The 57,671-nt window shown below is 38.6% G+C and carries 52 protein-coding genes (2 of these 52 cut by a window edge); 11 read left to right on the forward strand and 41 right to left on the reverse strand.

Annotation, left to right across the window (positions count from 1 at the left end; genetic code table 11):
- From MED217_RS08420 to MED217_RS08545, 27 genes are all read right to left on the reverse strand, one after another.
- Window positions 1-819 carry the 5' portion of a methylmalonyl-CoA mutase subunit beta gene (locus MED217_RS08420; RefSeq protein WP_009780080.1) on the reverse strand. The gene continues 543 nt to the left of window position 1, outside the view, so the window shows 819 of its 1,362 coding nt (coding positions 1-819); its start codon is at window positions 817-819; its stop codon lies off the left edge, out of view.
- On the reverse strand, window positions 812-1,147 hold the full coding sequence (locus MED217_RS08425) for an FtsB family cell division protein (RefSeq protein WP_040532678.1): 336 nt from the start codon (window positions 1,145-1,147) through the stop codon (window positions 812-814). Before MED217_RS08425 ends, MED217_RS08420 begins: the two co-directional genes overlap by 8 nt.
- A gap of 16 nt (window positions 1,148-1,163) precedes the next feature.
- A complete protein-coding gene (gene udk, locus MED217_RS08430; RefSeq protein ID WP_009780082.1) occupies window positions 1,164-1,772 on the reverse strand; it encodes a uridine kinase in 609 nt (202 codons plus the stop codon).
- 208 nt (window positions 1,773-1,980) lie between these two features.
- Window positions 1,981-2,394, reverse strand: coding sequence for a DUF6691 family protein (locus MED217_RS08435; RefSeq protein ID WP_009780083.1), 414 nt, complete (start codon window positions 2,392-2,394; stop codon window positions 1,981-1,983).
- Window positions 2,394-2,951: a YeeE/YedE family protein gene (locus MED217_RS08440; protein ID WP_009780084.1), complete on the reverse strand. Its 558-nt coding sequence runs from the start codon at window positions 2,949-2,951 to the stop codon at window positions 2,394-2,396. The genes MED217_RS08435 and MED217_RS08440 overlap by 1 nt, the downstream gene beginning before the upstream one ends.
- Window positions 2,952-3,185: 234 nt before the next feature.
- Window positions 3,186-5,324, reverse strand: a complete 2,139-nt coding sequence (locus MED217_RS08445; RefSeq protein ID WP_009780085.1) for a glycoside hydrolase family 97 protein — start codon at window positions 5,322-5,324, stop codon at window positions 3,186-3,188.
- Between the two features lie 182 nt (window positions 5,325-5,506).
- Window positions 5,507-5,872, reverse strand: coding sequence for a nuclear transport factor 2 family protein (locus tag MED217_RS08450; protein ID WP_009780086.1), 366 nt, complete (start codon window positions 5,870-5,872; stop codon window positions 5,507-5,509).
- Window positions 5,873-5,879: 7 nt separating this feature from the next.
- Window positions 5,880-6,230: a DUF2200 domain-containing protein gene (locus MED217_RS08455; RefSeq protein ID WP_009780087.1), complete on the reverse strand. Its 351-nt coding sequence runs from the start codon at window positions 6,228-6,230 to the stop codon at window positions 5,880-5,882.
- Window positions 6,231-6,261: 31 nt separating this feature from the next.
- Complete coding sequence (locus MED217_RS08460) at window positions 6,262-7,587, reverse strand: ATP-binding protein (protein ID WP_009780088.1); 1,326 nt, start codon at window positions 7,585-7,587, stop codon at window positions 6,262-6,264.
- A gap of 5 nt (window positions 7,588-7,592) precedes the next feature.
- Entirely contained in the window at window positions 7,593-8,414 is an 822-nt protein-coding gene (locus tag MED217_RS08465) for an N-acetylmuramidase domain-containing protein (RefSeq protein WP_009780089.1), read from the reverse strand.
- Between the two features lie 36 nt (window positions 8,415-8,450).
- Window positions 8,451-13,004 carry an eCIS core domain-containing protein gene (locus MED217_RS08470; protein ID WP_009780090.1) on the reverse strand — a complete coding sequence of 1,518 codons (4,554 nt, stop codon included), beginning with the start codon at window positions 13,002-13,004 and terminating at the stop codon, window positions 8,451-8,453.
- A gap of 12 nt (window positions 13,005-13,016) precedes the next feature.
- The gene (locus MED217_RS08475; protein ID WP_009780091.1) at window positions 13,017-13,340 is read right to left on the reverse strand and encodes a hypothetical protein; all 324 of its coding nucleotides are present in this window, start codon (window positions 13,338-13,340) and stop codon (window positions 13,017-13,019) included.
- A gap of 12 nt (window positions 13,341-13,352) precedes the next feature.
- A complete protein-coding gene (locus MED217_RS08480; RefSeq protein WP_009780092.1) occupies window positions 13,353-13,799 on the reverse strand; it encodes a hypothetical protein in 447 nt (148 codons plus the stop codon).
- A gap of 10 nt (window positions 13,800-13,809) precedes the next feature.
- Window positions 13,810-15,336, reverse strand: a complete 1,527-nt coding sequence (locus MED217_RS18505) for a contractile injection system tape measure protein (RefSeq protein WP_009780093.1) — start codon at window positions 15,334-15,336, stop codon at window positions 13,810-13,812.
- 3 nt (window positions 15,337-15,339) lie between these two features.
- Window positions 15,340-20,532, reverse strand: coding sequence for a hypothetical protein (locus tag MED217_RS08490; protein WP_154648925.1), 5,193 nt, complete (start codon window positions 20,530-20,532; stop codon window positions 15,340-15,342).
- An 11-nt stretch (window positions 20,533-20,543) separates the two neighbouring features.
- Window positions 20,544-23,246: a hypothetical protein gene (locus MED217_RS08495; RefSeq protein ID WP_009780095.1), complete on the reverse strand. Its 2,703-nt coding sequence runs from the start codon at window positions 23,244-23,246 to the stop codon at window positions 20,544-20,546.
- On the reverse strand, window positions 23,240-26,326 hold the full coding sequence (locus tag MED217_RS08500) for a baseplate J/gp47 family protein (RefSeq protein ID WP_009780096.1): 3,087 nt from the start codon (window positions 26,324-26,326) through the stop codon (window positions 23,240-23,242). Before MED217_RS08500 ends, MED217_RS08495 begins: the two co-directional genes overlap by 7 nt.
- Window positions 26,327-26,740, reverse strand: coding sequence for a GPW/gp25 family protein (locus tag MED217_RS08505; RefSeq protein WP_009780097.1), 414 nt, complete (start codon window positions 26,738-26,740; stop codon window positions 26,327-26,329).
- A gap of 10 nt (window positions 26,741-26,750) precedes the next feature.
- A complete protein-coding gene (locus tag MED217_RS08510; RefSeq protein ID WP_009780098.1) occupies window positions 26,751-27,050 on the reverse strand; it encodes a PAAR domain-containing protein in 300 nt (99 codons plus the stop codon).
- A 4-nt stretch (window positions 27,051-27,054) separates the two neighbouring features.
- The gene (gene vgrG, locus MED217_RS08515; RefSeq protein WP_009780099.1) at window positions 27,055-28,788 is read right to left on the reverse strand and encodes a type VI secretion system tip protein VgrG; all 1,734 of its coding nucleotides are present in this window, start codon (window positions 28,786-28,788) and stop codon (window positions 27,055-27,057) included.
- Between the two features lie 12 nt (window positions 28,789-28,800).
- Window positions 28,801-29,496, reverse strand: a complete 696-nt coding sequence (locus MED217_RS08520; protein ID WP_009780100.1) for a CIS tube protein — start codon at window positions 29,494-29,496, stop codon at window positions 28,801-28,803.
- Window positions 29,496-29,657, reverse strand: coding sequence for a DUF5908 family protein (locus MED217_RS19115; RefSeq protein WP_009780101.1), 162 nt, complete (start codon window positions 29,655-29,657; stop codon window positions 29,496-29,498). The genes MED217_RS08520 and MED217_RS19115 overlap by 1 nt, the downstream gene beginning before the upstream one ends.
- Before the next feature lie 2 nt (window positions 29,658-29,659).
- A complete protein-coding gene (locus MED217_RS08525; protein WP_009780102.1) occupies window positions 29,660-30,094 on the reverse strand; it encodes a phage tail protein in 435 nt (144 codons plus the stop codon).
- Window positions 30,094-30,531, reverse strand: coding sequence for a phage tail protein (locus MED217_RS08530; RefSeq protein ID WP_009780103.1), 438 nt, complete (start codon window positions 30,529-30,531; stop codon window positions 30,094-30,096). The genes MED217_RS08525 and MED217_RS08530 overlap by 1 nt, the downstream gene beginning before the upstream one ends.
- Before the next feature lie 40 nt (window positions 30,532-30,571).
- Window positions 30,572-32,533, reverse strand: coding sequence for a phage tail sheath family protein (locus MED217_RS08535; RefSeq protein WP_009780104.1), 1,962 nt, complete (start codon window positions 32,531-32,533; stop codon window positions 30,572-30,574).
- Between the two features lie 12 nt (window positions 32,534-32,545).
- A complete protein-coding gene (locus MED217_RS08540) occupies window positions 32,546-33,397 on the reverse strand; it encodes a hypothetical protein (RefSeq protein ID WP_009780105.1) in 852 nt (283 codons plus the stop codon).
- The gene (locus MED217_RS08545; protein ID WP_009780106.1) at window positions 33,394-33,996 is read right to left on the reverse strand and encodes a Pvc16 family protein; all 603 of its coding nucleotides are present in this window, start codon (window positions 33,994-33,996) and stop codon (window positions 33,394-33,396) included. Before MED217_RS08545 ends, MED217_RS08540 begins: the two co-directional genes overlap by 4 nt.
- Window positions 33,997-34,214: 218 nt before the next feature.
- On the opposite strand from MED217_RS08545, the gene MED217_RS08550 reads away from it, so the two are divergent.
- The 4 genes from MED217_RS08550 to MED217_RS08565 are packed head-to-tail and all read left to right on the forward strand — an operon-like array spanning window position 34,215 to window position 36,897.
- Window positions 34,215-34,712 (forward strand): hypothetical protein, encoded by a 498-nt coding sequence (locus MED217_RS08550; protein WP_009780107.1) that lies wholly within the window; start codon window positions 34,215-34,217, stop codon window positions 34,710-34,712.
- A gap of 14 nt (window positions 34,713-34,726) precedes the next feature.
- A complete protein-coding gene (locus MED217_RS08555) occupies window positions 34,727-35,386 on the forward strand; it encodes a hypothetical protein (protein WP_009780108.1) in 660 nt (219 codons plus the stop codon).
- Between the two features lie 8 nt (window positions 35,387-35,394).
- Window positions 35,395-36,195, forward strand: a complete 801-nt coding sequence (locus MED217_RS08560) for a sensor histidine kinase (protein WP_154648926.1) — start codon at window positions 35,395-35,397, stop codon at window positions 36,193-36,195.
- 54 nt (window positions 36,196-36,249) lie between these two features.
- Window positions 36,250-36,897 carry a response regulator gene (locus MED217_RS08565; RefSeq protein ID WP_040533391.1) on the forward strand — a complete coding sequence of 216 codons (648 nt, stop codon included), beginning with the start codon at window positions 36,250-36,252 and terminating at the stop codon, window positions 36,895-36,897.
- On the opposite strand, the gene MED217_RS08570 is transcribed toward MED217_RS08565, so the two are convergent.
- The 3 genes from MED217_RS08570 to smpB are packed head-to-tail and all read right to left on the reverse strand — an operon-like array spanning window position 36,894 to window position 40,422.
- A complete protein-coding gene (locus MED217_RS08570; protein WP_009780111.1) occupies window positions 36,894-37,409 on the reverse strand; it encodes a DinB family protein in 516 nt (171 codons plus the stop codon). The two genes, MED217_RS08565 and MED217_RS08570, sit on opposite strands and share 4 nt — an antisense overlap.
- 45 nt (window positions 37,410-37,454) lie before the next feature.
- Window positions 37,455-39,911, reverse strand: coding sequence for a DUF5686 and carboxypeptidase regulatory-like domain-containing protein (locus tag MED217_RS08575; RefSeq protein WP_009780112.1), 2,457 nt, complete (start codon window positions 39,909-39,911; stop codon window positions 37,455-37,457).
- A 46-nt stretch (window positions 39,912-39,957) separates the two neighbouring features.
- Window positions 39,958-40,422, reverse strand: coding sequence for an SsrA-binding protein SmpB (gene smpB, locus MED217_RS08580; protein ID WP_009780113.1), 465 nt, complete (start codon window positions 40,420-40,422; stop codon window positions 39,958-39,960).
- Window positions 40,423-40,532: 110 nt separating this feature from the next.
- On the opposite strand from smpB, the gene MED217_RS08585 reads away from it, so the two are divergent.
- Window positions 40,533-41,282, forward strand: coding sequence for a DUF6503 family protein (locus MED217_RS08585; protein WP_009780114.1), 750 nt, complete (start codon window positions 40,533-40,535; stop codon window positions 41,280-41,282).
- Here MED217_RS08585 and MED217_RS08590 read toward each other — a convergent pair.
- Window positions 41,260-41,802 carry a SixA phosphatase family protein gene (locus MED217_RS08590; RefSeq protein WP_040532683.1) on the reverse strand — a complete coding sequence of 181 codons (543 nt, stop codon included), beginning with the start codon at window positions 41,800-41,802 and terminating at the stop codon, window positions 41,260-41,262. The two genes, MED217_RS08585 and MED217_RS08590, sit on opposite strands and share 23 nt — an antisense overlap.
- 116 nt (window positions 41,803-41,918) lie before the next feature.
- Between MED217_RS08590 and MED217_RS08595 the strand changes: the two genes are divergently transcribed.
- Together MED217_RS08595 and MED217_RS08600 are read left to right on the forward strand one after the other, a co-directional pair.
- Window positions 41,919-42,104 carry a CsbD family protein gene (locus MED217_RS08595; RefSeq protein WP_009780116.1) on the forward strand — a complete coding sequence of 62 codons (186 nt, stop codon included), beginning with the start codon at window positions 41,919-41,921 and terminating at the stop codon, window positions 42,102-42,104.
- A gap of 77 nt (window positions 42,105-42,181) precedes the next feature.
- Window positions 42,182-43,474, forward strand: coding sequence for an anthranilate synthase component I family protein (locus tag MED217_RS08600; protein ID WP_009780117.1), 1,293 nt, complete (start codon window positions 42,182-42,184; stop codon window positions 43,472-43,474).
- On the opposite strand, the gene MED217_RS08605 is transcribed toward MED217_RS08600, so the two are convergent.
- A complete protein-coding gene (locus MED217_RS08605) occupies window positions 43,471-44,106 on the reverse strand; it encodes a Crp/Fnr family transcriptional regulator (RefSeq protein ID WP_009780118.1) in 636 nt (211 codons plus the stop codon). The two genes, MED217_RS08600 and MED217_RS08605, sit on opposite strands and share 4 nt — an antisense overlap.
- A 131-nt stretch (window positions 44,107-44,237) precedes the next feature.
- Between MED217_RS08605 and MED217_RS08610 the strand changes: the two genes are divergently transcribed.
- Entirely contained in the window at window positions 44,238-45,002 is a 765-nt protein-coding gene (locus tag MED217_RS08610; protein ID WP_009780119.1) for a YebC/PmpR family DNA-binding transcriptional regulator, read from the forward strand.
- Window positions 45,003-45,068: 66 nt separating this feature from the next.
- Here MED217_RS08610 and MED217_RS08615 read toward each other — a convergent pair whose 3' ends face one another.
- On the reverse strand, window positions 45,069-46,859 hold the full coding sequence (locus MED217_RS08615) for a mechanosensitive ion channel family protein (protein WP_009780120.1): 1,791 nt from the start codon (window positions 46,857-46,859) through the stop codon (window positions 45,069-45,071).
- Window positions 46,860-47,179: 320 nt separating this feature from the next.
- On the opposite strand from MED217_RS08615, the gene MED217_RS08620 reads away from it, so the two are divergent.
- Window positions 47,180-48,715, forward strand: a complete 1,536-nt coding sequence (locus MED217_RS08620; protein ID WP_009780121.1) for a glycogen synthase — start codon at window positions 47,180-47,182, stop codon at window positions 48,713-48,715.
- Here MED217_RS08620 and moaA read toward each other — a convergent pair whose 3' ends face one another.
- The 8 genes from moaA to MED217_RS08660 are packed head-to-tail and all read right to left on the reverse strand — an operon-like array spanning window position 48,716 to window position 54,501.
- Window positions 48,716-49,723 carry a GTP 3',8-cyclase MoaA gene (gene moaA, locus MED217_RS08625; RefSeq protein WP_009780122.1) on the reverse strand — a complete coding sequence of 336 codons (1,008 nt, stop codon included), beginning with the start codon at window positions 49,721-49,723 and terminating at the stop codon, window positions 48,716-48,718.
- Entirely contained in the window at window positions 49,716-50,633 is a 918-nt protein-coding gene (gene moaCB / locus MED217_RS08630) for a bifunctional molybdenum cofactor biosynthesis protein MoaC/MoaB (RefSeq protein WP_009780123.1), read from the reverse strand. Before moaCB ends, moaA begins: the two co-directional genes overlap by 8 nt.
- Window positions 50,634-50,670: 37 nt before the next feature.
- Entirely contained in the window at window positions 50,671-51,099 is a 429-nt protein-coding gene (locus MED217_RS08635; RefSeq protein ID WP_009780124.1) for a molybdenum cofactor biosynthesis protein MoaE, read from the reverse strand.
- A gap of 11 nt (window positions 51,100-51,110) precedes the next feature.
- The gene (locus tag MED217_RS08640; protein ID WP_009780125.1) at window positions 51,111-52,154 is read right to left on the reverse strand and encodes a HesA/MoeB/ThiF family protein; all 1,044 of its coding nucleotides are present in this window, start codon (window positions 52,152-52,154) and stop codon (window positions 51,111-51,113) included.
- Window positions 52,155-52,163: 9 nt separating this feature from the next.
- On the reverse strand, window positions 52,164-52,403 hold the full coding sequence (locus tag MED217_RS08645) for a MoaD/ThiS family protein (protein WP_009780126.1): 240 nt from the start codon (window positions 52,401-52,403) through the stop codon (window positions 52,164-52,166).
- Complete coding sequence (locus MED217_RS08650) at window positions 52,404-52,982, reverse strand: molybdenum cofactor guanylyltransferase (RefSeq protein WP_009780127.1); 579 nt, start codon at window positions 52,980-52,982, stop codon at window positions 52,404-52,406.
- A 3-nt stretch (window positions 52,983-52,985) separates the two neighbouring features.
- The gene (locus MED217_RS08655) at window positions 52,986-53,321 is read right to left on the reverse strand and encodes a winged helix-turn-helix domain-containing protein (protein ID WP_009780128.1); all 336 of its coding nucleotides are present in this window, start codon (window positions 53,319-53,321) and stop codon (window positions 52,986-52,988) included.
- A gap of 1 nt (window position 53,322) precedes the next feature.
- Window positions 53,323-54,501, reverse strand: a complete 1,179-nt coding sequence (locus MED217_RS08660) for a molybdopterin molybdotransferase MoeA (protein ID WP_009780129.1) — start codon at window positions 54,499-54,501, stop codon at window positions 53,323-53,325.
- A 215-nt stretch (window positions 54,502-54,716) separates the two neighbouring features.
- Between MED217_RS08660 and MED217_RS08665 the strand changes: the two genes are divergently transcribed.
- A complete protein-coding gene (locus tag MED217_RS08665; RefSeq protein ID WP_009780130.1) occupies window positions 54,717-57,053 on the forward strand; it encodes an FdhF/YdeP family oxidoreductase in 2,337 nt (778 codons plus the stop codon).
- 586 nt (window positions 57,054-57,639) lie between these two features.
- On the forward strand, window positions 57,640-57,671 hold the 5' portion of the coding sequence (locus MED217_RS08670) for a SusC/RagA family TonB-linked outer membrane protein (RefSeq protein WP_009780131.1). 3,289 nt of this gene lie beyond the right edge of the window; 32 of the gene's 3,321 nt are visible here — the first part of the coding sequence; its start codon is at window positions 57,640-57,642; the stop codon falls past the right edge of the window.

Below are 57,671 nucleotides of genomic sequence, written 5' to 3' on the forward strand. Positions count from 1 at the left end.
TTTGTTACGTAATCCGGGAATAGCAAGAATATGGCATTGCGTATTCAGGTTGTATTCATCAGCCAGCGTAGCAAAAAGTAAGCGCAAGGCTCTGAGTTTTGCAATCTCAAAAAAGTAATTACCGCCTAAGGCAACTTTAAAGGTTATTTGTTGGTTTCTTAAAAGAGCACCGTAGTGATTGAAGTACTCATTTACGTGTGCAAGAGCATAAGCAAGTTCTTGAATACTATGGGCTCCTGCATTATGATAAAGCGTCAGGTCAACGCCTATAACGTTATCGTTTTGAGGATTTAAAAAAAGTTGCTCTAAAGCTTTATGATCCTCTTTTTGAGATGCATACCAGTTCCCTGAACGTGCTAGATTACCTAGGATGTCAAAGTTAAGATGACATTGAAATCCTTTTGAAGCTGTTTGTTGCAACAGCGCCTCATTAAAGGCAGTATCTAAAAAGCTTAAATTAAAATAGAGCGCAAGTTCCTGTTGTGGTAATTGTTCAAGGAGTTGAGCAATGTCGAACTTGTTTTCAGCTTTAAAGAGTAGGGCTTCTGCACCTTTGGTTAATGCATTTTTTGCCGTTGTAGCAGCTGTTGCAGCTTTTAAAATAAAAATCTCTTCTGCGATAGACCAGGTTTTTGGTTGGCCGGGAATAGGTAAAGCGTCAGTTTCTTCGCGGTGATAGAAGGGTTTAACCGAAATACCTTCTGCGGAATTCCAGACCAAAGTCTCGTTATATTCTGCACCATCAAGATCGTACTGGATCTTTTGTTTAAAGGCTTTTGCCGATACCGGTGAAAATTCAGAAAAAAGGGGTTTACTCATCATTTTTGGTTTTTAGGCTGTCTTCATATTCAATGATAAATAGTTCCTCGTTTTCCTTTTTCATATAATATTCTTCTCTGGCAAAACGCTCTAATTCTCGGGCGTCCTTTAGTTTATTGATCTGGTTTCGATCTGCTTTGATCTCCTGTTTGAAATAAGCTCGGTTACCTTCGAGCTTATCAATTTCATCATTCAGTTCTTTGTGAATGAACCACGAATTGGTATCAAAAAACACCATCCAAATGGTGAAGATCACCAAGATGAGCACGTATTTATTTCCCAAAATACGGAACCATTTTTTCTGACGTAGCTTTTTGAAAAAGGACACAGTTGAGCTTTTTGAATTATACCAAACGTTGATTTATAATACTACGAACGATATCTATCGCAACATTGTTATATCGGTTATAAGGTATGATAATATCTGCATATTCCTTAGTAGGTTCGATAAATTGTTGATGCATGGGTTTTAAGGTGGTCTGATAACGTGTTAGAACTTCTTCAAGGTCACGGCCACGTTCGGCAATGTCACGTTTCAATCTACGAATAAGACGCTCATCAGAATCTGCGTGAACAAAGATTTTAATGTCAAAAAGTTCGCGTATTTCAGGATGTGTTAAAATTAAAATTCCTTCTACGATAACTACTTTCCGCGGATGCGTGATCACTTTATCTTTGGTGCGGTTGTGCTTTACAAAAGAATAAACCGGCTGTTCAATAGTCTCTCCATTTCTTAGCTGATCTAAATGCGTACAGAGCAATTCAAAATCTATAGATTTGGGATGGTCAAAATTAATTTTTACACGCTCGTCATAAGAAAGGTGTGAATTATCACGGTAGTAGGAATCTTGCGAGATTACCGTTACTTCACCTTCAGGTAATTCCTGAACAATTTGATTAACCACGGTTGTTTTACCGCTCCCGGTACCACCGGCGATTCCTATGATAAGCATAACTCTGAATTTTTTGCAAAAATAGGAAACTTAGACCATAAAGAAGCTTAAAAGCATTGGGGCTTCTCTTAAAAATAGCACTCAAAGCATTTGGGTGTGCTAAGTGTTGACCAACAGCAATATAGCCTTAAAAAAGAAAACTTCTCATAAGTCCTAGCGCATTAACTAAAAACTCAAGAGAAGTCTCAAATTATCAGTTGTACTTTTTCTAATGCGGAAGTTTATTTTTGACCATTCCGTAAACAAATGTGCCCAGGAGTGCGCCAAAAATAACGATGAGTATAGAAACATAACCTGCACCTGTAAGTACATACATAGGTCCGGGGCAGGCACCTGCCAACGCCCACCCTAAACCAAACAAAACCCCGCCAATAGCGTAGCGGGAAACACTCTTATTTTTTGGCTTAAGGTGCATGTCTTTGCCGCCTATAGCCTTTATGTTGAATTTTTTGATGATCTGAACGCCAATAACGCCCAGTACCAATGCAGAACCGATGATGCCATACATATGAAAAGCACCAAACTCAAACATTTCAAAAATGCGAAACCAAGATGCAGCTTCAGATTTGTACATTAAAATACCAAAAAAGGTTCCTATAAAGAGATATACTAGCGTTTTCATTATGCAAAAATTAAGGGAAAAATAAAATGAATCATCACAAGACCACCAACAAAGAAGCCTATAACAGCAATTAGAGATGGAAGCTGTAAATTACTCAATCCGGAAATGGCATGACCCGAGGTACAACCACCTGCATAGCGCGCACCAAAACCAACAAGAAACCCTCCAATGATCAAGATCAATAGGTTTTTAGGATTACTTAAAGCTTCAATGCTGAATAATTCTGTAGGTAAGTAGGCTTCTCCAGCGCTGTTTATTCCGTATCCCTGAAGGGTAGCGACCACGTCGTCTGCGATTTCAACCGTATTATTTGAGAGATACTGTGATGCAATGAAACCACCTATTACAGCACCTATCATAACGGTCAAATTCCAGCGTTCATTTTTCCAGTTAAACTTAAAAAAATCAGCCTTTTTACCACCACCTGCAGCAGAACATAATGTTCTTAGGTTTGAGGACATTCCAAATTGTTTACCTACAAAAAGCAGCACAAACATTGTAAGGGCAATTAGCGGACCAGATACATACCAAGGCCAAGGATCATAAATCCAATTCATAGTTTAGGGGTTTAAAATTCTTTGTTCATAGTTTTAATGATGCAAATAACCTAAAACTTATAAGCTTTATACGTAACAAGTGTTACACTGGTTTATTGGTACCGCCAAAGGCTTTAATACTCCGAGGCTTGCCTGGAAGTTGAAAATTCGTTGTGGGTTAGTTCTGAGGTATTTGACTAAATAAAAAAAGCCTTTGCAAGTGCAAAGGCTTTCTATTACAACGTTTCAAAATTTTTATTCTGAATCCATCAGGCTCATAGCAAAACCGCCGCCAGCTGCCATTTGAATTGTATGTGTAGTATTTTTGGTCACTTCTTTTTCTTCAATCATATAATCTTGTGGATTGTTTTCCCAATCGGCGTCAGGACCATCTTTATAAATAAGGGCTTTATAGGTTTTATTTTCCTCTAGAAAATCAAAGTTTATCTTAAACGTTCTTGCGTTTTCATCAGTAATTCCGCCTATAAACCAATTATCAGTTTCACGCTCTTGTCTCGCAATAACAACATAATCGCCTACTTCGCCATCAAGAACTTTAGACTGTTGCCAATCAACGCCTACATCAGTAATAAATTGAAATGCCGGATGTACCTCACCATCAACCAAATAATGTTCGGGAAGGTCACACGCCATTTGAATCGGACTGTAAATCACCACATATAAACCCAACTGATGTGCAAGCGTAGTATTTACGCGATTTCCCTTTTTGTAATCATCAAACTTAATATTGAAAACACCAGGCGTAAAATCAATAGGACCAGAAAGCATTCGTGTGAAGGCGACTGTTGGCAAGTGTGCGGGTGGGTTACCACCGTCTGAGGCCCAAGCATTAAATTCTTGACCTCTCAAACCTTCGCGTGCAATAGCATTGGGATAGGTTCTGCGTTTTCCGGTCGCTTTTATAGGTTCGTGCGCGTTGACTGCAATTTCTTTTTTAGCTGTTTCGTCTAAAACTTTTTGATAATGCTTCACCATCCACTGGCCGTGGTGATATTCTCCTTTCGGAATAATTTCGCCTACATAACCTGTTTTAACCGAGTTGATATCGTTTGCCTTCATAAAGTCGTATGCAGCTTCCATCTGTTTCTCATAGGTGAGTGGTGCAGCTGACGTCTCGTGATGCATAATCACTTCAACGCCTTTATCTTTTGCATAAGCCATTACTTCGTCAAAATCATAATCAGGGTAGGGTGTAATAAAGTCGAAAACGCCTTCACGGTCGTCGGTATTGATCCATTGATCCCAACCGGTATTCCAGCCTTCAACCAATAGTCCTTGGATCCCATTTTCAGCAGCAAAATCAATATATTTTTTAGCATTCTCAGTAGTTGCACCATGTTGTGAAGAACCTTTTTCTCCCACAGTGAAGGTATTCATGTCTTGGGTGCCTTCCATATCCCAGGTAGATTTACCGATGTGCATTTCCCACCAAATACCAACGTATTTCATTGGAGTAAAATAATCTACATTACCTAAGGCATTAGGATCGTTAAGGTTTAAAATCATTTTAGACTCGATGAGATCGCCGGCTTTGTCCGCTACTTGTATCGTGCGCCAAGGTGTGTTGAAGGGTAATTTAATTTTAGCTTTTCCGCCCAAACGCTCAGAGCCTACGAGTTCGCTCACCATTTTGTTTTCAGAAGGATGTATTTTTAAAGTCATTCCTGCATAATCGGTAAGATCAGCTTCGTGAAAACTCAAATATAAACCGTCTTCCGTTTTCATAGTTACAGGGGTGTTTACTGCGTTTTCTGGAATGTATGAAGCATTCAAATCTTCATTATTTGCTTTAGAAAGTGCATCTATTTCAGAAAACTTGGTCTCATTATAAAGATGCTCGTAGATATCCCAATCTCCCGGAATCCACCAAGTTTTATGATCGCCGGTTAAAGAGAACTCCGTGTTTTCATCAGTAATTAATAGTTCATCTAGATTGTCTTGCTGCGGAAATTCATAACGAAAACCCACACCATCGTCGTACACTTTGAAATGAATATTCAATTTTCGTTGCTCAGGAGTATTTTCTTCAAGATACACGATGAGTTCATTATACTGGTTTCTCACTTCAAGTTGTTCGCCCCAAGGCATAGCCCAGGTTTCATCTAGCCCGCCGGTTTTAGCATCTATAATGCTGAAATTTTTACTCAATGTATTCAGGTCTTTAAATTCAAAACCCATAGCAGAAGTATCTATTACAGTTTTTCCGTTGTGCTTGAGCGTGTAGGAAGGCTGACCATCTTCGGTTAGTTGGAAGGTGATTTGGTTTGAATCGTTAGGGGAGGAGACCTGTAAAGTCTCAAACTTGTTTTCTTGCTCGCAGGATGATAAACTTATAATAGTAAGCAAGGCGAAGGCGTATAAAAACTTATTCATAGTTGATAATTAAAAATAAAGATGGTAAAAACTGAATGTGTCTTAGATCTAGTATCAGATAAATTTCTAATAATGAAATAAAACCCTTCAGAAAATAGGCTATTTTAATTATTTAATAAAATTTAATCGTTGAAATTGAGGTTATTGTGATTTGAAGTCGCGTTTCTAGTAATACGTTAAACTCAAAATAACCCTAATTCATTTGGAGAATTTTTTTCGACTTCCTGCCCTATATCCCACATCTCAATGACCTTATTGTTCTGGAATTTAGAAATATGTACTACTACAATTTGCATTGTTTTCTTAGTCACCAGACTATGGGTGATGACCGTATCACCATCAGCATAAATTTTTTTAACCTCAAAACCTGTGTTAGGATTTGCTTGATGATCTTCTTTCATCGCTTGAATTAAGGCATCTCGTGAACCTTCGAAGTATTGATTGTGATGGATGAAATTCTCGGACACATATTTTGAAAATGCTTTATCAATATTGCCAAAGGCAACTTCCTTTAAGAACGCAGCAGAAATAAGTTTAAGGTTGGCCATGGCTTTCCTATTTTCTAAGAATTTTGTCCATAGATTTGCCCTTTGCTAACTCATCTATGAGCTTATCTAGATAGCGTACCTTTTTCATCAAGGGGTCTTCAATATTTTCAATGCGGTGCCCGCAAATTACTCCGGTAATCTTAGAAACATTAGGGTTGAGTTGAGGCGCTTCGTCAAAGAAGGTTTCAAAATTTGTCTTTTCAGATAAAATACGCTCCAAAGCGTTTTCATCATAACCGGTTAACCAAAAGATTATTTGATCAACCTCTTCTTTGCTTCGTCCTTTCTTTTCGGCTTTTGTGATGTAGTGCGGATAAACTCCGGAGAAGGCCATTGTGTCGATTCTGTGCTTTGCCATAGTGTGCCGTATAAGTCTTAATCAAATATAGCTAAAACATCTTTTCTTCTTTTTTGTATTCGCGCTTGAGTGCTCTGAGCAAAATGTCTTTAGTAATGATCTGGGTGTTTTGATCTAAAGCTTGTAAACAACAGTAATGCATAACATTGCTAATATGCGCACCCGTAATATCGTAGGTTTTTGCAATGATCTTTAGATCGATCGCTTTTTCAAATTTGAATCCTTTGGGCAGTGCTTTTTTCCAGAGAACCAAACGTTCCTCATATTCCGGCGGTGTAAAGTGAACCAATGCCTGAAAGCGTCTGGTAAATGCTGCATCAATATTATTTTTAAAATTGGAGGCTAAAATGACGAGTCCGGGATGCTCTTCTAAACGTTGTAGAAGATAGGAAACTTCTTGGTTGGCATATTTGTCATGCGCATCGCGCACTTGAGTGCGTTTACCAAAAATAGCATCGGCTTCGTCAAAGAAAAGAATCCAGTTTTTATACTGGGCTTTGTCAAAAAGTTTAGCCAAGTTTTTTTCGGTCTCACCGATGTATTTTGAAACTACGGTTGAAAGATCGATACGGTAAACTTCGCGGTCTGTATATTTTCCCAAGAGACTTGCGGTTAACGTCTTTCCTGTTCCGGGCGGACCGTGAAAAAGTACGCGATAGCCTTGCTTAAATCTGCTTGTCGTGTGGTGTTTTTGCTGAAGCGTTTCGTTATGTTTCAACCATATTTCAAGGTCCCGAATTTCTTGTCGGGTTTCGGCATTAAGAACCAAATCATCCCAGGTAAGTTGTGTTTCGATCTTTGAAGCAGGAAACTCAATGCTTAACTCAGGTTCTGGTATGTTACCTGTAATGAGCAAAGCCGTGTATTCAGCATCTAAAATCAATGCTCCACTCATTTTGGGTTCGTTCTTTTCGGGCTTTTCTAGTTGAATGATCTTATTTGCGATAAGTTTACTATGCTTATCAAAATATTGCCAGCTTTGGACTCTCGCTTCTATATTTACCCCTGCGATGAGAAACAGTGCAGTCTCTGCAGTGGGTAAGATGCCACGGTGATTTTTGCCTTGTATTCCTCCAAGTTCGGGAAGCTCGCCACCATCAGGGTAAACTTGATTCACACAAAATTTTAGAAGTTCTGGTGAAAGGTTAGGAGCCATCACAAGTAAGAGTATTGCGATTTCTGCAGAATCTAATTCTAAGACTATGATAAGTTGTTTTAATAGCGAGTCGGGGAGGGCTTTACGATCTAATTGTGGTGCTTCGTCAAAGCTCAAATCAGGATTTCTCAATCGCCAAATTACAAGCTCTTGCAAATGCTGCATAATTGTATCAAAACCTAAACGTTGTATTGTACTCATAAGGCTTATGAGTATTTAGCATAGGCTTTTGCCAGTTTAATATCGTATTTGTTTGCAGCGTAACCGGGACCGTTATAGCCTCTGGCGAAAGCTGCCCAATTTTTTGAGCGTAAATGTTTCAGGAGTTTATTGACCTCTAAAAACTTCCCAAAAGCCGCCAGATGTTCGCGCTCGTGTTCAAACATTTTTTCTACAAATGCATCAACCGAAGTATAGCCTAAACTTTTAAAATGATAGCCCATTATTTGAAACATCCCCCAAGATGCCGAAGCTTGAGCCGAAGCTTTAAAGTCAGGATGGTCACCTAAAGCCGCAGCTTTATTCATACGGTCGTATTCTCCCAAACCGCCCACATAATAAATGCGTGTCCATTTTTTATAAAGCACATTGGCACTTTCATCAGAAACATAGTTTTTGGGATCTATTCCTTTAGCTTCTAATTGTCGCCAAAAAATATGACCTTCAAAAAGAATACGCGGTTTATCACCCACCAAAAAACCTTTACCGTTGCTCTCAATTTCATTGACAGCTTTTACCGCAGCCAACTCTAAGTCATAACGCTGCGCAAAATCAATCAGATCTTGTTCACTAAGCAATTTTGAATTTGCATCAAAAATTTGATTTTCTTGAGCCAGAAGTTTGCTCCAAGTTTTTAATCCTACGATGCCGTCAACAACCAGATTGTTTTTTTGCTGAAAGTCTTTAACAGCATTATTGGTGTCTAAGCCAAAATAGGTAGAGACGTAAACCTCATAGCCTAATTTCTGAAGGAGTTCTTCTAAAAAATATACTTCTTGACCTCGGGAGCGATAGCGTAGTGTTTTCATGGTGTTGATGGATTAGTTTTTCAGACTTTAAATTAGTTATTTTTCTTTTAAAAGCTTGTTAATTAGATCTGTATATCCCGTGTCAATACCTATGCTTTTGGTGATGTTCTTTTCTTTCTCACCAGATTCAGGATTATCTGAGTCTATAATTTTGCTATTAACTTTGTAAAGCACATTTTGAAACTGTCCAGGTTTTCCTAAGATATCATTTCTTACAAGTGTGGTAAGGTCGTTGGCCATATCTCTATTGATATTAGTTACCTGTAGTTCATTGTCTTTTTTAGCTTCTTCATTAATCATAGCTTGTAAAGCAGAACGATTTGCTTTTTCTCCTCGTATTGTAGCCTTTACAGACATATCAAAATTAGCTGTACTATGTGTCGAACTAGGGTTAGACAGAAGGTTGGCAATAGTATCTTCTTTACCTTTCATGTCTTTTGTATTATATAGGGGGGAACTTGGGTAAATATTCATTGCACTATTTTTTCCTGATCCTCCAAAGCGATCAGCGATAAGATGGGCATTGTGGAACCCTGCTTGTGCACTATCTGTTTTTCCTCTACTCCCACCAGTAGGCTTTAATTTGAGACGTTCTCCTTTTACTTGTCGTGTTTCAATTTCGTCAGGGCTGCCCTCTAAGGCCTGCGCGTAGGTAATATCTATTCTAAATTTAGGGTCAATACCTTCTTTTATTTCTTTTCCTTCATCATCATATTTTTTAGTATGATATTCGACAATATATTTTCCATTTTCTTCCCAGACTTTTTTCTCTTTTGGAATATAATTGGTGTGTTCTGGGGTACTTGAACTACTACTTGAACCTAACTTCAATTTTCCTTCTTCGTCAAATGAGAGTTTAGGGAATGCATCAGAGGCTTCTTTTCTAACAATGATCTTTTTGTTATTGCTTGAGCTAAAATGATATCCACTGGTATTAACTAATGCTTCGTGATTCTGCCCATAGACGCTTAGCTCTGTATTATTCTTTTTGAGGTATTTTTTTCCTATCTCTTGTAACATTGCGTTATCTCCGGTTCCTACAGATCCTGGTTCCACACCAATAGTTTCTAAATCACCTGCTATTGTAATAAGCTTTTGTTCTAATGCCTTTTTACATTTTTCAATTTTAGTAGCGTCAGGTGCACCCTTAGCTTCTTCCTTGTTTATTTTTCTTGTAATTGCTCTGGTTTCACTTAAATAGGTATCAATATTAGCCTCGGCAACCAATCGTTTGTTTTTTTCTTCTCCATCATCCATGGCTTGTGTTTCTTGTTTTGCTTTGAGCAATCGCTCACCTACAAGCTGCTTTTCGCTTTGAACCATGATCTCTGTTTTTCCGCCTTTTTCCTCCAGAAAAACTTTGTGCGCTTTACCATCTTTTGTTTTAAAGCGTTTTTTGATACCTAACCAGTCTACAAATTTTCCAGCAGCTGCTTTTCCTTTACGCACTAATTTTGAAAACGCCTTCTTTGCCTTAAGAATCAGTTTATCAATAGCCTTGTCTATGCGTTGACGTATGCGCTGAATGAGGTTTTGTACTTTGCGAGCGAGTCCGCTGATGCCTAACAACGAAGCTAGGAAGCCAATGATTACGGGTACGGCACGCCCCAATGCTTCTTCAATTTTAGAGGCAATAGCCCCAACGTTTCCTGAAGCCACTGCTTTTACACCTTCGATAAATGCATTGACCAAAGCCATAATTTGACTTCCCCGTTCTATAAAGAATTTGACAATGTCGATGATCATCATCGCGGCTTTGACAAAGGCACCCGCCGGACTCATCAATCCTAAAACCCACTTGATTCCGGCGTCAACTACGGTGGTAATGATCATATCCTGAATGCCTTCGATCACCGTTTCTTTTAGATCAGTGAACTGTTCTTTAATGTATTCCCAAATGCCGGCAATTCCATCGGTTCTGATGATTTGAAAAAGTTCAAAGCCCAATTCTAAAGCTTGTACTACCGGTTCACCCAGAAGTTTTACTGCTTTTTGTCGCATATAATCCCAGGTGAGCCCGAGGACTTGCATCACCAGGCTAAATATTCCTTTCAAGCTAAAAATATCTTCCGGAATTGTGATTCCCATCGGCCCTAAGGCACCGGTTAACCACGTTACTAAACCATTCATCAAGTGCGTCATGATGTTGGTACCGAAATTCAAAAAGCCTTCTTTCACACCGCGTATCAAATTCATCAAGAATCCGATAGGATCAGATATGATCGCACCTATTGCTTCTAATGCTGCACTCAATAAATTGGTGAGCATATTCTTGATATTGATGATCGTTTGAATGACGCCCATAACAGCACCCATCGCCATATCAATAAGTCCGCGATTTTCCGCTTGCATTTCTTCAATACGCGCATCTACTTCAGCAAGACTTTCCTGATATTGTTGTGCAAGAGATTCAATTAGTTCGTCTTGCTTGCTATTTACAGCATGTTCTAGGTCGTCAAACCTGCTTTGAATAGTTCCCGCGGCTTCCTCGGCGATATCCTGAAGCTCCTGAGGCTGACTTGCAACATAATCTGCAATTTGTTGTTTGCCTTCAGCAATTTTAGCTTTTGCTTCGGTGAGTTGTTGAGCGATATATTCCGCGATGCTTGTAAGCTCACTATCCATCGCCTCGATGTATTTTTCTCTTCCTTCTTCAAAAAAAGCATTGACCTCATCGGGCAAACCAGTAAATGCATCACCCACCCAAGTTACGGCACCACCTAAACCGCTGTAGCGTTCAGCTTTATAAGCATCAATTTTGCGTGCTACATAATCCTCAAATACCTTCTTGGCCTTTTCTGCTGCAGTGGTAAACTTAGATGCTACCTGTTCTTCGAGTTCGCTTAAAATTGTCTCAACTGCATTTTTTGTGCTTTCAAACAGGATGTTGATTTCTGAAGCAATGCGTTCTCGGGCAGCGCTGTTAGCAGTTGCTGTGTTTTGTTGCTCCAGTTGAGCACTTCCCAGCGAGGCAGCTCTGCTGTTATGCATAGCGTTAAGTTGGGAATTGCTGTTTTGCTGTGCAGAATTTTGTGCGGAAGTTAAACTTGCGTGCTCTGAGGCTCTAAATGCTGTCGGCGCTTGATTCGCGTGTTCACGAGCTTCATTCGTTGCGCTTAAGGCGCTATTGAAGGCAGGTTCGTTGCTGTTATGAAGCATATCGTCAGTGACTTGATTTGCCTCTAATTGCTGATCTATTTCATTTACGTTTTGTTGTAAAGGAGCCTGTACCTGACTGTCAGGACGGGGAGGAGGTGCAGCTGCGTTTGCGTTTACAGGTGCTGGTCGCTGACCTAAGGGAGCCTCAGGAATGTTAGCAACCTCACGTTGTGCCACTGAATTAGGATCTGGCGCTGTAGTGGCCGCCTGATCAATTGCTCCAGATGCTTGCTGACTCTCTGCATTGGCCATTCCAACTCCAGCTTGAGTGACCGAGTCAATATTATTATTGCTCTCAAAGTCATCAGCCTCTTCTTCATTTGCCGGAAGCTGCATTGCCTCAATACGTTCCATCAGGCGATTTTTGAAACTTACAGCATCAAAAACTCCCGGTTCTTGCGCATTCATTACCTCAACTTGATTAGCTTGAGCACCGCCCATTTGTTCATTAGCAGCACGTGGTGCAGCCAACGCACCTGCTTGAGCAGAAACGGCGGCATTGGGCGTTGTTTGAGCAGCCCTTGATCTGTTTTTAATGGATTCGGTTAATTCTTGAAAGGCTTCATTTTCTTGAGCAGAAGCAGGGTATTTAGGATCTTGATTTTTAGTTTGTTCTGAATTTTCCTGAGAATGAAATTGCTCTTTCTTTGTTGCTTCTGAATTTTGCTTCACAGGTTCTGAAATAGAATCCTGCTTTGGAACTGCTGTATCCTTTGATGAAACAGTTGCTTTTTTAGGTTTTGACGGATTGGTTGTCACCGATTTGTTAGTAGCAATTGCTCCTTGCTGAATCGCATGCGTCAATTCGTGTGCAAGCAAGCCATCACCTTCGGGTGATCCCGGCGCATATTTGCCCTCATTAAAGTAAATATCACGACCAGAAGTGAATGCCTGCGCACCAAGATCTGCACTCATTTTTTGGGCATTGGCATCGGTGTGAATACGCACATCAGACAAATTGGTACCGAAATTCTGCTCCATTCTGGTTTGCGTAGCTGGAGCCATAGGTTCGCCATTGTGCTTATTATTTTTTAACCGTTCCTGAATACTTGTAGATGGAGTGGCAGTAGTTTGCGATTTTGCTTGAAGGGTTTCTTCCTCATTTTCTTCAGTTTTAGCTTGTACTGTTTCCTCTTCTTCTTTTGCCTGAACAGTTTCTTCCTCTTCACTTTTTTTCTGAACCTGGTCTTCCTCCAGCGCTTTGAGTTGAATCCCCGGTTTTATGGTTTGTGCGAGCGGCTTCTGTTGGACTTTGGTTGCTGAATTTCCATGGGTGTTTTCAACAACTTGTTGCGCTACCGTATCTGCTTCCTGCTCATACTTATCTCCAGATTGCCCCATTTTGAGCTTTGCCTGAACTTTAAAAAAGGCAGCTTTAGAAGGTTTTTTGGTATCTGTAGACGGAGTTCTATTTTTAGCAAAAGCAGGCATAACTTAAACTTTTTACAGAATTAGGGTTACTGCTTTACTCACAATGAGTTTAATAGCGGCGTTCTTAAAAAGACCTATTTTTATCTTTGACACACCAGCTTTTTCAAGGGTTTGAATGATCAAAAGGTCTTTTTGACTTTGCAGTAAAAGTTCAAATTCTGCAGGAGTGATGGCACCTTGATTGAGTAATAAAACCCAGCGTTCTAATTTATCTTTTGACTGCTCTAAGAACAGATCAACATCGTTTTTAATAAGGCTGCTTTCTTCATCAAAGCGTTCTTTGACCAAATCAAGAATTCCCGCTTTTATCGATTTGTAGAGTTCTTTAAAATCCATAATTCAAATTTTTCACATCGTGATTAAGTCTAACAAAGCAAGCTTAGACTGTTCGTTCTTTTTATTTTCATAATTCGCCATCAGATCAAAGATCTTGGCAACTTGCGGCTTAAATTCAGCCTTAAAAGCAGTGCTTAAAGTGCCTTGTGTTTCCCATAAATCCAGAAATTGTTGGATGCTGCTTGCGTCGCTTTGCAAATACTGCCACATCTGTATGGTAATTTCATTCTTCGATTTAGCCTTTTCATAGCTTACCATCATATCAATTTTATTGATCAGTGCCTGAGCAGCGACTTTGTGTTGCTGGTATTCTTGATCTGAAACTTCAACCAGACTTAAGGCATTGGCTTTAGTCTCAAGGGTTTCAGTAAAACTGTATTGATCATAAAAAGAAGTGCCACAGCTCGATAGCAAAAAGCAGATGAGAAGGCTAGAACTTAATAATTTGAGTGTTTTCATAGCGTAGTATTTACCAGGTTACATAAATCATTTTTTTGAGCCAAGGGAGTTTTACCATAGACAGCCCCCAAGGCAATTGATCGAGTAGAATGTCTGCAGTTTGCCGCTCGATAAAGAGTTCGATTTTTTCATCGGTTGTGACCCATTTTCCAGAGCGGGTTAAAAATTGTCCGCGCAGTCCCGATGCCGTTGTATTTTTTAAGGCACTCCAATAGTTGAGTACGGTTTGAATGAGATTAAACGCTTCCTGTTTATGCTTTTCTAGCAAGACGCTTTCTTTTTTTATGGGGTACGAACTAGGAACACCACATAATTGTTTAGCGGCGCCAAGTTGCTGTTCACTTACATTTTCTTCACCTGTGGCAATAAAATGCAGTAATTGTACAACGAGATCATAATGTTCTTCAGCAATCTGTTTTTGCGGATTTAGTACACCTAATTCTTCAAATAAAATGGAGAGGAAGGGATGCAGCAAAATGAGACCGCAGTTGGGCAGAATCAAACCTTGAGATTCATCAGTTTCTACCGAATTGTTCTCGATTGATTGTTGTTGTTCAATAGTATCATCAGAATCAAGTGTTGGTCTTTGATGCTGAAATTTTACAGGAGTAGATTTCAGTCTTTTTTCGATCTCTTTTCTAGAGATATCGTTGCTTTTGTGGAAACTTATTTTTTCTGACGGCTGAAAAACCAAGGTCGCCTTTTCAAGATTTTGAAAAGAGGCTATTAAAACTGTTGGTGTAAAGCTTATATTAATTTTCAGGTTGAAAAAGTTAGAAAGACTCTGAAGCGTTTCAAGTGATAAACCGCTTTTTGATTTATAATGTTCAAAAAGCTTGATCAAGCGTCGTTCGCGTTCTAAAGCTGATAAGCGATCGTATTGAAACAGACTCGATCCTAATTCTTCAAATATGTTTTTTTCTTCAACTTTAGAGACTAAAGCGACCAAGCCATTGACTCTACTTTTCGGTATTTTTTTTAATTCGGCATAAGTACGCCAAACCGTCAACATAAATTTTGGATGCTCTGCAAATTGATATACTAATCGTTTTTGAGTTTCAGTTTTACTTAAACATTCGGTAAGTGAATGTGGCTGTGTTTCTTTTAAAAATAAAGTCAGTGCTACAAGATTCAAAGTTTCTCTTTCAGCAAAAAACCAAGGATACCTTCCATTTTCTAAGAAATAAATAAAAGCCTTATAGTTTCGCTCTTTTTCATCTTTAAACTTTTGATTATTAATTGATAAATCATTTCTATTTAAACTTAAAGTTTCAGTGGTTTCAGCGTGTATTTTATTGGTGATTTCAGATAAATTAGATTCTTTTAAAAAGTCTTTTTCAAATGCGACAGCGACTTTATCTATAGTGTAAAACTCATCTGAAGTGCCTAATACGTCAAAAGCTTTACTTAAATGCGTACTGAGTTTTTCAGTTATGAATTGGCCTATGTTTCGCTTCAAGTGCAACGCTTCCTCCATCGAGTTGCAATCAACTTCTACAAATACTTTATTGATGATATGTGTGGGTTGTGTAGTCATAGCTTAGCTTGTCCATCGCAGTAATTGATCAAAATGATTTTGATAGCGGTCTATTTTGAAATGAGCACTATACTCGCTAAGTAACGCGTACCAATTTTCATACTTAATTCCCTCAAGTATGCTTATGGCGATATCAAACTGTGGATTAAATTGGTTCTCAATCAAGTTTAAAATTGAGAAGATCAAGTCATTATCAAGAAACTGTTCGTCTCGGCAATAAATACTGAGATAAAATAATTCCTGCAGTTTGAGATATAGACTGAAATAGGGCTGGCGTTGTTCTGGTTTGTTACGGAAGATTTGCTCAGCAAGCTCAGAAAAAATTAGTTCTAATTTTTCTTTTAAACCGGTATCATAATCACCTTTGAAGAAGTCTGGCTGACTGATTAAAGTATCATAGATTTCTACGACTTTTTGACCGACACCTTTAACACTTTGATCATCAATTTGTTTCAGTGCAGTTACGATCCCTTCTTTATTGGTATTCAGTTTTTCTAGCACTTCATTTGTGCAAGTATCAGGTTCTGGATCAGGCTCGGGTGTTGGGTCTGGTTCTGGATCCGGACTATCTGTTTCTAAGGCCGGGATGGTCACATCAATATAATTGGATTCTGTACTTCCGCAAGCCTCAGTATCTGCAATGACTTTAATTTTAAACTCTTGTGTTTGTTCTTCCTGTTGCATTTCAAAAACAGGCTCAACAGTAGTTTGTATAAGTTCTTCATTAATAATCCAATTGAATTTGCTTGCATTAAAATCTGCATCTGTATTGAAATACATGATGCGATCGTAGAGATAATGTGTAAGGTTCAAATCTTGGGGCGCTTTGTGAACCGTAATATTAATTTTATCAATTCCTTTAAAAATGATTTCGTGATTCCCAATTTCAGCATTGGCAGGAATAAAATACCAACGGTCTCCTTCGTTTTGGATGCCATTAATACCTACAGATTCCAATTCAATCGTACTGTCTTCTGGAGTTATATTAAAAAAGTGCGGCTCTTCATCATTAGAACAAAAGGGACTGCCGTTGAGTCTCACCGTTATTTCATCTGGTTGATCTGTTTCTAACGCTGGAACTATAACTTCTTCATATTCAGATTCAAGTGTGCCGCAAGCTAAAGTTTTAACAACCACCTGTATTTTTAAGTGTTGCTCTCTTTCCTCTTGTGGAATTTCAAAAACAGGTTCTACCGTAGTTGCAATGAGTTCTGTATCATTAAACCAACTGAATGCTTCCGCCGGGATAGCTTCATTGACTTGTAAGACCATTACATTATCCTTTAATTCAGCCTCAAAACTTATGGTTTCCGGAGCATTATACACTTCAATGGTAATGGGATCAATTTCAGCAAAATAAATAGTGTGGTTGCCGGGACCTGCTTCGGCGGGAATAAAATACCAAGTATCATCTTCGTTGTATATCCCTTTTACGTCGTCATTTACAAGTTCAATTTCGCTTCCATCTGGAGTTATCGTAAACGGATGTTTATCTTCATCATTTGCGCAAAATGGGGCATTCTCAATACTGACTCGTATTTCTTCCGGCGTATCGATAATAACTTCTAAGGTATATTCAATGGTCGTTGAATCACACAAATCGTTAGATAGCGTGAGTGTAACCGGTATTTCATGAATAGCACTATCAATACTTTGAGGAATAGGAAGATTCACCGTTGGACGTTCGTTAGAATAGGAGCTACCGTTTATGGTCCAATTAAAGCTAAACAAATCGGTATTGAAGTTATTCAGATTTTCGATAGTGAATTGAACGGGAGGTAACGTACTTCCCGGTAAGCCACTCACGCGCTCCGGATTTGTGGTTATGCGAGCTGCTGCTTTTTTAGTTGCTGTTAGATTCGCAGTGGTCAATTGGCCATTTACCGTAAACTGAATAGTTGTATCAAAGGCATTAAGCTGATAGGGTGTAATGATAAGTTCAGTTTCTGAAAAGCGAATACCTTCAATATTTTTATTGAGCAATGCTAAAATTCCATCAGCCGGACTTTTAGTAAAACCAATCTTAATTTCAGTTTCAGCATTGGTGTCTATGCATATCCTACTTTGGTCTAGAATAAGGCTGCTGCTCGTCGCTGCGTCGGGAATGATAAAGCCTATAGGCGCACAATCTGAACAACATAAGTAAGGCAGTGCAAAATCTGCAACAACAGTGTTTCTAGGTATTTCTTTATCGTTGGAATTGCTTAAAGCACCCGTGTAAACCATAACGAAGGTTCCGCCAATGGGAACACCGGCTTTATGCTCAAGACCCGGATGTTTTCTCGCAAAGTTTGAGAAAATAAGTTCGTCAAGAATTTCTTCTTTTTTGGTCTGAATTTCATTCAGAATAATCTCTAAAGAAGATGCGGCACAGCAGTTGGCTTCAAGTCGATCTAGCATAAAGGTATAAAGCGTCTCATACCCAATATGTGTATATTCAGCTTTTGGATTGTAGAAGATCTCATTGATGATCGCGCGAGACTTTTTAGCATAAGTACACAAGTCCTGCATCGCTGCACTGAATTTTTCTTTAAGATCATCGCTTACATCATCCAGACTTTCTGGAATATAAGAACTTACGATCTGTAGCCGTGCGAGAATACCGTTAGGAATTGTAAAACCTACTTTCAACAGATTTTGCTGTTCAGGATCTATTTTGGGATAAAGTTCTTTTCGTTTAAGGTCTATGGCTTTTTCAATTTCAGTGGCGCTGCCGATAAATCCTTTATCAATAATACTGTTCATCACATAGCCAAGGTCTGTAGCTTCCTTTTTTAGATTCTCAGTAACGGTAGCATTCACCTTAGATTCTTTTACAAAGGGTGTGTAGGCCTTTACACCGGTGTTGAGTAAAACATTAAAGCTAGGTTCTGATTTCTTCTCAGTTTCCCTAATGGATGCTTTCATTAGTTTCGGCTGACTACTCACGCGTTTAATAGTATCCTTAGTGTATATTTTAGCTTCATCTGTGTTGAGCACCTCAAGTTTCTCGCCCAAAACCAAAAACGGAGTTTGATATTCATTTAATACTTCTTCAATAGAAGCTCCTTTAGCGATGCTGTTTTGTGCTTTATCTAATAATGCAATTAAGGGTTCACGATCGCTTTTATCTCGTTCAGCTAACAAATCGGCATTGATATTAAGCTTTCCTAAAATTGATATTTGGTTATTGGAGAATAAAAAATCTTTTGGTTTTTTGATTTTATCCGGGTTAACCAAGACGTCTTTATCCAATAGATCGTCGCGATCAAATTGCTCAAAAGCATAATTGTGATTACCCAGATCATCAACATTGAAACCACTAAAAAACGCTGTAATATCTTTATTAATACAGTTTTGTTCTTCGCGCCAGTTTTTTAAATCGGTATGCAGATAATTGAAATGACAATTGTATTCATCAAGATCGATATCTTCAATTTCCTGATCAATATTGATCGCTTTTACGTCAAAATTGAGTCCGTACTTTTTCTTATACTGCTCTATTTCTTTTAAAGCTTCATCGTACGCCATACCGTGAATTCCTTCGATTCTTAAAAAATCAAAACTGCTTAGATCATATTTTAAAGGTTCCTGAAAGGCGCTATGATTTGATAAATACTTTTTATGATAACTCAACTGAAAAGCCTCATTAAAGCTCTGGGTAAGTTTAAAATTCCACTGAAATACCAAATCTTCTGAAGGTGTATAGTAAAACGGAATAGCAAGCCCGTCTGAACTTGAAGAATAACTTTGGGAAGGCGTGATTTCTAAACTTACCGGAACATTGCCCTCAAATGCTTTTAAGAGTAAGAGCATTTTGTGCAATAAAAATTCTGCTTTTTTAAGAGGAAGCCTGGCAGATGAACCAACTGAAGCAGGGTAGAAGCGATGTCTGTATTTTCTTAACCTTGATCTGTCGTTAGGTTTACCTAAGATTAAATGTTTCGGAAAAGCTTCAATATCAGGACAACATTCACTTTGAATTTCTAAAAGCAATTCGCGTAGTGCATTGTAAACCGAAACCAAATCTGAAACGTGATCATATCGGTATTGCACATCAGTCATTTCATCCTCTACAACAGCATCCAGTGCTTTAATACTGGAATCCAATAATGATGAAGCATTTGTGAAATTTAAAAGTGCTCCAAAATTTTCAAGTATAGTGGTTAAAGCTTCTTGTAACTGCGGAATTACAACTCTTATTTTTTCTTCATAAGTATTTGCGAGCGCAACATAAGATTTAGTGTTAACCGTCGTTTCAAATTGAGTTTTAACACTATTTGAAGTGAAGGAACCCATTCGGTCAAAATTTCGCTCTAAGGTTTTTGCTCCCAGCGTGAGCGCAGGCTTTTTAGAAAAGTTGAAACCGCTTGTATAGTTCCCTATAATTTCTTTTTGATATTTACCGGTTAGCTGAAGGTCTTTTCTCAACTTGGATACATCTAACAAATCCATAAAATCAACCTTTATTGCCGTTTCAACCTCTTTTGCACCGCTGTTGAGTAAAACACGAGGCATTTTAATAGGCGCAAGCTTTTTATAGCTATCGAGAATATCATATTTGCGATAGATACTATCATTGGATAGCATTTGTTTCATATCTTCTTCAGCAACAAGTAAAACCCGTAATCGTTGAACTTGTTGTTCTCCTAAATTATCACAATTGGTTTCGGTACAAATGTCAGGAGTTTTAGGATAAGCTTCGAGGTAGAGCATCACCACTTTATCAGTTAAATCGAGTGTGGTGAGCGAACTATCAGTAGGTTTAGAATTTCCTTCAGAAACCAACTCGTAAAGCGGGATAGTATTTGATGAGTCGCTATCAGAAGTCCCAGCTTTAAAGGCTTTGTATCTGGCAAAATTATCATCAAAATTTCTGAAATGTGTATAGCTTACGGCTTCTTTCGCAAGGCTTTTAAAGGTGCTTGTTGATTGCGTTTCACTATCTGTGGTATTCTCTTCCGTGTTAACCAATAATTTGACTAAATCACCATCGGTAGTGATACCGCAGCCCGGAGTTATGGTAATGGTTTTATTGGCAGTATTCAAGCTTACCTCAAAACCACAAGCAATTCCCACCCCGTTAAGAAATACACGGGTTAGGCGGTGTTGATTTTCAAAGTATTCAAGAAATTCATTGAGTTGACCAGAGGTTAATACTTGGTCGTCTACAAATGTTCTATAATCTGGCGTTATTTGTTGAAGTAATGATCGCATAGCCATAGGTTTTAAAGTTTGCCAAGGTGGGTACGTCCCAGAATGACTTTTTGATTTGTTTTTTGCTCGTCAGAATCAGACTCAGGGGGTGTACAATCGTAAAGGCGGCCTTGATGATAAATAGTGTGCAGACTGCTTATGATTTTATTCAGTGATGTAAGGGCGGCTTCGTCCTGTTTTTGACCACCGTTGGTCTTAGAAAGGAGCCAGTTCTTGTAGGCGGCTTCAAGTAAAACCATCTCGTTTTCTTCCGGTGGGTTTCCATCGGGGTCGGTGTAGTTTTTAGGGTAACCGATCCAGCATATTTTCGGTAGTATATGCGCAGGTAATTCTCTACAGATTAAATCCTCGACATATCTTCTAAAATCAATATTGCCAAAACGTTCGGTCCAACCTGGCAGTACGATACTCACTCTAAAGCTATAGGGATCAAGAGGTTCACACGCTTCTTCTATTTGTTCTTTACAGATGGGTAAAAATGTATCTTCTGCAGCTGTATTTTTGGTCACATCGGGTCGTAAAAGCATATGTTCTATTAAATACATCCCCTCATTACCACTAAAGGATTTGATCAGGTTAAGTACCGCTTTACTGGCTTTGAGTGCATTTGCTTTACTCTTATATTGGGCAATGCGCCGTGCGATGATATAATCTTCACTTTTAGTGTTGGTTACCGTTGGATTAACGAGAACGAAATACCATTTATCTGCATCCTCAGGATTCTTTTTCTTTATTTTTCTGAACTTATAATTGGCACTGTCTGTCGCATAGCGTTTGACCAGAATCAGCTCTTGATGTAAAGCTTCTAGCGTTTTATAATTTTTTGTTGCTGAAGATAAAATGGTTTTTGAACCGTCCTTGATGCGCCAGCGATACTCCAATTTATTATCGGAATCCTTTTCTTCGTAGATCTCGATATAATCTTCAGAAAGGTTTCTACGATCGATGTCTGTAATTCCAAGAAGGAGATACAAACGTTTTTGCAGTGCCGAAATATTATCGGTATCCCATAAATTCGTTTCCGATTGTTGATACCAATTAAATGCAGCTGATCGCGAATAACTGGTTTCGGCGTACTCGCTCAAGAAACGTTCTTTTGTGGCCAGTACCGCATCATCAGCGAATTCTCCGTATATTTTTTGCATTAAGAAGGCATAATCACCAAAACTTTCTGCAAAACGCGCTAGTAAATGATCTAGAATTTCGTTTCGTTTTTTTTGATTACGATCATCAAAACCGGAGTAGAATAGTGCACTTAGTTGCTCCTCATCCTTATACTTTTCAGAATCTTTCAAGAGCTCTTGCAAGCCTTTGATGTCTGTAAGCGGTTGAGCGAAATAGTTTTGGGTCTTGGTTCCTTTTACCGCCAATACTTCGGAAACATGGCTTAAATGTTTGAAGTAATTCGCCAGGATTTGATCAAAAATGAGCAAATACGCTTTTAATTGTTTTGCTTTCGCTTTATCTTCCGCCGAAGCGTTGCTTTTTAATCCGTATGGGCCAACCCCATAAACCTCGGGAAGATCGTTTTGTATGCTACTCGTTTCTGAAAGATCACTGTAATTGGCTTGAGGTATTTCTAGATGTTTACTCGCGTTACTTACTTTTAATAAATCCAGTTCTTCTGCTTCCTTCAGCTTTTCTTGAAAGGCTTCAACTTTTGCTTCATTTGGCACTATGGGAATAAAACCTTTAAAAAAGCTCCACGAACTCTTATCGCAAAGCGTTGGCTTCTTACCGCTATCAATACAAACAACCCAATTGTCAAGAGATGGTTTTTGATCGTTGCAAGCACCGACGCTTATAGCTTTAATATTTTTGATGCCTTCAATAGCGTTGATGATGGCAATTAAATCACTTTGACGAACTTCTGTGCGCAATTGCGCATTTTCAACTTCCTCATCAGCCAGAAAACCGTTTTCCAGTAATGGACCATTAAAAATCTCCTGACTTTTATATCCTATTTCAAGGAGCTGTTTCAAGGTTTTAGGACGTATACTTGGAGAAAAATAGTCATCAATAGCTTTAAGAAGAAGCGCTTTCACTTGATTTTCATCAGCTTCAGTATTAAGCTCAATTTGCGCACAAACTTTAACCGGATGTTGAGTTACTTCGGTGATATGAATAAGATCTTCGCATAAGTTGCGATGCGCTTGATAGCGTTTCATCAGCTCAGGCCGCAGGCTGTTTATGCTGCGTGTTCCATCTAGATCAACAACGAGATCGTAAAGTCCGTTAAGTGATTTTACCTGTTCATCTTCAGCTTTCAGATGCGCATACGCAGAATTCTTTAGAAAGGAACGATAACTCAGTTTAGCATCTTTAGTATTGATATAAAGCTTTTTGTCATGCTTTAATAACCAGGCATTGCGCACGCCCGGAACGTCAATAAACAATTTACGGTAATCGAGATGCGTGACCGGTGAACATCCCAAAATAGCTGAAGCTTCATGAAATTGCTTAACTCCATTTTCTTCCTCTTTAGCAAGCAGCGCTTCTACCGGTAAACTCATACGTTGCCCGAGATCTGTAATGGCATAACACAAAGCCTCAAGTAGTGTAATTCCCGGGTCGTGGGTGTTATAATCTGTCCATAATTTGCTTCCTAAAGCTTCGATATAAGCAATGCCGCTTTTCCGTAGAAAATCAAAATCAAGATCATCGCGTGATGCGGTATCTTTCTTTATCGATATTGGTTTTTGAAGCGTTAGCATGAGATTTCGGTTTGATTTTCAATGATTGCGCAAGAGGTAGCAGCAAGCGCTATGTTGTGCATTTTGGCAGAAACAAGAATTGCCTTTGGCGTAGAAGGGATGATCTCATTTTTGGCCTTTTCCTGATGCATTAACACCACATCGGTTAGATAGTCTACATAGGGCAGCTGCTCAAGATGACTTATGAGCATACTTTTTATAACACTTACACCAAATATTAAGCTGGAAACATCTTCAAAAGCCCAAGGAGAAAGCCATTTTTTTATTGCTTCCTGCAATTCATTTTTATAATAGTAGTCATCATAACCTTTATGAAATTTCACCTTTAGTGAAACCGTAATGGGTTCGTAAACAGGATTTATAACTTGGGGCTTAACAAAGAATGAACTCCTGGCGTTTAGAAAGTCTTGAATTTCATTTAGAAGTGCCGTGCTACAGCGAGGTTCAAAAAGATCGTATGTGGGTTTGTTAATGGTGTTGGGAATAACCACTAAGGTTACATTTCCTGCTGATTTAAACTTTGTCTTGCAGGTATGATTGATGCATTTTACCTTATAAATGTCTGGAAAGTGTTGAAGAACAAGATGCTCATAATCCCAAAGCGTTAGGGCTCTGTCTTTATGGCGAAGACGTTCACTTATGCGTTTGTAGTAGGCCTCTTGAGATTCTTGAGTTTGACCATTAAAACTAGCATAAGGCTGTTTTACGCTTTTGATTTGAGCCAGTCTGGTATTTAATTTACTGATGGTCTCAGCGGGTAATCCATTTTTTAAATGATCTGTTGATGAGGTTGCTAATTGCGCTTTTGCAACTTGCGTATGAATGTTCAAAAACCTGCAAACGGCATCAAAATCACGTGGTGTATGTGCTTGTAACCAAATATGACCTGATGGCAATAGACTCGATTCAAGTGTGCTGGACTCAGGAAGAGCGATCGTTACAATTCCCGTTTTTAAAAAGTTATCGGTTTCATCTCTAATTATTTCTTGTGTTGAAAGCGGCTTCCAACCTTCATCAGTAAGAACAGACCATTTTATCTTTTCATTTTCGGCAAATGATTCTTTTAAGGTGTTTTCGGTTCCTTCTTTTATTTCAAAAAGAAGATTGATTTGGTTGCCGGGCTTGGCATTGGTTAAACCTAAATGAAGAAAACCACCTTGATCATATTTTGGAAAAAGTGAGGAGTCTTCTATAATACCATAAGGATGTATTTGTAATAGCTTTAGTTCATTTATAGCATTTTCACCTATCTTTTTGCTTTTGAAATCTAATTTTTGCGATGCGTGATAGCTCAGAGCTAAAGATTCTAAAAGCGGAGTATAAGGCTCATTGGGGATGATTACCTCTGCATTTTGAGCAGCAAGAGCCAAAGCATAATGTTTTGAATACTGCGCGTGGTAGAAACTTGTATTTAAAGAAATCTTGATCGCTTCCTCTTCAGCTTTTATTCCAGTAGCGCTTAAACTTTTTATATTGATGTCGGTTTCTGAAGATGCCTCCTCAAAAAGTGGATGTTCATTTTTTGAATGAATGGTAGAGAAGCTTTTGTTTTCATCACCTATAGTGATCTGTGCATTAAAATGTGCGCTGCTCTCAACAATTAAGTTTTTAGGATTATTGGTAAAACTTTCTGAAAGTTCTGTCAGTTCTTTTAAATCGGTTTGGGAGTCTATGTTATAGATGCTTTTAACATAGGCTCGAGATGAATTGATCGTTCCGCTTCGGTATCCCATATAATGGGCTGCAAAATCATCAGGAAGATTAAGCCAATTCAATCTTAGATTGATTTCGTGCCAGTTTTTCTCATAAAGTTCCGGACATTTAATTTTGAAACTCGACTTTTGAAAGGGACGAGGTCCAAAAGGGTAGAAGGGCTTTGAAGCACTTAAATTCCCCACATCGTTGCTGAGTTCTAGATCTGTTAAACCATCAACAGCTACTGCAACTTCTACTTCATTCAAAGAGCAATCCCCAAGTTGTTGTGCCAGATCATAAGCTTCAGGAGAAGTGATAGGAAGTTCAAACTTTACAACAGGATTTTCGTTAGAATAAGCTCCGCTATGAATTTCAGGATTATAGGCTATTATTGACTTTTCTGTAGCTTCTATGCGGAAAGCAAAATCTATAAACCCTACACCGGTACTCGTTATAAATTCTGGATAAAGGCTTTCGGTCTGTAGTTTAAATGGTCCCAACCATCCTTTTTCTCCTGTAATGTAAACGTTGATGAGCTCGATCAAAGCTTCTTGTGCAATGGTTTGATCTTCATCAAATGAGGTATGAATACAAACTTGTCTTGTTCCCGAACTCATTTTTAGCACTGAAGCACTTACTGCAAATCCCAAGGTAGCATCAGGTAATGCGGGACGATCTTTAAAAGTATTAGGATATCCAAAGGGTAACCAGAAAGGGTTTTCTTTTAAATCTTCTTCAACACCGTCAAAACTATTTGTTTTTTGGGAAGCCTTAATTACTTTTTCGGTAGGATCTTTATAAATGCTTTTAATACTTGTGAGCGTTGCTCTATTGAGAACTGTAGTTTGCTGAGTCTCATAAATCCGTGGGGTATTGTTTTCATCTTTTCCTGCTAAAAGCTGCGTTTGTTCAGGAAGTGCATATTGGTCAATATTCTTGGCAAGCTCAAATAGCAAATGCACTTGATCTTTTTGCGCCGGCTTCTTCTGTATCTGAAGTACTTCAGCATAATAAAAATCTAAGTGTCGCTGAGTTATGGCGTTGAACCGAAGTTTTGAATGTTCTAGGAGTTTTAAAAAGCATATGAATAGCGTGAGGTGCGGAGTGACATCTTTATTTATTTCTGCTTGATCTAAGAACGATTGAAGAGTTTCAGCATCTCCTGCCAAGAAAAATTTTTGCCAATCACCGGTTGGATTTTCAGGCGTATGTGTATTGAAAAAATGAATTTCTTTTGCAAAATTATGAGCAAGTTGCATATAATCTGTAAGTTCCAAATCGTTCAGATTAACCTTTTTCGGGTCTAGGAATGTCGCAGATCGTTGCGCTTGAGAGGTGCCTCTCAAGTTCATTAAAAAAGTATCTATGCAGGTTGCTGTCATCATCTATTTTAATTCGGTTCCTTCATTGATGTAAAACGGGTAAACCATATTCCCTCTAGAATTGGTTAACCGCACCGTATAATGCACGATCATATGTACTTCTCCTTGAGCAATGCGCGTTTGATCAAAATCAATCTTATTGAGCTCAATACGTCTTTCGTGATACAGAATAGCCATACGCACGCGGTCTGTTATATAGGTTCGCATACTCATATTGAGACCTTCAAAAACAAAATCACTTAAGCTTGACCCGTAGTTGGGTAGCATTACACGTTCGCCCAATTTTGTATTTAATAGAATATGGAGACTTTGATTGATATCTTCAATTCCGCTAACGGTCTTGACACTTTTATTCTCGCTGCTAAACTCTGGAGGAAAACTCCATCCGGTACCTAAAAATGACTCTTCAATTTTCATAATCTTACTTTTATCCACCTATATCAACTGTGGGAGCACCAATAGAAATACTGCCGCCGTGCGCTGTTGAGTCTCCCATTCTGGCCGCCGGCATTCCACCAATCAAAACACTTGTTGAACCCGAAGAGATTACATCAGGAGGCCCTACACAAACCGCATTATCTCCAACCCGAGCTGCGGGCATTCCTTCAATAAGTACGGTAGGTTCTCCCGGACCAATTACAGGACCGCCTACGTGAGGCACAGGAGGTGTTCCCGGAGTTTGCATCGGGCAGGTATGCATGTCGTTAAGTCGTGCTGCAAATGGCATAGGTTTAATTTATTTGTACTAGTGATCCTTTTAAAACAGCTACTGCCGAAGTTGAAAATTCGGCACCGGCAGCTCCTTCTGCTTTTAATTCTTGTTGGGCTTTTATTGTAATATTTTGTCCTTCCAGGTTGAGGTCTCCTTGAGCATTTATTGAAACATCACCGCTACTGCTTAGGGCAATGCCATCGCTGTTGAGAGTGATCGTACTATTACCGTTATCATCAATAATGACTTCTTCTGTATCGTCGTTTATAAGCACACTGCGACCTCCCGGAGTTACAATAGAAACTGATTTGCTTTCATCGTTGAATAGCAACTGAATTCCGCTTTGGGTGAAAATTCCTTTTTCATAATTATCGTCTGAAGCTGAAAGCGGAGCAGGTTTTGCGCTGCTATGTAATCCGCCTAAAATTACTGCGTCGTTAGGATCGTCATTGATAAAGCCTACAATGACTTCGTCGTCAATCTCAGGCCTAAACAAAATACCGCGTTCTTCACCGGCATCCGGTAAGGCGATACGTGCCCAGATTCCTTCTTCAGCATTATTGATTATGGGAATTTTGACCATAATGCGTTCTTCTGCATTGGGATCATCCTGTATCTGCGTGACTTTACCTATCTGGAGGCCACTTACTGCGGGAACGATTCCCGAAGCCGCAGGAGGATTCACCTCAAAGGTTTCACTGAACCATTCCGGATTCAAACCATATTGAAGATTTGAAAACCAATTACCCTCTGTGATTTCGTGGCTTACAGCGGTTATATATGCCTTTCCATTAAAGCGCGTGCCCAGGCCTTTTAGTTCAACAGTTATTCCCGGTTTTGCAATCGCACTACCTTGCATTTTAATACGTCCTCTATTGTAGGATAAGAGGTGAAGCACCTTTTTAGCATCGGCCCATTCCTGAAGCTCTTCTTCAGTAAGGTTTCCACCGTGATCTAATTTATAATTGTCGAGACCAAGAATTTCAGCTAAATCTGCATTTGACAAATTTCCCTGTTGAACTTCACTAAGTTCCTGAGCTTCTTTTTCACTTATTTCTTGATTATTGCTGTTCCAGCTGTATGCTGTAATTGTTTTTAAGGCGTTGCGAGCGTCAATCTCTCCATCAAAATCATACAGGTTGAGGCCATACTCAAGCGTGATAGCAGGATCTGCGGAAATGTCTGGTTTCTTTACTGTGACTGATTGATCTTCTAGAAAACAAAGTTGACCGTTAATCTGTGCACGAAGCGCTAAAAAATCCCAATCTGAAGTCTGATATTGAATCAATTCGGGATGTACATAGGTTGAGCCTTCGACGGAAGCATTAATGCCGGCGTTTGAAAGTATTTCTTCAATAATATCGCTATCGCTACTCTCGTAGTAATACTTGCTTTTACGACCTAAAGTAAGCTTGACTGCTTCGTGTTTACATTCTACAACTAGTACCGCTACCGATTCCCGAATTTTAATACTATGGCGAATCACCTTACCTTTAAATATAGTCTCCACATCATTGGCGTAACCGGCCAATAGTTCAATCTCACTACCCGGAACAAAATCTTCAGACGAACTCACATCAAAACTTCCACGAGATACGTCACCATCAACCAAAACTATTGATGCATATGGAATTCGGTTAACTTCGTGATTGATTACCATAGACTTTACAGATAAAGAAGAACTTTTATCTGTGCCGTTTATCATCAATTTGACACTAACAATTCCTGTGTTTATGGTATTTGCAATGCTCATAAGTCTGATGGATCAGGTTGTTTTTTCTAGAATTGGAGGAAAGAAAAGCTCTTGCCCCGGTCGCAATTTTCTAAAGTTGGTTAGCCCATTTACTTGCGCTACCTGTAAATAATATTTAGAATCGCCATAGATGCGATAGGCCATTAAGGGTAATGTATCGCCCTCCTCGACGGTGCGAATATGCGTAAGGTCTGGTGAATTTCTATTTTCATCTGCCAGACGTAATTCAGGGTCTATCGTCTCCTTAAATTTTGCTTTAATGACTGCTCTTAAGGGAGTTCCCTGAGGATTGAATAATTTATATTCAATATTCATCTCAAGCAGAATACATTTAAACAGAAGGCTTCCCCAACGTATTTCTAAATAATAGGGGCGATGTTCATCACCCGAATATTCAAACGTCACATTTTTAAACTGTTGAATATCATCTACCACACCGGCATCCTTGTCATCGTTAGGATTATGCGCAATAATGCCGGTGCGATCAAACAAAAATTCTAGATCAAGATCTTTTGGTGGCATCTTTTCAAATCGCGGGTCATTTCCGCTAGAGCCAGAAGCCTGGTCGTCACTGTATTCTATCTTGTAGCTTAACGTATATTTCTCAGGATTTAGTAGTGAATTAAAAACACCATCGGCAACCTTTTCGCTGAATTTTATATCGCGAAAGGCTGTTATTTTGAGTTTAAAAAGTTCACCTAAAGCCATTATCTTTCGTTTTTCCGTTCATGAATGCGCATTACCTGTTCTACACAAGCTTCAATGATTTTGTCTTTCTTATCGGTTGAAGATGTGGCGGCTGCGTTTGTAGACGCAGCATTATCGCTCACATTGATCTTAATGTGTAATTCTTTGATCTCTATGGGCATACCTAAGATTTAAAATAATTGTAAGCGAGTTCTATGGTTTCTATTGCTATACTATTTTGCTCTGCATTAAAATCTGAAACCGACCATTTAACGGGATAAGCGTGAACTACATTCCAGGTCACCAGAGGTTCATGTTCATTATTCAAAAGTTTAATCGTGATATCTGTAGGACTGAAATCAAAATTTTCTACAGCGTCTTTGCACCATTTGATAAGTTTTGAATCACTTACGAGTCCGCGTTTGAGGACCAGATTAGGAAACTTGGTTCGTACGGGTAGTTTATGCTTAAACCTATTTTCTCCACCTTCGGCAAATTCTTCCGTTTCTATATCTACTGAAAGTCCGCTCACCGATTGAAACTGATGATCGATTTCCGGAGAAACCGCACCAAATTCAACTTTAAAGTGAAAACCAACCGGTGGATAGTAGTCTGCCATTATGCACCGTTTTGAATTTCTAGACCTTCGTGTACAATTTCAATAGATTCAATGGCCACTTCATTGGCGTCAGACTTTAAATCTGTTGACTGTACTTTTATAGGAAATGCATTTTTTACTTTCCAAACTACAACAGGCGCGTGTTCTTCATTTAAGAGACTAATGGTAATGTCACGACGTTCGATGGTGTTGAGTTTTACACTGTTCCACCAAGCGAAGTATTCATTATCTGCCAAGAAGGTACCACGTTTCATAGTGATGTTGCTGTATTTTTGCATTCCCGGCATTTTGGTTTTACTGTATTCCGGGCTAGCTCCGTGTCTGTATTCTATAGGTTCTATTTCCACGTCAAGACCTGAGACCTCTGTGAAGCCTACGTTAGTTCCGCCCCAATCAACGAGGAAATGAAATTTTGCTAAAGGATATATTGCTGACATTTTTGTGATTTTTAATTAATACGATTAGATGTTTAGACTGTTATGATTCCTGCATTTTGTGAGAGAATTTTAGGACAATAAACTCTGCTGGTCGCACTACAGCCATTCCTATTTCGATCGCCATAATTCCATTTAAGATATCTTCGGCGGTCATTGTTTCTCCAAGCCCTACACGCACATAAAAAGCATCGTTAGGTTTTGCTCCGGCTAGAGCTCCGGCACGCCATTGAAGATTTAAGAAGTTCTCGATCATCGCGCGTACTTTAACCCAAGTGTTGGCATCGTTACTTTCGAAAACAAATTGTTCGGTAGCTTTTTTAACCGATTCTTCAACCATATTAAAAAAGCGACGTACAGGAACATAGCGCCATTCATTGTCATTACCGGCAAGGGTACGTGCGCCCCAAACCATAATGCCTTTACCTGTGAAGGGTCTGATGGCGTTTATAGATTTTCCTGCAACGGTATCAACATTTAGGCCTTGTTGATCTTCGTGATCGATGAGGTGTGTCACACCTACAACACTATTTAAAGAAGTGTTGGCTGGTGCTTTCCAAACGCCGCGGTTAGCATCTGTTCGTGCATAAACTCCTGCAATTGCTGCACCAGGTGGTAGCACGATGTATTCTCCTGCAATCGCACTTTTTATCGATTTTAATGCCGGAATCATTTCGGTTGCGGCGGTTTCGTAAGTACTTAAATAATTTGCTGTCGTGCTGCTGATATAATCTAATGCCGATTTGATTTCAGTATAGAAACTACTCACCGTAGGGAGTAATGCAGCTATTTGGCTTGATTGACTTTCGCTATCTACAAAATAGGTTGTACTACTTGAGGATGGCGTATAATCTACACCTGTTGTGGAATTAATTACATGACTAGCAGTAAAAGCATCATTGAAACTTTTGAGCATTTCACCCATAGTCTCCGTAATGGTATGAATACTGCCACTAGTCAAACTTGTATTAAATACCGAATTTAAATGCGGTTGTAAGGCTTGGTCAGGAGCTGTTGCCGAAGTGTGTTTTAATTTATAATTATCGGTTCCCACTTCAACAATATCTCGTATAAAATCAATTGCATCAGCATAGAATTGAAAAAGACTGAGTAGGTTCGTGATGGACGAACTTGTTGTGACCGTAGTAAGCATCTCCTGATACTGATTATCAACCGAGGAACTAGAGTCGGCAAGGTCACTCAGCTTATCTGTTACAAGTGCGCTGTCATCTATCAGTTCATCAAGTTGATTAGCAAGACTTTTTGCTTCTGCATCCTGAATCAAGTCAGCTAAACTAACCGAAACACCTCCTAAGCTTATTTTACCTTTTAAACTTTTGTAATGAACGGTTCGCGGTAAATTTGCTTTTAACCAAGGCGTGTACGCAGCTCCATATTTTAGGCTGTTCATACCAACGCCATTTCTAAAGGCACTTATATCTACTTCGAGATCTTCATTATCATTTTTAATACCTAACAAAGCAAAGCGATCACCTAATTTTCCGCATTGTTTTAATAATCCCTGATTAAAGGAGTCGAGATCAGCTTGATTTAATAAACAGGCATCGGGAGAAACTAAAATAGTAGGTTCATCTACCTTGGCAATTTTGGCTAAACCGCTTTCTAAATCTGTCAATGCAATACTATCTTCACCGCATTTGCCCACACTTACGATATAACAATCACCGCCACCATTTGCGTAAAATAGCCTTAGTGCATCATACAAGTAATAGGTATCCTCAATACTGAAGGAAGAGACCGATTTTGAAGCAGTAAGTTTTATGTCACTAATATTAGCTTCAGGAGCACCTCCAAAGAGCGCCACGAACTCTAGCATAGAGCCGATTTTCTTTGGAGTTAGCAATAAATCGTGTTCGCTTTTATTCGAAACTTTATTAGTGTAGCCTATAAAAGCCGGTATAGCCGTTTCTACCTGTGCTACCGAGGGAGGAAATACTGATATTTCTTCTACGTAAACTCCAGGCGTTTTGTAGGATGATGCCATAATAGAAAGTGTTTAATTAATATAGATGTTAGAATATGTTTTAGTAATAATGCCGTCGGGGTTACGTTCTTGAATAATTCTGCTGGGATTGGGAGCGGGGTAGTCGGTATTGCCTTGATTTACCGGGATAATTCCATTCTTTACTAGTGGCATTTCGTCGGGATCCGTTGAAAAAAGTAAACTTTTTGAGCTTCCTGAATAGTAACGCCAGATCGTTTTGCGGTTATGAAAAACGATTTTAAAGTGTGGCATTACCTGTGGAAGATTTCCGTTATTGAGTATTAAATTCATGCCTGATCTTGAGTTTCGCATTTGTAAGGAAATCAAGACGAGTTTGTTTAATTTCAATTCTGGGTATTTCTTGTAAAGATGCGCTTGCATCAGTGCTGATGTACGGTGATTTTTTGCATTAGAGGAATTGTTGTAAGGGGCAATAAATACCGGATCTGCAGCATTATAAAGCGTATTATAATTACTTATAAAAAGTGGAAGCTCGCTAGAAGCATCTAAATCGGTAAAATTGAAGAATTGAGCGTCTGTAAGCTGTATATAAAAGTCAAGTATAAGCTCTGGATCTAGCGTTACCAATGGCTTAAAAGTAGTAGGATCATCGCTTACTTTTTCAGTTTCAGTAAGCACTAAAAAGCCTTCTTGAGTTTGCTTCAGTAGCATTCTATGATTTTTGAGAAGTGCCGAAGTTTGTGGAGTAGGTATGATCTTTCCGAAGCTATTCCAATTGTAGTTAGCTAATTGTTTTTTCTGAAGTGGTTCGTTATCATCAAACGCAATTAACCCATCATCTAAAAAATATTTGTGATATACGGCTACCTCAAATAAAGGACGATATTGTGACACAATACTCATGACGTGATCTGATTATATTGTGTTTGAACCTGCGTAAGTAAGGCTCCTTCATCCTGAATATGTTCTCTTTGAAGTTTGATGATGTTGAGTTTGTACATCGCCGCCGGATAGGCTTTACCACCAAGCATACTCCAGATATAATTGAGTTCTTCAAAAGAAGGTGTAAAAAGCTCTGTGGTAAATTGAAACTCAGTAACCGACTGCATCACTTGAGTATTGCGGGAAAAAAGAGTGTTTTTATGATTAAAGCTGTTCTTCCCTTGAAAGAAACTAATGATTGAGGCTAAAGAACGAAGGGAAAACGCATAGTCACTTCTGTTACACGTAAACAGGATATATGCATTCAAATTTACCGGCGCATTGCGATAAACCGGTTTACCGGCTTCTATCGTGTAATTGCGTTGGTTTTTGAGTGCTGTCTCTTCCTGAAGATTGAGTAAAGAAAGAATGACTTTATTATCTAGAGGTTCATTATCTCTATTTGTATTATCTATAAAATGAGCAATAGAATCTAATACCACAATATTAGATCCTAAGCCCATCTCTTCGAGATAATTTGCTACTTGCTCTCGTAATATTTCGAGCGATTCGTAGAGCATAAATTGGAGAATTTAGATTTTTTGCACTTCAAAGCTAGATATATAATTTGTTGATTTTCAGTGGTTAATTTCCTGAATCCGTATGCTGTATAAAACCCTTTTTTAATTTCAGTATTTGCCCTTAACGCTATGGGGAATTTCCCCCTATTTAACCTGCTGTCAATCTATTTGTTAGCAAAAGTTTTACTTTAGTTTCACTAATTGAAAATTCTAAAACTATGCGCAACACGCTATTTATTATTTTATCGTTGTTCGCTGTATCTACTTTTATAAGTTGTGCAGAACAAGGTAATTCGAGTAAACCTCCTGAAGGTGTAATTTCTATTGAAGAGGCAAAAATTCTAGACCGAACCTTTACTAAGACCAGAGCTAATGTGATCAACGAAGCTATTGGGATGCCCGACAGCCGATCAAGTTGGTGGTCTATTGAAGACTTGGAGCAATACATTTCTTATGCTAAAAGTTTAGCTAATGAAAAAGGCTACTCAGTAAATGGATTGCGTGTCTATTATGGGGCGTATCCTAAGGATCACCACGATGAATCGGTAGCAGGGTATTCTACCTTATTTATTGTCCCGACAGGAGTAAAAGCTGTTTCTAACGAAGCTTCAATGATTAATTTTAATGCATTTCTTCAAACTGACGAAGATGATCTTGATATACCGCCATTAAATATGGGGCATACGAGAAAACCGCCACCAGAGGATTATCAATAATAAATATAAGGGCTATGGAAGCATTGAGTTCCTATTCTCAGTATTTAGAACTTATAGCCCTTATAATTGGTATTATAAGGTATAAAGAGTTTAAAAATCATAAGTTTAAATACATTCTTTACTTTTTAGTTTATGTAGTTTTAAATGAGTTTGCCGCTGGAGTTTCTTATGAGCTTTTCAAAATTCCTAATACGCTATTATACAATATTTATATCCTTATACATTTTGCCTTTTTCCTAGCTTGGTTTCATACATTACTTTCTTCAGCTTTTCGAAAAAAAATAATCAGAATCTTCTTTATTCTCTACGTTTCCTTTTGGTTTATAAATGCCATCTTTAGTGGATCGATAGCTGATAATTTTTTATCCTACTCGTTTTCCTTAGGAACTTTATTACTCATAGCCGCGGTAGCATTTTATTTCGTAGAAATGTTAAGCAGAGAAGTAGTGCTCAACATTACACAGTCTCCCTATTTTTGGGTTTGTTTTGGGATTCTCATTTACTGTGTAACTTATCTGCCGTTTTATATAACCCTGTTATTTTTTATTCAGGAGAATCCCATCATATTAAGCGTTGTTTTATTTTTGATCAACTGTATTCAATATTGTTGTATTGCGATAGCATTTATAAAAGCAAATCGTCGTACTATTGAACATCCGCTTGAAACCAATTGAGCGTAGTTATGAAACTCACGTTTGATGAAAATATCTCCCAATCTTTTGAGCAACTCATTATTGTTTGCTCTCTGGTTCTTTTAGCATTTTTGATCGTTGTGGTATTTCTATTTGTGGTTTTTCAAAAACGTAAAATTAAATTTATAACCGAGCGCAATGAAGCAATTCTTAAATACCAAGAAGAAGTAGCACGTACGCAGTTGGAAATTCAAGAAGTAACCTTAAAAAACGTAGGAAGAGAACTTCACGATAATATTGGCCAGTTGCTTTCTGTCGCTAATTTGGAACTTAACATCTTCACTTCAAAAAATGAACTGAACTCAGACGAAGACCTCACAGAAATCAAAGCGTTGATTGGTAAATCGCTACGTGAGATCAGGGCTTTATCTAAGAATCTAAATAATGAGGTTATTCATCAAGTGGGACTTGTTGAAAGCACGAAAAACGAACTCAATCGTCTTGAACGCTTGAAATTTCTTAAAACAGAATTTACACTCAAAGGGAATACTTTTAATTTGCCTAAGGATGATATGGTAATCCTATTTAGAATTATTCAGGAATTTCTAAGTAATGTCATAAAACACGCAAAAGCCACCCATTTAAAAATTTGTTTTTCTTATACGCTAAACGAACTCAAAATTACCGCCGAAGATGATGGTGTGGGCTTTGAAATAGATAAAGTTACGTGGAGTTCTGGCCTTGTAAACATGAAAAGCAGAGCGCTGTTAATCGCTGCAGATTTCGACATTCAATCAGAACAACAGAAGGGTACTTTGTTACAGATCAAATACCTAAAGAAACAAGTATAAATAATAATGACTACCTTTAGTAAAGAAGTTAATCAAACAAATAAGACAATCTCTATGGAAAATTGTATCGTAGGTGTTGTTGATGACCATGTTCTTTTTGCACAGTCGTTGCAAGGCCTTATAAACAGTTTTGATGGTTTTGAAGTAGCCTTAATGGCGCGTAATGGCAATGATCTTATCAACAAATTGAGCACGGTGAATAAAGAACCAAGTATTATTCTTCTCGATATAAATATGCCTATTATGAATGGTTTTGAAACCATAGCTTGGTTAAATGAAAACAAGCCAAACATCAAGGTGATCACCCTTTCTATGGATGATGATGAAGAGACGATAATTAAAATGCTTAAGGCCGGGAGTAAAGGCTATTTACTAAAAGATATTCATCCAGATACCTTACATCTTGCTCTTACTGAAGTGCTCACCAAAGGCCATTTTTATACCGATAATGTGACAACAGCATTACTTCGAGGTGTCTCAAAAAAGGATGAGGAATCTCTTTTAGAAAATTTTTCTAGCAGAGAACTTGAATTTATGGAATTGGCTTGTTCTGATAAAACATATAAAGAGATCGCCAATGAAATGTGTCTAAGTCCTAAAACGATAGATAATTATAGAGACACATTATTTAAAAAGCTAGAAGTTAAAAGTCGCATAGGTTTGGTGCTCTATGCGTTAAAAAACAAAATAGTAAATAATTAATTGGCCTTTACAAAACTCACAGTAGCGATCAATTGACCCAAGTGACGCTGACTGTGCTCTGCAGCGTGAAAGAGTAATCCAATTACTGTAGAAGGCAATTCTTTTCGGCCTACAGTTCTGGCACTTTTTATAGTAGACTCATCTAAAGTTTTAAAATAGGCCAGTGCTTGTACCACTTTTTGCTGAAAATTTGCAATAAGTGCTTCGGTTGTACTGGTTTTATCTTTTATTCCTTCTGATTTTAAGTAATCAAATTGTACTTGGGTTAAAGCGCTGCCTTGAGCGTAGCTAAGCATTCTATCCAATACACCGGTAAGATGTTTCAGATGAAAACCTACCGAAGCTCTTCCTGCTGGTTTCTCCCACAATTGCTCATCCGGAAATTCATCTAACCAGTAGGGTAGTTCTTCTGAGGTCTGTAGCAAAGCGTGGGCAGCAGGTTGCAAAAGCTGTGGTATTTCTTCAATAGGACCACGAAGCCAAACTTCAGGTTGTTTCAGTTTCTTTGTCATTGAAAATAGTAGTTAAGATTCTATTATTTGAGAACTGTTTTAGTTTTAAAAACTAAGACCGAAAACAAACGCACCATCTTTGTTTGGTCCGTTGAATGATCTTACATAATCCACACGTAAGAATTTAAATTTTCCGAAGCCCAGATTTCCAATTCCTGCCGAAAACTCGTAGTACGGTTTTTGCGCTGTATAAAGTGTATGTCCGGCTAAAATAAGATTTGCATTTAAAGCACGTATTCCTGGTATTTTTCCAAGAACAAAGCCTTTAAAATTATGTTCTACGTGCCCTTCAAAATAACTGGTATTGGTGCTAAAATCATAATATGGAAGTAAATTAAATCCGTTTAAATGGCGTCCATCTAGCTGCACTCTCGTCTGATTTCCTTGAAAGTGCTGGTAGTCTACAAAACTTATGTCGTCTGCATTGAAAAAAGTTCCTCCACGTAAAGTGTATCCAAAATTTCCCTTATTTGAAATGTCAAATTCTTGCTTTAATTGAGCTGCAACTTGAGTGAAATTATAAGCTGCATCAGAAGCAGCAAAAGTTTGTTCAAGATCTAATGTCAACGTTGGGAATTTAGATTCATTCATATTGAATTTACCATCAGGATAACTCATATACTTCTGACCAAAATTGATAACCGCTCTTGCATTGAGTTTTGCCAACTCGTGAGTTTGTATTGCAGGGGTGTTGAAATCCTGTGGTTGCAAAGGATTGTTAGAAGTATATGCGACAGGATTTTTGATCCAAACTTGATCTGTGGTATTGAATAGGGGTGAGCGCTTTTCATAGCCCGCATTGGCATAAAGCTGTAGACCATTTACAAGCTCTTCACTGTAGCTGAATCTTGCATAATCCAATTCATACAATTTTATATAATTCCGTTCCCAGAAAAGTGTCGAAATACTGTTTACAAGATTTGAAATGGGTTCTCGGGCATTAAACTGCTGGACCTTGGTTCCTCCTTCTATGGCAAAAGTGCGATTATTGATTCGGTTAAAGCGTTTGGCTATACGGCTGGTAAAGCGCAATTTATCATCATCAATCCCATAGTTTGCATTAAGATTGGCATAGGTTGCTTGCGTATTATTCTCAGACCACGTATTGTAAAATAAACCTGCTGTTCCGTTAAAACCTTGAACAGTATTGAAGTTTAGCGTAGTCAACGGACCGTTATAACCCACACGCCAGCGCTCATAGGAATTGGTATAACTATAGCCAAGTAACGGATCTAAAATTCCGGGGGTGTTTTGCACGCGATCAACAGAATCTTTGTAGGGTTTAGATTCACGTATTTCCTGAATGCTGTCTTTAAGCGTGTAATCTGATCGTTCTTCAATAGTAAGCGGAATGGGACGTATTTGGTTCCAGAAAATACTGTCTTTTTTATTGGCTTCAGGTTTAAAACTTAATACTTCATTGGTAAATGTACTTCGATCAAATTCGGGCGAAAAGTTATAATTACTGTAGACCGCTGTAAATCTTCCATTACCTCCAAAGCCAAAAAGTTTAAAGCTAAAATCAATACTCTGTGAGATTTTTACCCATAAATCGGTTTGGCTGTCGTATTTAAAATTATGTTTAAATATTAGCGATTCTACAAATGGTACTTGAATCGCAGCTCCTGTAGTTGTGAGTTCTACACCATAGAGTTGCCAATCATCTTCTACGATGTAAATAACCCCTTGAAATATACGATCATTAGCTCGCTTGGGTGTTACTTCAATTTTGTTGATCAGTTTGTCACCTTCTCTAAAGGTTCCTATAAGTTTATACCGGTAATAATTGAAGGCGTTATCAGCTATTGGTGAGATCAACGGAGTATTTATCTCTAAGGTATTATTGTAAAAAGAATATTCTGCTTCTTGCGCGCTATTGAAACTAAAACCGTTATCATCACCACTTACTTTACTAGCGGTTATGGTTTCTTTAAAATTATCGGGTGCTTGATAGGCGATCTTTGAAATGGTCTCACTTAAATAAACAATACCTGTTCTTGTCGAATCTAAACCGCCTCCCAGATCACCTATTTCCTGACCAAGAATTTTTTCTGGAGCATTCTCAACACGCCACAAACCTCTGGAATAGAAGTCTGCGGTATACGCATTTTGCTTTTTTAGTATCTCGGGCTTTTTTGCAATTACAGCCTCAACGATTCGATTTGCGGGATTTTCATTGGCGTTGATCAGTACTTCATCTAAAGAGGTCGTTTCTTCAGTTAAAGTAACGTTGAGTGTATACGGAAATGTCTCAACGCTAACGGTCTTTTCTTGGGTAGTATATCCTAAAAATTGAAAAACCAGCGTATACGTTCCCGGAGCAGGGATGTCTAATTGATAAATTCCATCCCCATTGGTCGTGGTACCTCTAGCATTATTTTTTAAATAAATATTTACGTAGGGAAGAGGTTCGTCCTTTTCACTGGTTACCAATCCGTTGATTTGACTATTGGCAGAACAAGTGATCAATAAAAAGAAGCAAAAAAGTAGCTTTTGGATCATAAGAGAAGTTTTATCTAAAGACGTAAGCTACTTTGTGCGTGTTGCATTAATTGTTGAAAGCCTTTTTAATTTGTCCTAAACGTTTTTTAGAATCACGTTCTTTGATGGCTTCGCGCTTATCATACAACTTTTTACCTTTTGCCAGTGCAATTTGCATTTTAGCAAGTCCGCGATCGTTTATGAATAGGCGTAGTGGCACAATAGTCAATCCGCTATTACGCACTTCTTTATGCAGTTTATTAAGCTCTCTTCGGTTTAACAAAAGCTTGCGACTATTTTTTGGATTGTGATTAAAATAGGTTGCGTGCGAATATTCCTGAATCGTCATATTGATCACAAACAATTCATTATCCTGAAATTCACAAAAGCTTTCTGCAATAGATGCTTTTCCCTCGCGTATCGATTTGATTTCAGTACCGGCAAGTTTTATTCCGGCAGTATATTTATCAAGCAGCTCATATTCAAAGCGTGCTTTTTTATTTTTGATGTTTATGGTATTTGCTTGTTTCATAGATTTTTTGGACTTCTAAGTGCTTGCACACTTGATTACAAAAATACTAATTTCTACGCGGGCTTTCTATTGCTTTAAATATCTTTAATTTTGTGCTTCAATTTTAAGAGATGAAAAAACTAGTTCTACTTTTTACACTTACGCTTTTAACCGCTTGTAACGAAACGTCCAAAGAATTGGATGCAGATGCTATTGTAGCTCATGCGATTGAGGCTGCCGGCGGAAAAACAATAGATACCGCCTTGATTTCGTTTAAGTTTAGAGACAAATTTTATAGTGCAGATCGAAATAACGGAAGATTTAAACTGGAGCGGTGCACAGATCCCGGCTGTAAAGACACTTTAGACCAGTTGACCAATTCTGATTTTAAGCGTTTTATAAATGAGACTGAAGTTGCTGTTGCCGATAGTTTGATCACTTCACTATCGGGCGGTGTAAATTCGGTACATTATTTTTCGGTTTTACCGTATGGTTTGGATGCTGAAGCCGTTCACGCTGAAAAAGTAGGTCAAGCTAGCATCAACGGAAAAACCTATTATGAGATCAAGGTTACCTTTAGCGAAGAGGGTGGAGGTGAAGATTTTGAAGACACCTATATGTATTGGATCAATACCGAAGATTTTTCGGTAGATTTTCTAGCTTATAATTATCACGTTAATGAAGGCGGAACCCGTTTTAGAGAGGCTTATAATGAGCGAACGATTAACGGTGTACGTTTTGTAGATTACCGCAACTTCAAGCCACAAGAACAATTTCCGCCTCTGCAATCCTTAGACAGTTTATTTACAACAGGAAACCTTGAACTGCTGTCAAAAATAGATTTAGAACAGGTTGAAGTTAATCCTTGCTCCAGCTGTTAAAATCTTTGATTTCTGCAGTAGCAGAACCATTTTTTACCCGAACCACATAGAGGAAACCATAAAGAGCATCATCGATGTCATCATATTTAGGTTCTCCTAGAATTTCATTTACAAAAGCCGGTGTTGTATTACTATGGCCTACGACCAAAACGGTTTTACCTGCTGTTTTGTGCTGAAATTCTTTACTGTACAACTCGGTAGGATCATATAGTTGTACTTCAAGATCATTGGCTTCGGCGGTTGGAGCCGCTGTTTTTAAGGTGCGTTTATAGTCTGTACTGTAAACCGCATCAAAAGAAACCTCCTTTAATTCTTCTGCCCAAAATTGCGCTCTTGCTTGTCCGATTTCATTCAATTCAGGATCAGAACCGGCGTTTGGGCCGCGCACTTTATCAGCGTGTCTTATAAGATAATAGGTTGCATCTGCTGGTTTTAAAGAAGCAGACGCGGTTTCTTTTGCCTTTTCTTTACAAGAACATAGCACGAGAAAGATTGCGAGAAAAGCGATTGTATTTTTCATAGGTTCCAATTTAGACAAATTTAACTCAAGCCGCATAAACATTAGCGTTTTATTGACGCACAAGGGCAGAAGCAAAGTGTAATTTTAAGTAATATTAATAACAAAAATATAAAGCTATGAATTCTGACCAATTAGAAGGAAAATGGAAACAAGTAAAAGGAAAATTCAAAGAAGAATACGGTGACGTTACCGAAGATGATACGACACACGCAGAAGGTAAATTTGACCAGATGCTAGGAAAGCTTCAGGAAAAAACCGGTAAAACTAAAGAAGAGATCAAAGATTGGATCGATAAGCAATAAGACTTAGTTCAATCAATAGAAATCAACCGCTAGCAATAGCGGTTTTTTTATTTTCTAAACTGTAATTTCGCAGCGCTATGCGCAGTATTGAAACAAGAGAAATCCCTGCATCTTTTGATGTTTTGTCTAGATTGGTAAATTGGGCTAATCAAGCAACAGTAAGCTGTTTGCTTACCTCAAACCAAAACAAAGACCGTTATGGTACTTTTGATATGTTGCTGGGTGTAGAGGCGCATACACAGCTTGTAACTTCAACAGGCCACGCTTTTGATGAGTTGTCTCAATACAGAAAGGAAACTCAGGATTACATTTTAGGATTTCTCACCTATGACTTAAAGAACGAACTTGAAGATCTAGATTCTAATAATCCGGATCATTTGGAGTTTCCCGAGCTCTATTTTTTTCAGCCTGAAAAACTTGTTAAGCTTACCGGGAATCAAATCACTTTTATGTATTTGCCACACGTTGCAAATGAAATAGAAGCCGATTATCAAGCGCTATTATCGCAACACGAATTCAAAAATCAAGCTGCGCCAATAACAAAGCCTAAAATTCAAGTGCGTTTTAATCGCGATGCCTACTGCTCACAGGTTAATAAAATGCTTGATCATATTCACCGCGGTGATATTTACGAAGCTAATTTTTGCCAGGAATTTTATGCGGAGGCTGCAATTGACCCTGTAAAAAGCTTTTTGCATCTTAATGAGATTTCAGAAGCGCCTTTTGCTGCTTTTTTTAAGAAAGATGCGCAATTTGCTTTGTGCTCATCTCCCGAACGTTTTTTGGTTAAAAGAGGCACCAAACTGATAAGTCAGCCAATTAAAGGAACTGCTCCAAGGCACATGGATCATAAGCTAGATACTAAACACGCAAGTATGCTCGCTCAGGACGCCAAAGAGCGTTCAGAGAATATTATGATTACCGATCTTGTGCGAAATGATCTGTCTAAAAAAGCGCGTAAAGGAAGCGTTGTTGTAGAAGAACTTTGTAAAGTTTACAGTTTTAAGCAAGTGCATCAAATGATCTCTACGATAAGTGCAGAAATTGATCTGCAAGAAGATCCTATCGAATTATTGAAAATGGCATATCCTATGGGAAGTATGACCGGTGCTCCAAAGGTTTCGGCTATGCAGATCATTGAAGAATTAGAAAATCACCAGCGCGGACTTTACAGCGGCAGCATAGGTTACTTTGAACCCAATGGTGATTTTGATTTTAACGTAGTGATTAGAAGTATTCTTTATAACGCCGCAAAACCTTATGTTTCGTTCTCGGTGGGTAGTGCGATTACTGCACCAGCCACTGCGGCAAAAGAATATGAAGAATGTCTCCTAAAAGCCAAAGCGATGCGCGAGGCACTCGAGATTTAATCCAGATCTATCAATTCGATCTTATTCCGCTTAATTTTAATACGTCCTTCGAGTTCCAGCTTTTTAAGTAGTCTAGAAATAACCACACGCGACGTGTGCAGTTCGTAGGCAATATCTTGGTGGGTACTTGTAATGGTATTGCTCTGTACTAGTTTTTGTTTATCTCTAAGGTAGCGTAGTAGCCGCTCATCCATACGCATAAATGCGATGCTATCTATTGTGTCAAGCATCTCCATCAAGCGGTTTTGGTAGCTGTCAAAAATAAAATTACGCCAAGACTTGTATTTTGAACTCCATTCTTCCATCTTTTGAATAGGAACCATAATCAATACGGTATCCAATTCAGCAATTGCGCGTATTTCACTTTTGCGTTGTCCGCGATTGAAGGAAAGTGTCAAAGCACACGTGTCGCCCTTTTCTAGGAAGTAGAGTAGAAGCTCATCACCGTCAGAATCTTCCCGAAGAATTTTAATGGCTCCTGAAATTAACAATGGCATTGCGGTCATGTACTGGCCAATTTCCATAAGTTTTTCACCTTCAGTCACTTCTCTTAAGACGCCAACTTCTGCAATTTCATTTAGAAGTTCAGGCTCAAAAATATGTGCGTAATGTTGCTTCAGTAATTCTTCCATAGCTCAAATGTAAACCGAAAATATATAATTATGTCTTCAGCATTACGTAGAAAACTTTAAAAAAGGGTTAAAGTGCTTGTGCTGTACTTATAATCTTTTAAATTATCTCTTGGACAAAAATGAACTAGAATATGGCAGGACATAGCAAATGGGCCAATATTAAACACAGAAAAGGAGCCCAGGATAAGAAAAGAGCAAAACAATTTACGCGAGCGATCAAAGAGATTACCGTTGCGATTAAAGAAAATAATCAGAATGGAGATCCTGATTCTAATCCAGCCTTGCGTAACGCAATTCAAAATGCCAAAGGTGTAAATATGCCAAAGGATACGATCGAGCGCGCGATTAAAAAAGCTTCAGGAGCAGATGCCGATAGTTATGAGCAAATGACTTTTGAAGGTTATGGCCCGCACGGAATCGCTTTTTTTATAGAATGCACCACCGATAATACTAATCGTACTATTGCTTCTGTACGCTCTATATTTTCTAAAAACGGGGGAAGTTTAGGCACAAACGGTTCGCTGGAATTCTTGTTTGACCGAAAGGGTGTTTTTACGCTTGATAAAGCGGTTATTGAACGTGATTGGGAAATGCTTCAATTAGAATTGATCGAAGGAGGAGCGGAGTCTTTTGAAAATCACGAAGATGTTTTTGTGATTTATACCGAATTCACAGATTTTGGAAAAATGGCGCAGCACCTTGAAGAATTGAATATTGAAACTAAAAATGCCGAGTTGCAGCGCATTCCATTGAATACTGTTGAATTACCCATAAATCAAGCACAACAAATTCTCAATCTAGCTGAAAAATTTGAAGACGATGACGATGTTCAAAATGTTTTTCATACCCTCGAACTTTCAGAAGAATTAGCGATGGCGCTTGATGAAGAGGAATAGTTTTTAAGCTTTTCTCTTCTGTGAAAATTTGTTTTAACCAAAGCTTTTTAATTTGAAAAAGGGAGGTTACTCCTCTTTTTTCTCTTCTTCCTTTGTTGGAGCTGTTTGAGAAGTTTGAGTCATCAACGTGTTTTCAAACTGAACACGGGATTTTGAAAGATGTTTTCCATCTTCTAATGAACAGATATAGGTGATGAGTTTTTCACGCAGTCTACAATGTAAATCCCAAGTTGTAGAGGCATCTTTTGAACTACAAAGCGCTCGCAATTCTAATGCCTTTTCTGTAACATCTACCACTTGCACAGTCGGCGGATTTTCTTCATCCCAATCCTCCTCAGCTTCTAGGAGCTCTACAAATTTATTGCGTACGAGATCAACATCTATTTTATAATCTGCATATAAAATTATCGGCCGCACTTGATGCGCACTAGTCATTGACCAGTTTTCAAAAGTGTTACTGATAATCGTTTTGAGTGGAACAACTAATCTGCGTAAATCCCACGTGCGCACAACCATATACGTAAACCGAATATCTTCAACATAACCCCAATCATCTCCGATGATCACAGTGTCGCCAATACGGGCCGGTCTTGTGATCGCAATTTGAATACCTGCAATAATATTTCCTAAGGTACTTTGAGCGGCTACACCAAGAATTACAGTAGCTAAACCGGCAGAAGCAATAAGTGAAATCCCTAACTTCTCTAAAGATCTAAATTGTGAGAGAATCACCGAGATGCCTACGATTATAACCACAAAGGTAATCACCCTGCGTGCTACAGAAATATAGGTCATCATCATTCGGGCTTCATTGTTTTCTTCGGGATTGGCATCACCAATTTTAGTCTCGGCAACATAAACCATAAACGAGTCTATAAATCGCATAATAAACCAAGTGATCGTACCAATGACGGCGATCAGAAGTATGGCGTAAAGCGTACTTGCAAAACTACCTCCAAAAGAAATTAGTTTATTGAGCGAAACGTAAAAAAACAATACTCCAATAGCCCAACCTGCAGGAGTCGCTAGTCGCTTTGCAATTGTATTTACCCAAGCTTTTTTCGATTTTCTGAAGAGTTTTCTAAAAATGCCAATACTTACTTTTCCCAGAAAATAGCTGAGTAGAATGAGAATGAGAGTTCCTACAACTTTCCAAACAGGCATGTTTAGGAAGCGTACGCGTGCCCAATCGGGCATCATTCGGTCTAACTCTCGCGGCCCATAAACTTCATAAAGTCCGTCTATATTTTCAACAGTATTTGCAGAGATCAGCCAGAATGCGCCAAACTCTTTATACTTTACCCGTTGAAGCCGCAGAACAACGTCTTTTCCGTTGAGATCTACTTCGCCAAAAACTACACTACGCATTGGTTTTCCGGCGATCGCCTGGTTGGTTGTTGTGCTTATGTCTATTTGTCCATCCGGTCTATCAGACAGGCTTCCCCAATCAATTTTCACACGCTGATTTAAAACGAAATAGAGTTTTTCGGCTAAAGTCGCAGCTTGTTCTTTTGAGAGATTATCTGGAAGCAAGTTTAAATTCAGCGCATATGAAGCATCTTGAAAATTAGCATTTCGTGCTTTTACGATAAAATGTTCCAGTGTAGCCTGTGGCGACTGAAAATTGAAGTTATTGGGAGGAAGCCCAATAGGTCTGTTTAAGCGATTTAAAACAAAATACGCATCATTATATTCTTGAATGGCATTGGGTAAATAATCTCCTTTCTTGGGAACTGTGGCTTCGCTAGAGGGTAAGTCTTTACCAGAAACGGTGGCCGTGCTATCCTGTGCGTTACAGAGAATAACATTCAAATTTAACAATAGAATAAAGAGAAGGTAGAATTGGTTAGATTTCATAATCTGAAATTTACGGTCAAATTTTTACCTCAGGTATTAGGGTTTCGTTAAAAACTGAGTTGAATACGAGCGTAGTGTAAAATTTCACAAGCTTTTAAGAATAATAAATGTATATGTGACGTTTATTTCTGATTGAAATATTATTTTTAGTGATGCATAGCATTTACACAGCAGTAAATTGTATAACGGTTTTGAGCAACATCAACATATCTTAGTTAATTAAGCATATAAATGAAATGCTTTTACAAAGTAATATTGTTCTAAGAAGCTATTTAGTTTGCTTAAATACAGAGGGTAACGTATAAATTTTAATTCAGTAGATGAAGAATTTCTTATTTGTTTCAGCCGAAAATGATGCTTTGGCAAATTGTAAGGCCGGCGGTATGGCAGATGTTGTTAGAGATGTGCCCAGACAAATCGCTGTTACCGGCGATCACGTTCATGTGGTAGTACCGGCGTATAACCGACTTCATAAAAATGGACGCCTGATTTCAGAATTGAAATTTAATATTCGAGGAGAAGCAACCGTCGCCTCTATTTATGAGGTCGCTCCTAAAAAGAAAATTCAAGGAATCACCCATTATGTGATTGATCATCCTGAGATCGTTGAAGGCAACATCGCACATATCTATAATGATGATCCTGAAGAGCCTTTTTTTACTGATGCAGTTAAATACTTCATTTTTAATACAGCTGTTGCTCAAGCAGTAAAGCAGAATATTTTTGACCACGTAGATGTGGTGCATTTACATGATTGGCACACGGCACTTCTGGCATTTCATAAAGCCTTTCATCAAGATTTCACCATTTTAAAAGAGAGTTGGTTTGTATACAGTATTCATAATTTGAGTTTACAAGGAATCAGACCGCTCAACGATAATTTTGCTTCGATCAATAATTTCTTTCCAGAGTTGGGTTATGACTATGAGAAGATCAAAGATCCACGTTATAATGACTGTATCAATCTTATGGCGGTTGGGATCAGACTTTCTGATAAAGTGCATACAGTGAGTCCGTCTTATATGCAAGACATCATGCGGCCCAGTCATAAACCTGAATTCATTGGGGGAGAAGGGCTGGAAGAAGATTTGCGCATTGCTTTTGCTGAAGGCAGACTTCACGGGATTCTCAATGGTGTGAATTATAAGAATATGCGCGTTGCGAAAAAGGGTAATTTGTATGCTAATATTCTGATTCAGATCTTTAAATGGATTCAAGAAGAATCTAAAAAATACAAATCAGATATTCTGGCTAATACTGGCGAAAAAGTAGTACATCTGCTACTGAATCCTCCGAGTTTTGTGGCTTCGAGTGTCGCACGAATGACCGAGCAAAAGTTTTATTTCTTTAAAAGAAATCCGGAAGCCTTAAAGGAAATCCTCAAAAATCTAGAAGCTAAAAACGGCATTTTCATTCTCTTGGGAACAGGCGAGCCCGAATATGAACGTTTAATGCGTGACATCAGTTATGAGCACGCCAATTTTATTTTTATCAACGGCCAATCTGAAGATATAATCGACTCCATTTACCTAGAGTCTAATCTTTACTTTATGCCAAGTCTTTTTGAACCTTGTGGGATCAGCCAGATGCTCGCCATGCGCAATGGCGTGCTTTGCTTGGTGCATCACACAGGCGGACTTATCGATACCGTGCGAGACGGGGTTGACGGTTTTGCCTTTTATGGTTCACATATAGATGAGACGGTAAGCAATATGGTAAAAGCATTTGATCACTGTATTGATGTGTATCAAAATGACCGTAAGCGCTGGGGTGTCATGCGTAGAAAGGCTAAAGCCGTTCGCTTTTCTTGGGAAGATTCGGTTAAAAGATATTACGATAAATTGTATACCTATTAATTATCCACCAATCGCAATCATACTGCGATTATTACTGTGCAGATCAGGGTTGGTGAGTTGATCAAAATCAGTCATTCCGGCGCGTACCGCTTTCTTTTTATTGAGCGCGGCATCAATGAGATGCTCTAATTTTTCGCCTTCGCGAAAGGGTTTCAATAAATTAGTTTCTTCATTTGAAAAAAGACAGTTCTTCAACTTACCATCTGCTGTAAGCCGAATCCGGTTACAACTGTCACAAAACGGATTGGTCACCGAGCTAATAATACCGAAACTTCCCGTAAAACCTTGAATCCTAAAATTACGCGCTGTAAAGTTCTTTTCATTAGGAAGTGGTTGCAAAGCTTCAACCCCAAAATGATCGGTAACACGATTTATGATTTCAGCCTGAGACACGAGTTTATCTTTGTTCCAGGCATTTCCGTCAAAAGGCATAAACTCTATAAACCGCACATTGATGTCGCGCTCTCTAGTGAGTTTGATAAATTCTACGATTTCATCTTCATTAAAATTTTTCATCAAAACCGCATTGATCTTGACATTAAAACCTTCCTTAATGAGTTGTTCAATATTGGTAAAGGCCTTTTTATACTGATCGCGACGCGTGATAAAATTGAATTTTTCAGCATTCAAGCTATCTAGGCTCACATTGATATCCTTGAGTCCGTATTTTTTAAAATCGGCTATAAAACGATGGGTTAGTAGGGCATTGGTGGTAATTGATAATTTTACTGGGAGCTTGGCCAGACGCTTTAGGATATCACTAAAATCTTTCCGTACCAAGGGTTCACCACCTGTAAGTCTAATTTTATCCACGCCATTTTCGACAAACACTTTGGCAAAAGCTTCGATCTCCTCTGCGCTCATCAAATTGGCACGAGGACTCAACGGAATTCCGTCGTGCGGCATGCAATAAGTGCAGCGCAGGTTGCATTTTTCGCTTAGCGAAATACGCAAATAATTGTGCTTGCGGCCGTGAGTATCGGTTAATATAGCGGTGATTTTATTCATCGGCATTATGTTGGGCTCCTCTTAATATTTTGAATACGTGCAACAGATGCGGAAAAACAGCATCCATACTTTCTTTGGCTCCGTTAGTTGAACCCGGTAATGCCAAAACAAGGCAATTACCCAAGGTTCCTGCAACGCTGCGCGAGAGCATCGCATAAGGCATTCTATCTTGGCCATACTTGCGTATAGCTTCTTCAACTCCCGGAATACGGCGCTCCAGAATAGGTTCTAAAGCTTCAGGCGTGACGTCACGCATACTTAAACCAGTTCCGCCGGTATAGATCAAAAGATTTACAGTATCTGAAAGTTCAATGGCTTTATTGCGAATGGTTTGCAAATCATCAGGGATGATCTCATATCCTTGTATTTGAACATCGCTCGCCTGAAGTTTTTCCATAATAGCTTTACCCGCTTTATCTTCTTTTTTTCCTTCAGAAATAGAATCTGAACAGACGATGATATGCGCGCTGAGTCTCGACGGATTTTGATCTTTAAAGCTACTTTTTCCTCCTTTTTTGTGGAGTAACTTCACGTTGTTGATTTCAATTCCTTTGTCAATAGGCTTTAGCATATCATACATCGTAAGCGCGATTACCGAAGCACCGTGCATGGCTTCAACTTCTACACCGGTTTTATATACGGTCTTTACGGTAATCTCAATGAAGATGTCTAAACCTTCAATACGATAGTCAACTGCGGTATATTCTACAGGCAAAGGATGGCAATCGGGAATACTCGTGTGCGTATTCTTAACTGCGAATAATCCGGCGGTTTTTGCCATTTCAAAAACATTGCCTTTAGGCACCGCATTGCGCTGCAACGCTTCAATCGTTTCTATCTTGCTAACGCTTACTGTAGCTTGTGCAGTAGCAGTTCTTAGCGTGTTTATTTTGTGGGTTATATCAACCATAAGTGTTGTATTCAGGATTTTTTAAGAAGCATTTAAACTAACTATTCACCTTCCATTGGTGCGTTTCATCTTCAAAAATCTCTTTGCCATAAATTGGTGTATGTTCTTTAACTTGGTTTACCAGCCATTCTGTAGCTGCATAAACTTCTTTTCTTCGAGTTGCTGAAACAAAAACGAAAAAGCAAATCTCACCGGTTTTTATTGTGCCCAAACTGTGATAGATATGCATACAGATCAGGTCAAATTTTTCAAATGCCGCTTCTCTAATTTCGTGAAGTTTGGTATTTGCCAATTCCTCATAACAGGTATACTCAATTGCCGCAACCTTTTTACCATCAACATCATCAGCACGCACCTGACCCAGGAAAATATTGTGTGCGCCAATGCTGGTTTTGCTTTGATGTTTTGCTATTGAACCCCCAATAAATTCACTGCTGATGGGGCCTTGTATAAATACTTGTTTCATTTTATTCTATTTTAAACTGAAGCTGTTGTGATCAGCTTTTGGAGTTGAGCAGCACCTTCTGTAAGTGCTTTTGCGTTTATATGTTTATGTTCTTTTAGAAGTCGAACCGCTTGCAGCGCCCGTGCGCCGCTTTGACAAAAGAAATAATAGTCTTTTGAAGATTCAAAATCCTGTACTTTACGGTTTAGCTCTTGCAAAGGAATTTCCAAAACGGAAGCATTTGCGATTCTAGGTTGTTCTTCTTTTGTTCTTACATCAACCAAAATTCCATTTACGAGTAGATCAATGCTGAAAGAAACTTTAGGTGAATAATTGTTTTTATGCGCTGCGTTAAACGATTCTTGAGTTATTTGGATGTTCTCATTCTTTTTGAATTTAAACCTGTCTTGCGTAGCTGTGAGTGTGTTGTAAATGAGCAATTCTCCTGAAAGTACATTACCGGTTTCTAGAATGATTTTTAATACTTCAGCGGCTTGTAACATTCCAATAAGGCCAACACTTGTTCCCAGAACTCCTGCTTCTTCACAGCTTGGCACTTCAACGGCTTTTGGAAAAAGACATCTGTAAGTAGGCCCATTTTCATAATTGAATACCGAAACTTGTCCTTCAAAACGATGAATACTACCGTAAACCACAGGTTTATTAGTAAGTACCGCTGCATCATTTATGAGATAACGCACTTCAATACGATCGGTAGCATCAATGATGATGTCGTATTCTTTAAACAAATCAAGCGCATTTTCTCCACTTAAATATTCTGTGTATGCGGTACAATGAAGCTCCGGTTGTTGCGCTTTCAAAAAAGTTTTTGCGGCTTCTACTTTGTGTTCGCCAATATTCTTTGGCGTATAGAGAATTTGTCTGTGAAGATTACTTTCTTCAACCTGATCACCATCAACAATACCTAGATTCCCAATACCAGCTGCAGCTAAGTAGGGTAGAAGCGCACAACCCAGTCCACCGGCACCCACGATAAGCACCCGGGCTTCAGCTAATTTTTGCTGCCCGTTAATCCCAACTTGGGGTAAAATGGTTTGTCTTTGGTACTTATTCATCTTTATAATTTATCCACCGGCATAAGGCGGAAGTAATGCAATCACGTCCCCGTCATGAAGACTTACAGCTTCATCTTGATCAATCAGTTTTTGATTGATCGCCAACTGAAAAGGAATGTGACTTATCGCGTTATTCTTTTTCAGCTGTTCTAGCAAGGCCAATGTGGTGGAGCAATCTACAGGTCTCGTTTCTTCGTGTGTACCCATAACATCTACCAGCTGACCAAAATATTTCAGTGTAATTTCCATTTAGACTAAATTTTTCTCCACACGCGCTAAAATTTCAGGCGTATTAATATTGGTAAACGCCGCATCATCTATAAAATTAACGGCTTTATACTTGTGCTCTTTGATAAAATCAATCAATCTGAGTTTGTTTTGATTTAGATTTTCTTCAACTTCAGATAGCAAACCTTTAGGATAAATGCCTATCAAAGGATGCCATCTTTTTTCAGTTTTTGCGAAAACAATATCTGCTGAATTTTTAAACCTAATGAGTTCTCTAATAACATAAGATTTTAAAAGGGGTATATCACAACTGAAAACAAGAATTTGTGATTCTTCCGTATGCTGAAGTGCAGCGTGAATTCCTCCCAACGGACCTTTTTCAGGATAAACATCCTGTATTACCGGAAGTCCGAAACGACTATATTCTTCATTCTCGGTGATTAGAACTATTGAATCTGTAATAGGTTTTAAAGTGCTGATTATATGTGTTATAAACTCACCCTTCTGAAGCGTTACTAGACCTTTGTCTTGTCCCATTCTTAAACTTCTACCTCCACATAAAATATAAGCGGGAATGTTATTTTTTAAAGTTTCAGTCATCAGTCAGGCTTCTTTTAAATCTTCATATTTTTCATCTAAAAAAGTCTCGCAAGCCGTATTGAGTTTTTCAAATTCAGCAATCATAGATTTACCATAAGCTGTCAAAACAGTCCCGCCGCCAGACTTGCCACCGGTATTGGTAATGACTAGGGGAGTGTCTGAAAGCGTATTCATCGAATTGATAAGACTCCAGGCTTTTTTATACGACATGTTCATCGCTTTGGCCGCAGCACTTATCGATTGCGTTTTTTCAATATTTTTTAAGAGCTCAACACGCCCATACCCAAGAAATACCTGACCATCTTCTTCAATCCAAACTCTACTTTTTACCGCTCTCATCTTAAAAGTTTAAATCAATATAAGTCACCCAATCACCTTCATTGAGAAGTTCTTTTTCTTCAGGAACCAAAAGCAAAGCGTTGCTCAGCGCATAGGTATTAAGCATGGAACTTGCTTGATCGGTATACGGTGTAATCTCATCTCGGTTAACGCCGGCCTTTAGAAACAGGGTTTTATTATGAATGTTTTTAATGGTTGTTGTAAGCCTTGCTTTATGCTGTGGAAGAAAAGGATCTAAACTTCCCATACGTGCTCTTAAATGAGGCAAAACATAAACGTAAAAAGCAGTCAAGCTGGAAGCCGGGTTTCCTGGAAGTCCAAAAACCGACTTATCTTCTTTCGTCCCAAACCAGAGCGGCTTTCCGGGCTTTTGATTTACTTTATAAAAATGTTCTTCAACCTCATTCGTGATCAAAGCCTCTTGCACAAAATCATAATCCCCAACCGAAATTCCACCGGAAACCAACAACGCATCGGCATTTTCAAGTGCATTTTTCACCATTTTGATGGTAGCCTCTAAAGTATCTTCAACTTTTAAAAGTGCGATGCTATCAATGCCTATACGTTTTAAAGCACTTTTGAGCATGATACCGTTACTCTCGTAAATATGATTGGGTTTGAGTTCGCTTCCCGGCGCCTGCAATTCATCACCGGTCATCAGCACGGCAACCTTTGGTTTTCTGTAAACTTCAATTTCGGTAAGTCCAAGGCCCGCCATAAAACCAATTGAAGCTTCATTGACCTGATGGCCTTGTTTTAAGACCACGTTTCCTTTTTCAATTTGCTCACCAATAGGTCTAATATTTGCGCCTTTTGCAGGGAGTTTTTCTATGAGAAGTTGATCGCCTTCAGATTTTGTATGCTCTTGAATGATAACCGTATCTGCTTCAGCAGGAACCGCAGCCCCTGTAAATATGCGGATGCCTTCTCCTTTTTTCAACTTAGGAACTTCCACAGCCCCGGCTTGTACTTTTCCAACAACTTTTAAGGACGTGCAATTTGCGTCATATATAAAGGCGTATCCATCCATCGCCGATTGACGAAATGGGGGCAACGAGATGGGAGCAATGATGTCTTGTGCCAAGAACTGATTACTGCTAGCACTCAATTCTACCTTTTGTTTTGGTAAAAGCGCAGCATTATCAATAACCGACTTTTGAGCTTGAGCAACTGAAATCATTCTTTTAAGCGTTATGTTTTAGCGAATATAACGAAAGACTGAGGAGGGAGATAAAATAGTTTCGTGATTAACACGCTTTTAATATCCCTGCTTCAACCTTCTGTATTTATTTAGTTTTTCCTTAATAGATCACTGCACAATTATTAATTAAATTGAAGCTTTTTAGGAGCGTTCAAGCTGCTTAAACCGTTATATTTTAAAAGAATCGTACTATTATGTCAAAGCCTTTAAGACGAGGAGTTTCAATCACCGGAATCGAAGAATTTACCAATATTAAACTCGGAGATCCTGTACGCGATGCCGCAGGAATGCTAGGCGTGAAAGAAGCTCTAAAGCATGGTTTTAAAGAAATGGGAGTTTTACGCTCTATGGGCGCTTTGCTTAAGATGAATCAAAAAGATGGTTTTGATTGCCCAAGCTGTGCCTGGCCAGACCCAGAAAATAGATCTCCTGTTGCTGAATATTGTGAGAATGGAGCAAAAGCGCTGGCGGATGAAGCAACCACTGCTAAGGCTGATAAAAACCTATTCAAAAAATGGAGCGTAGCAGAGCTTTCTCAGTTGTCTGATTACGAACTCAATAAATTTGGTCGTCTTACCGAACCCTTGGTTTTAAAACCGGGGAGTAATCATTACGAACCCATTTCTTGGCAAGGAGCTTATGACTTGATCGCCCAGCACCTCAAGGAGTTAAATGCTCCTGACGAAGCCATTTTCTATACTTCGGGACGCTCGAGCAATGAAGCCGCATTTTTGTACGGAACCTTTGCACGTGCGTTAGGTACCAACAATTTACCCGATTGTTCTAATATGTGTCACGAGTCTAGCGGGGTGGCGCTTGGTGAAACCTTGGGAATAGGCAAGGGGTCTACCGTTTTAGAAGATTTATATGAAGCCGAAGTGATCTTGATCGCCGGTCAAAATCCCGGAACCAATCACCCGCGTATGATGTCTGCCCTAGAAAAATGTAAAAATAACGGCGGAAAAGTGATCAGCATAAATCCGTTAGAAGAGTCTGGTTTAGTCAATTTTAAAAATCCGCAGCATTTAAGCGGAACCATTGGAAGCGGAGTGCAAATGGCAGATTTACATTTGCCGGTAAAAATCAATCAGGATATTCCGTTGATGAAATTGATCTTAAAGAAATTGGCAACTTTAGACAGTATAGATCATCAAGTTTTTGATCACGCTTTTATTGAAAAATACACTTCGGGCTATCAAAGCTTTATGAATGATTTGGCGCAATACGATGAGGAAGATCTTCTGGAGCGTTGCGGCGTGAGCGAAGCTTCGATCAATAAGGCGGTGGCGATGCTTCGGAAATCTAAGAAGATCATTGTGTGCTGGGCAATGGGACTTACACAACATAAAAATGGTGTAGAAAACATACGAGAATTCGTCAATTTACTTTTACTAAAAGGAGCTTTAGGAAAGCCCGGAGCAGGAACCTGTCCCGTACGAGGGCATAGCAACGTGCAAGGCGATAGAAGCGTCGGGATACAGCATTTTGTAGATGAAGCGATGAATGAGCGCATTAGAAAGCATATGGCTTTTGAGCCACCTGCTCATAAAGGTTGGGATGTGGTAGAATCTATACAAGCGATGCACGAAGGAAAAGCCAAAGCTTTTTTCTGTTTAGGCGGAAATTTTTTAATGGCTGCTTCAGACACGCAGTACACCGCCGAAGCTATTGAGCAATGTGAGTTGACCGTTCAGATAAGTACGAAGCTTAACAGAACGCATTTAGTAACCGGAAAAACCGCATTGATTCTGCCTACATTAGGAAGGTCTGAAAAGGATATGAATGGCGATACCAAACGTTACTTTACTGTGGAAAACAGTATGGGAAAGGTGAGTCAGTCTAAAGGAATTCTCAAACCTGCCACTGGAAATTTACGCAGCGAACCACAAATCATTGCAGAAATGGCAAATACCTTTTTTGACAATCATCCGCTCGATTGGAAACGTTTGGGTGAAGATTATGATTTGATTCGCGAGTATATTGATAAAGTGGCGAAAGGTTTTGAAGATACTTCCAAACGCTCTGAAGGCCACGGTTTTTATCTGCCTAATAATGTACGTAATCTTGATTTTAGTATGCTTCCGGAGGGAAAAGCTCAACTTACCGTCAATAAGTTACCCGAGCATACGTTAGCTTCAGATGAATTTATGCTGATGACGATGCGCTCTCACGATCAATTCAATACCACAATTTATGGATTAGATGACCGCTACCGAGGTGTGTATAATGAGCGTCGCGTGGTATTTATCAATAAAGAGGATATGAAGGATTTAGGCCTTCAAAAGCTTGATATTGTTAATCTTAACAGCACGTATGACGGTATTGTTCGCACCGCCAGAAAGTTTTTAATCGTTCCGTATAACATCCCAAAAGGAAATATTGCAGCCTATTTCCCGGAAACGAATGTTTTGGTTCCCTACAATCATTTTGCAGAGCGCAGTCAGACACCAATAAGTAAATCTGTAAAAGTGCGGATTGAAAAGATAGCTGCAGCCGAGCAACGCCTCATCGATTCTTCAGAACTGAATTAATTTTTATTTATTCTAAAATAGCGAAGACACCATGATAGAGTGTCATTCTCGAAGCATCTCACCAAATAAAATACTTTCAAAGAAACCTTGTGGTCTTGGCCAGGAAAATTTGTCAAAGCAAGTTCTGAAGAATTCTGTATAGAATACTTCAGAAAAGCTTTTTAAGGATACCGGCTAGTAAACGATTGCTCATTGGGAAAGAGATGCAATAAATTGAATGTATTGTTGGTAATAATAAGAGTTGTTTCCAGCGCTAGTATGTTTAATAATCATCTTTCCGTGCCTATTTAACAATTTAACCTTCCGTCAGGAAAAACGTTTTATTTAAGAATTCTTCTAAGGTGTATTCATAAATAACTAATAATTAATATAGTGTAAGCGTAATTTTTAGAAAAATTAACGTTTTAATTTGTAGGTCAATATATTTTGATTATACTTGTAGTCAAATATACCATTAGTTGTATTTTGAGAAACTCGTTGTACTGCTTCCTAGACCTAGGTTTAGTGATGATTTTAGTATTATTTAAATCAATATCTATTTTTTCAAAATACAATCGATTGTAGAAACTAATTTAAAACTTATGCAATGAAAATTACATCTTCACCAAAGTTGTTTAA

This window comes from Leeuwenhoekiella blandensis MED217 (assembly GCF_000152985.1).
Lineage (GTDB): Bacteria > Bacteroidota > Bacteroidia > Flavobacteriales > Flavobacteriaceae > Leeuwenhoekiella > Leeuwenhoekiella blandensis.

Bases quoted from the DNA above. Each gene is read 5' to 3' on its own strand.
- udk (WP_009780082.1), bottom strand. From the start codon at position 1,772: ATGCTTATCATAGGAATCGCCGGTGGTACCGGGAGCGGTAAAACAACC.
- MED217_RS08435 (WP_009780083.1), bottom strand. From the start codon at position 2,394: ATGAAAACGCTAGTATATCTCTTTATAGGAACCTTTTTTGGTATTTTA.
- MED217_RS08440 (WP_009780084.1), bottom strand. From the start codon at position 2,951: ATGAATTGGATTTATGATCCTTGGCCTTGGTATGTATCTGGTCCGCTA.
- MED217_RS08445 (WP_009780085.1), bottom strand. From the start codon at position 5,324: ATGAATAAGTTTTTATACGCCTTCGCCTTGCTTACTATTATAAGTTTA.
- MED217_RS08450 (WP_009780086.1), bottom strand. From the start codon at position 5,872: ATGGCCAACCTTAAACTTATTTCTGCTGCGTTCTTAAAGGAAGTTGCC.
- MED217_RS08455 (WP_009780087.1), bottom strand. From the start codon at position 6,230: ATGGCAAAGCACAGAATCGACACAATGGCCTTCTCCGGAGTTTATCCG.
- MED217_RS08460 (WP_009780088.1), bottom strand. From the start codon at position 7,587: ATGAGTACAATACAACGTTTAGGTTTTGATACAATTATGCAGCATTTG.
- MED217_RS08465 (WP_009780089.1), bottom strand. From the start codon at position 8,414: ATGAAAACACTACGCTATCGCTCCCGAGGTCAAGAAGTATATTTTTTA.
- MED217_RS08470 (WP_009780090.1), bottom strand. From the start codon at position 13,004: ATGCCTGCTTTTGCTAAAAATAGAACTCCGTCTACAGATACCAAAAAA.
- MED217_RS08475 (WP_009780091.1), bottom strand. From the start codon at position 13,340: ATGGATTTTAAAGAACTCTACAAATCGATAAAAGCGGGAATTCTTGAT.
- MED217_RS08480 (WP_009780092.1), bottom strand. From the start codon at position 13,799: ATGAAAACACTCAAATTATTAAGTTCTAGCCTTCTCATCTGCTTTTTG.
- MED217_RS18505 (WP_009780093.1), bottom strand. From the start codon at position 15,336: ATGACTACACAACCCACACATATCATCAATAAAGTATTTGTAGAAGTT.
- MED217_RS08490 (WP_154648925.1), bottom strand. From the start codon at position 20,532: ATGCGATCATTACTTCAACAAATAACGCCAGATTATAGAACATTTGTA.
- MED217_RS08495 (WP_009780095.1), bottom strand. From the start codon at position 23,246: ATGCTAACGCTTCAAAAACCAATATCGATAAAGAAAGATACCGCATCA.
- MED217_RS08500 (WP_009780096.1), bottom strand. From the start codon at position 26,326: ATGATGACAGCAACCTGCATAGATACTTTTTTAATGAACTTGAGAGGC.
- MED217_RS08505 (WP_009780097.1), bottom strand. From the start codon at position 26,740: ATGAAAATTGAAGAGTCATTTTTAGGTACCGGATGGAGTTTTCCTCCA.
- MED217_RS08510 (WP_009780098.1), bottom strand. From the start codon at position 27,050: ATGCCATTTGCAGCACGACTTAACGACATGCATACCTGCCCGATGCAA.
- vgrG (WP_009780099.1), bottom strand. From the start codon at position 28,788: ATGAGCATTGCAAATACCATAAACACAGGAATTGTTAGTGTCAAATTG.
- MED217_RS08520 (WP_009780100.1), bottom strand. From the start codon at position 29,496: ATGGCTTTAGGTGAACTTTTTAAACTCAAAATAACAGCCTTTCGCGAT.
- MED217_RS19115 (WP_009780101.1), bottom strand. From the start codon at position 29,657: ATGCCCATAGAGATCAAAGAATTACACATTAAGATCAATGTGAGCGAT.
- MED217_RS08525 (WP_009780102.1), bottom strand. From the start codon at position 30,094: ATGGCAGACTACTATCCACCGGTTGGTTTTCACTTTAAAGTTGAATTT.
- MED217_RS08530 (WP_009780103.1), bottom strand. From the start codon at position 30,531: ATGTCAGCAATATATCCTTTAGCAAAATTTCATTTCCTCGTTGATTGG.
- MED217_RS08535 (WP_009780104.1), bottom strand. From the start codon at position 32,533: ATGGCATCATCCTACAAAACGCCTGGAGTTTACGTAGAAGAAATATCA.
- MED217_RS08540 (WP_009780105.1), bottom strand. From the start codon at position 33,397: ATGAGTATTGTGTCACAATATCGTCCTTTATTTGAGGTAGCCGTATAT.
- MED217_RS08545 (WP_009780106.1), bottom strand. From the start codon at position 33,996: ATGCTCTACGAATCGCTCGAAATATTACGAGAGCAAGTAGCAAATTAT.
- MED217_RS08550 (WP_009780107.1), top strand. From the start codon at position 34,215: ATGCGCAACACGCTATTTATTATTTTATCGTTGTTCGCTGTATCTACT.
- MED217_RS08555 (WP_009780108.1), top strand. From the start codon at position 34,727: ATGGAAGCATTGAGTTCCTATTCTCAGTATTTAGAACTTATAGCCCTT.
- MED217_RS08560 (WP_154648926.1), top strand. From the start codon at position 35,395: ATGAAACTCACGTTTGATGAAAATATCTCCCAATCTTTTGAGCAACTC.
- MED217_RS08565 (WP_040533391.1), top strand. From the start codon at position 36,250: ATGGAAAATTGTATCGTAGGTGTTGTTGATGACCATGTTCTTTTTGCA.
- MED217_RS08570 (WP_009780111.1), bottom strand. From the start codon at position 37,409: ATGACAAAGAAACTGAAACAACCTGAAGTTTGGCTTCGTGGTCCTATT.
- MED217_RS08575 (WP_009780112.1), bottom strand. From the start codon at position 39,911: ATGATCCAAAAGCTACTTTTTTGCTTCTTTTTATTGATCACTTGTTCT.
- smpB (WP_009780113.1), bottom strand. From the start codon at position 40,422: ATGAAACAAGCAAATACCATAAACATCAAAAATAAAAAAGCACGCTTT.
- MED217_RS08585 (WP_009780114.1), top strand. From the start codon at position 40,533: ATGAAAAAACTAGTTCTACTTTTTACACTTACGCTTTTAACCGCTTGT.
- MED217_RS08590 (WP_040532683.1), bottom strand. From the start codon at position 41,802: ATGAAAAATACAATCGCTTTTCTCGCAATCTTTCTCGTGCTATGTTCT.
- MED217_RS08595 (WP_009780116.1), top strand. From the start codon at position 41,919: ATGAATTCTGACCAATTAGAAGGAAAATGGAAACAAGTAAAAGGAAAA.
- MED217_RS08600 (WP_009780117.1), top strand. From the start codon at position 42,182: ATGCGCAGTATTGAAACAAGAGAAATCCCTGCATCTTTTGATGTTTTG.
- MED217_RS08605 (WP_009780118.1), bottom strand. From the start codon at position 44,106: ATGGAAGAATTACTGAAGCAACATTACGCACATATTTTTGAGCCTGAA.
- MED217_RS08610 (WP_009780119.1), top strand. From the start codon at position 44,238: ATGGCAGGACATAGCAAATGGGCCAATATTAAACACAGAAAAGGAGCC.
- MED217_RS08615 (WP_009780120.1), bottom strand. From the start codon at position 46,859: ATGAAATCTAACCAATTCTACCTTCTCTTTATTCTATTGTTAAATTTG.
- MED217_RS08620 (WP_009780121.1), top strand. From the start codon at position 47,180: ATGAAGAATTTCTTATTTGTTTCAGCCGAAAATGATGCTTTGGCAAAT.
- moaA (WP_009780122.1), bottom strand. From the start codon at position 49,723: ATGAATAAAATCACCGCTATATTAACCGATACTCACGGCCGCAAGCAC.
- moaCB (WP_009780123.1), bottom strand. From the start codon at position 50,633: ATGGTTGATATAACCCACAAAATAAACACGCTAAGAACTGCTACTGCA.
- MED217_RS08635 (WP_009780124.1), bottom strand. From the start codon at position 51,099: ATGAAACAAGTATTTATACAAGGCCCCATCAGCAGTGAATTTATTGGG.
- MED217_RS08640 (WP_009780125.1), bottom strand. From the start codon at position 52,154: ATGAATAAGTACCAAAGACAAACCATTTTACCCCAAGTTGGGATTAAC.
- MED217_RS08645 (WP_009780126.1), bottom strand. From the start codon at position 52,403: ATGGAAATTACACTGAAATATTTTGGTCAGCTGGTAGATGTTATGGGT.
- MED217_RS08650 (WP_009780127.1), bottom strand. From the start codon at position 52,982: ATGACTGAAACTTTAAAAAATAACATTCCCGCTTATATTTTATGTGGA.
- MED217_RS08655 (WP_009780128.1), bottom strand. From the start codon at position 53,321: ATGAGAGCGGTAAAAAGTAGAGTTTGGATTGAAGAAGATGGTCAGGTA.
- MED217_RS08660 (WP_009780129.1), bottom strand. From the start codon at position 54,501: ATGATTTCAGTTGCTCAAGCTCAAAAGTCGGTTATTGATAATGCTGCG.
- MED217_RS08665 (WP_009780130.1), top strand. From the start codon at position 54,717: ATGTCAAAGCCTTTAAGACGAGGAGTTTCAATCACCGGAATCGAAGAA.